Annotated in this window: 56 protein-coding genes and 1 tRNA gene (2 of these 57 cut by a window edge); 25 read left to right on the forward strand and 32 right to left on the reverse strand. The window is 41.4% G+C overall.

Translation table 11 applies throughout. The features are described from left to right. The 8 genes from BUC10_RS11660 to BUC10_RS11695 all read right to left on the reverse strand — a co-directional run. Positions 1-780 carry the 5' portion of an alpha-L-fucosidase gene (locus tag BUC10_RS11660; protein WP_073179749.1) on the reverse strand. Its footprint begins 558 nt before the window's first position, so the window shows 780 of its 1338 coding nt (coding positions 1-780); it begins with the start codon at positions 778-780; the stop codon falls past the left edge of the window. An 8-nt stretch (positions 781-788) separates the two neighbouring features. Further along, the gene (locus BUC10_RS11665; protein WP_073179751.1) at positions 789-1622 is read right to left on the reverse strand and encodes an amidohydrolase family protein; all 834 of its coding nucleotides are present in this window, start codon (positions 1620-1622) and stop codon (positions 789-791) included. 1 nt (position 1623) lies between these two features. Next, on the reverse strand, positions 1624-2478 hold the full coding sequence (locus BUC10_RS11670; protein WP_073179754.1) for a fumarylacetoacetate hydrolase family protein: 855 nt from the start codon (positions 2476-2478) through the stop codon (positions 1624-1626). A gap of 9 nt (positions 2479-2487) precedes the next feature. Next, positions 2488-3267, reverse strand: coding sequence for an SDR family NAD(P)-dependent oxidoreductase (locus BUC10_RS11675; RefSeq protein WP_073179756.1), 780 nt, complete (start codon positions 3265-3267; stop codon positions 2488-2490). Then, complete coding sequence (locus tag BUC10_RS11680) at positions 3268-4608, reverse strand: alpha-L-fucosidase (protein ID WP_073180129.1); 1341 nt, start codon at positions 4606-4608, stop codon at positions 3268-3270. Between the two features lie 10 nt (positions 4609-4618). Beyond that, positions 4619-5920: an L-fuconate dehydratase gene (locus tag BUC10_RS11685; protein ID WP_073179758.1), complete on the reverse strand. Its 1302-nt coding sequence runs from the start codon at positions 5918-5920 to the stop codon at positions 4619-4621. Positions 5921-6013: 93 nt separating this feature from the next. Next, positions 6014-6886, reverse strand: coding sequence for an AraC family transcriptional regulator (locus BUC10_RS11690; protein WP_073179761.1), 873 nt, complete (start codon positions 6884-6886; stop codon positions 6014-6016). 84 nt (positions 6887-6970) lie between these two features. Beyond that, positions 6971-7807 (reverse strand): helix-turn-helix domain-containing protein, encoded by an 837-nt coding sequence (locus BUC10_RS11695; RefSeq protein WP_073179764.1) that lies wholly within the window; start codon positions 7805-7807, stop codon positions 6971-6973. Between the two features lie 232 nt (positions 7808-8039). On the opposite strand from BUC10_RS11695, the gene BUC10_RS11700 reads away from it, so the two are divergent. The 6 genes from BUC10_RS11700 to BUC10_RS11725 all read left to right on the forward strand — a co-directional run bounded on the left by BUC10_RS11700 (position 8040) and on the right by BUC10_RS11725 (position 17780). Continuing rightward, positions 8040-11834, forward strand: coding sequence for a two-component regulator propeller domain-containing protein (locus BUC10_RS11700; protein ID WP_165614890.1), 3795 nt, complete (start codon positions 8040-8042; stop codon positions 11832-11834). 113 nt (positions 11835-11947) lie between these two features. Continuing rightward, positions 11948-13240, forward strand: a complete 1293-nt coding sequence (locus BUC10_RS11705; RefSeq protein WP_073179768.1) for an OmpA family protein — start codon at positions 11948-11950, stop codon at positions 13238-13240. 1 nt (position 13241) lies between these two features. After that, positions 13242-15509, forward strand: coding sequence for a hypothetical protein (locus BUC10_RS11710; RefSeq protein ID WP_073179770.1), 2268 nt, complete (start codon positions 13242-13244; stop codon positions 15507-15509). A gap of 45 nt (positions 15510-15554) precedes the next feature. Continuing rightward, positions 15555-15971 carry a hypothetical protein gene (locus BUC10_RS11715; RefSeq protein WP_131819072.1) on the forward strand — a complete coding sequence of 139 codons (417 nt, stop codon included), beginning with the start codon at positions 15555-15557 and terminating at the stop codon, positions 15969-15971. Continuing rightward, positions 15961-16866: a hypothetical protein gene (locus tag BUC10_RS11720; RefSeq protein WP_131819073.1), complete on the forward strand. Its 906-nt coding sequence runs from the start codon at positions 15961-15963 to the stop codon at positions 16864-16866. The genes BUC10_RS11715 and BUC10_RS11720 overlap by 11 nt, the downstream gene beginning before the upstream one ends. Before the next feature lie 101 nt (positions 16867-16967). Beyond that, complete coding sequence (locus BUC10_RS11725; protein WP_073179777.1) at positions 16968-17780, forward strand: hypothetical protein; 813 nt, start codon at positions 16968-16970, stop codon at positions 17778-17780. A gap of 163 nt (positions 17781-17943) precedes the next feature. Here BUC10_RS11725 and BUC10_RS11730 read toward each other — a convergent pair whose 3' ends face one another. From BUC10_RS11730 to BUC10_RS11785, 12 genes are all read right to left on the reverse strand, one after another. Further along, positions 17944-18354, reverse strand: coding sequence for an antibiotic biosynthesis monooxygenase family protein (locus tag BUC10_RS11730; RefSeq protein ID WP_222843723.1), 411 nt, complete (start codon positions 18352-18354; stop codon positions 17944-17946). Positions 18355-18366: 12 nt separating this feature from the next. Beyond that, on the reverse strand, positions 18367-18897 hold the full coding sequence (locus tag BUC10_RS11735; protein WP_165614891.1) for a cytochrome b: 531 nt from the start codon (positions 18895-18897) through the stop codon (positions 18367-18369). A 2-nt stretch (positions 18898-18899) separates the two neighbouring features. Next, positions 18900-19685, reverse strand: a complete 786-nt coding sequence (locus tag BUC10_RS11740) for a hypothetical protein (RefSeq protein ID WP_073179781.1) — start codon at positions 19683-19685, stop codon at positions 18900-18902. Between the two features lie 102 nt (positions 19686-19787). Next, the gene (locus BUC10_RS11745) at positions 19788-20222 is read right to left on the reverse strand and encodes a MarR family winged helix-turn-helix transcriptional regulator (RefSeq protein WP_073179783.1); all 435 of its coding nucleotides are present in this window, start codon (positions 20220-20222) and stop codon (positions 19788-19790) included. 77 nt (positions 20223-20299) lie between these two features. Then, positions 20300-21883, reverse strand: a complete 1584-nt coding sequence (locus BUC10_RS11750) for a hydantoinase/oxoprolinase N-terminal domain-containing protein (protein ID WP_073179785.1) — start codon at positions 21881-21883, stop codon at positions 20300-20302. Between the two features lie 4 nt (positions 21884-21887). Beyond that, positions 21888-22970 (reverse strand): DUF917 domain-containing protein, encoded by a 1083-nt coding sequence (locus tag BUC10_RS11755; RefSeq protein ID WP_073179787.1) that lies wholly within the window; start codon positions 22968-22970, stop codon positions 21888-21890. Between the two features lie 2 nt (positions 22971-22972). After that, a complete protein-coding gene (locus tag BUC10_RS11760) occupies positions 22973-24172 on the reverse strand; it encodes a cytosine permease (protein WP_073179789.1) in 1200 nt (399 codons plus the stop codon). Positions 24173-24176: 4 nt separating this feature from the next. Then, positions 24177-24500: a hypothetical protein gene (locus BUC10_RS11765; RefSeq protein WP_073179792.1), complete on the reverse strand. Its 324-nt coding sequence runs from the start codon at positions 24498-24500 to the stop codon at positions 24177-24179. Next, positions 24500-25297 carry an aspartate/glutamate racemase family protein gene (locus BUC10_RS11770; protein ID WP_073179794.1) on the reverse strand — a complete coding sequence of 266 codons (798 nt, stop codon included), beginning with the start codon at positions 25295-25297 and terminating at the stop codon, positions 24500-24502. The genes BUC10_RS11765 and BUC10_RS11770 overlap by 1 nt, the downstream gene beginning before the upstream one ends. Position 25298: 1 nt before the next feature. After that, entirely contained in the window at positions 25299-26960 is a 1662-nt protein-coding gene (locus BUC10_RS11775; protein WP_073179796.1) for a hydantoinase B/oxoprolinase family protein, read from the reverse strand. A 2-nt stretch (positions 26961-26962) separates the two neighbouring features. Beyond that, entirely contained in the window at positions 26963-29026 is a 2064-nt protein-coding gene (locus tag BUC10_RS11780; RefSeq protein WP_073179798.1) for a hydantoinase/oxoprolinase family protein, read from the reverse strand. 112 nt (positions 29027-29138) lie between these two features. Beyond that, complete coding sequence (locus BUC10_RS11785; RefSeq protein WP_073179800.1) at positions 29139-31490, reverse strand: TonB-dependent receptor; 2352 nt, start codon at positions 31488-31490, stop codon at positions 29139-29141. A 114-nt stretch (positions 31491-31604) separates the two neighbouring features. Between BUC10_RS11785 and BUC10_RS11790 the strand changes: the two genes are divergently transcribed. After that, positions 31605-32858 carry a hypothetical protein gene (locus BUC10_RS11790; protein WP_073179802.1) on the forward strand — a complete coding sequence of 418 codons (1254 nt, stop codon included), beginning with the start codon at positions 31605-31607 and terminating at the stop codon, positions 32856-32858. Positions 32859-33171: 313 nt separating this feature from the next. On the opposite strand, the gene BUC10_RS11795 is transcribed toward BUC10_RS11790, so the two are convergent. The 5 genes from BUC10_RS11795 to rseP form a co-directional block, all read right to left on the reverse strand. Further along, entirely contained in the window at positions 33172-34038 is an 867-nt protein-coding gene (locus BUC10_RS11795; RefSeq protein ID WP_073179804.1) for a sigma-70 family RNA polymerase sigma factor, read from the reverse strand. A 16-nt stretch (positions 34039-34054) separates the two neighbouring features. After that, on the reverse strand, positions 34055-34789 hold the full coding sequence (locus BUC10_RS11800) for an NYN domain-containing protein (RefSeq protein ID WP_073179807.1): 735 nt from the start codon (positions 34787-34789) through the stop codon (positions 34055-34057). Beyond that, positions 34782-34976, reverse strand: a complete 195-nt coding sequence (gene rpsU / locus BUC10_RS11805) for a 30S ribosomal protein S21 (protein WP_073179809.1) — start codon at positions 34974-34976, stop codon at positions 34782-34784. The genes BUC10_RS11800 and rpsU overlap by 8 nt, the downstream gene beginning before the upstream one ends. A 1030-nt stretch (positions 34977-36006) precedes the next feature. Beyond that, positions 36007-36080, reverse strand: a tRNA-Asn gene (locus BUC10_RS11810). A gap of 63 nt (positions 36081-36143) precedes the next feature. Next, positions 36144-37478, reverse strand: a complete 1335-nt coding sequence (gene rseP / locus BUC10_RS11815; protein WP_073179811.1) for an RIP metalloprotease RseP — start codon at positions 37476-37478, stop codon at positions 36144-36146. 152 nt (positions 37479-37630) lie between these two features. Here rseP and BUC10_RS11820 point away from each other — a divergent pair, with 152 nt between their 5' ends. The 9 genes from BUC10_RS11820 to BUC10_RS11855 all read left to right on the forward strand — a co-directional run bounded on the left by BUC10_RS11820 (position 37631) and on the right by BUC10_RS11855 (position 44566). Then, entirely contained in the window at positions 37631-38305 is a 675-nt protein-coding gene (locus BUC10_RS11820) for an SCO family protein (protein WP_073179813.1), read from the forward strand. 87 nt (positions 38306-38392) lie between these two features. Continuing rightward, entirely contained in the window at positions 38393-38635 is a 243-nt protein-coding gene (locus BUC10_RS11825) for a FeoA family protein (RefSeq protein WP_073179815.1), read from the forward strand. Next, complete coding sequence (gene feoB, locus BUC10_RS11830; RefSeq protein ID WP_073179817.1) at positions 38632-40869, forward strand: ferrous iron transport protein B; 2238 nt, start codon at positions 38632-38634, stop codon at positions 40867-40869. The genes BUC10_RS11825 and feoB overlap by 4 nt, the downstream gene beginning before the upstream one ends. Continuing rightward, positions 40869-41018: a hypothetical protein gene (locus tag BUC10_RS17850; RefSeq protein WP_165614892.1), complete on the forward strand. Its 150-nt coding sequence runs from the start codon at positions 40869-40871 to the stop codon at positions 41016-41018. Before feoB ends, BUC10_RS17850 begins: the two co-directional genes overlap by 1 nt. 169 nt (positions 41019-41187) lie before the next feature. Further along, positions 41188-41685 (forward strand): RNA polymerase sigma factor, encoded by a 498-nt coding sequence (locus BUC10_RS11835; protein ID WP_073179819.1) that lies wholly within the window; start codon positions 41188-41190, stop codon positions 41683-41685. Positions 41686-41714: 29 nt separating this feature from the next. Further along, complete coding sequence (locus BUC10_RS11840; RefSeq protein ID WP_073179821.1) at positions 41715-42503, forward strand: HEAT repeat domain-containing protein; 789 nt, start codon at positions 41715-41717, stop codon at positions 42501-42503. 19 nt (positions 42504-42522) lie between these two features. Beyond that, a complete protein-coding gene (locus BUC10_RS11845; protein ID WP_165614893.1) occupies positions 42523-43275 on the forward strand; it encodes a DUF4097 family beta strand repeat-containing protein in 753 nt (250 codons plus the stop codon). Between the two features lie 41 nt (positions 43276-43316). Further along, positions 43317-44030, forward strand: a complete 714-nt coding sequence (locus tag BUC10_RS11850; RefSeq protein WP_073179827.1) for a DUF4097 family beta strand repeat-containing protein — start codon at positions 43317-43319, stop codon at positions 44028-44030. A gap of 101 nt (positions 44031-44131) precedes the next feature. After that, complete coding sequence (locus tag BUC10_RS11855) at positions 44132-44566, forward strand: hypothetical protein (protein WP_131819074.1); 435 nt, start codon at positions 44132-44134, stop codon at positions 44564-44566. 2 nt (positions 44567-44568) lie between these two features. On the opposite strand, the gene BUC10_RS11860 is transcribed toward BUC10_RS11855, so the two are convergent. From BUC10_RS11860 to BUC10_RS11875, 4 genes are read right to left on the reverse strand one after another with little or no spacing between them, the layout of a single operon-like run. Next, positions 44569-44961: a DUF423 domain-containing protein gene (locus BUC10_RS11860; RefSeq protein WP_073179831.1), complete on the reverse strand. Its 393-nt coding sequence runs from the start codon at positions 44959-44961 to the stop codon at positions 44569-44571. Positions 44962-44982: 21 nt separating this feature from the next. Then, positions 44983-45408, reverse strand: a complete 426-nt coding sequence (locus BUC10_RS11865) for a DUF2141 domain-containing protein (RefSeq protein WP_073179832.1) — start codon at positions 45406-45408, stop codon at positions 44983-44985. After that, positions 45405-45839 (reverse strand): PH domain-containing protein, encoded by a 435-nt coding sequence (locus BUC10_RS11870; RefSeq protein ID WP_073179833.1) that lies wholly within the window; start codon positions 45837-45839, stop codon positions 45405-45407. Before BUC10_RS11870 ends, BUC10_RS11865 begins: the two co-directional genes overlap by 4 nt. Then, entirely contained in the window at positions 45832-47871 is a 2040-nt protein-coding gene (locus BUC10_RS11875; protein WP_073180133.1) for a S9 family peptidase, read from the reverse strand. Before BUC10_RS11875 ends, BUC10_RS11870 begins: the two co-directional genes overlap by 8 nt. Positions 47872-47909: 38 nt before the next feature. On the opposite strand from BUC10_RS11875, the gene BUC10_RS11880 reads away from it, so the two are divergent. The 6 genes from BUC10_RS11880 to BUC10_RS11905 all read left to right on the forward strand — a co-directional run bounded on the left by BUC10_RS11880 (position 47910) and on the right by BUC10_RS11905 (position 52181). Next, positions 47910-48335 (forward strand): hypothetical protein, encoded by a 426-nt coding sequence (locus tag BUC10_RS11880; protein WP_073179834.1) that lies wholly within the window; start codon positions 47910-47912, stop codon positions 48333-48335. A 61-nt stretch (positions 48336-48396) separates the two neighbouring features. After that, entirely contained in the window at positions 48397-49503 is a 1107-nt protein-coding gene (locus BUC10_RS11885) for a helix-turn-helix domain-containing protein (RefSeq protein ID WP_073179835.1), read from the forward strand. An 83-nt stretch (positions 49504-49586) separates the two neighbouring features. Next, entirely contained in the window at positions 49587-50105 is a 519-nt protein-coding gene (locus BUC10_RS11890) for a hypothetical protein (RefSeq protein ID WP_073179836.1), read from the forward strand. Positions 50106-50174: 69 nt separating this feature from the next. Continuing rightward, on the forward strand, positions 50175-50933 hold the full coding sequence (locus BUC10_RS11895; protein WP_073179838.1) for an SDR family NAD(P)-dependent oxidoreductase: 759 nt from the start codon (positions 50175-50177) through the stop codon (positions 50931-50933). 1 nt (position 50934) lies between these two features. Beyond that, complete coding sequence (locus BUC10_RS11900; RefSeq protein ID WP_073179839.1) at positions 50935-51408, forward strand: hypothetical protein; 474 nt, start codon at positions 50935-50937, stop codon at positions 51406-51408. Between the two features lie 62 nt (positions 51409-51470). After that, entirely contained in the window at positions 51471-52181 is a 711-nt protein-coding gene (locus tag BUC10_RS11905) for a DUF4386 domain-containing protein (RefSeq protein ID WP_073179840.1), read from the forward strand. Here the strand turns inward: BUC10_RS11905 and BUC10_RS11910 are convergent, their stop codons facing one another. The 3 genes from BUC10_RS11910 to BUC10_RS11920 are packed head-to-tail and all read right to left on the reverse strand — an operon-like array spanning position 52182 to position 54194. Further along, positions 52182-52691 (reverse strand): YybH family protein, encoded by a 510-nt coding sequence (locus tag BUC10_RS11910; RefSeq protein WP_165614894.1) that lies wholly within the window; start codon positions 52689-52691, stop codon positions 52182-52184. It lies immediately after the preceding gene. Between the two features lie 25 nt (positions 52692-52716). Then, positions 52717-53538 carry a ZIP family metal transporter gene (locus BUC10_RS11915; protein ID WP_073179842.1) on the reverse strand — a complete coding sequence of 274 codons (822 nt, stop codon included), beginning with the start codon at positions 53536-53538 and terminating at the stop codon, positions 52717-52719. Then, positions 53538-54194: a metal-dependent transcriptional regulator gene (locus tag BUC10_RS11920; RefSeq protein WP_073179843.1), complete on the reverse strand. Its 657-nt coding sequence runs from the start codon at positions 54192-54194 to the stop codon at positions 53538-53540. Before BUC10_RS11920 ends, BUC10_RS11915 begins: the two co-directional genes overlap by 1 nt. Before the next feature lie 88 nt (positions 54195-54282). Between BUC10_RS11920 and BUC10_RS11925 the strand changes: the two genes are divergently transcribed. The 3 genes from BUC10_RS11925 to BUC10_RS11935 all read left to right on the forward strand — a co-directional run. Continuing rightward, positions 54283-56544, forward strand: a complete 2262-nt coding sequence (locus BUC10_RS11925; RefSeq protein ID WP_073179844.1) for a TonB-dependent receptor — start codon at positions 54283-54285, stop codon at positions 56542-56544. 146 nt (positions 56545-56690) lie between these two features. Next, a complete protein-coding gene (locus tag BUC10_RS11930; protein ID WP_073179846.1) occupies positions 56691-56870 on the forward strand; it encodes a SymE family type I addiction module toxin in 180 nt (59 codons plus the stop codon). Positions 56871-57121: 251 nt separating this feature from the next. After that, positions 57122-57671, forward strand: partial view of a lycopene cyclase family protein gene (locus BUC10_RS11935; RefSeq protein ID WP_073179848.1) — the 5' end (the start) only. The gene runs 593 nt beyond the window's last position; 550 of the gene's 1143 nt are visible here — the first part of the coding sequence; the start codon lies at positions 57122-57124; its stop codon lies off the right edge, out of view.

Consider the following 57671-nt stretch of genomic DNA (forward strand, 5'->3'; position numbering starts at 1 on the left):
CCAGTAAGCGTCTTTGGGTCGGGTGATCGGCATCCCCTGTTCGGGTGTGGCATAATCACCGTGTCCTTTAAGCCTTGAATTAATTATGGTATTTGGATTGGCCTCCAAAAGCATGGAACGCACCTTGGTGGCTTGCCATTCCTCGGCGCTGTGCTCCCAATCCCCATCGAACCAATATAGATCGGGATTATATAGCTTGGCCAGCTCGTTGAGTTGACCTTGGTAATACTTCAAAAATCGATTCCAGCGTTTGGGTTGCTCGGATGCCTTATATCGCATAGAATCACGAGTGAAATGGGTGTAGTCATTAAAAGACCAATCTGGCAGGGAATAGTAAATGCCCACCTTTAGTCCCTTCTTCCGAAGGGATTTTATAAAGGGACTGAGGACATCCTTTTTGGCAGTAGAGGATTTAGCGGCATTGAAAGTCCCGTCCTTCGTATCCCAAAGCGCGAAACCATCATGGTGTTTGGCGGTTATAACAGAATATCTGGCTCCGCTTTTCCGAATGAGGTCGGCCCATTGGTTTGAATCATACCCGCTGGCCGTAAAACCTTCGGTTTGTTTTAAGTAATCTTGATGGGATATATAGCCATTAAAAAAGGACCAGGACTCATCGATCCCATTGACCGCATACAGGCCCCAATGAATAAATATGCCCAACTTGGCATCTTGAAACCATTGCATTTTAGCATCAGACTTTAGCTGATCTTCCTGGGCATGCGTTGAAAAATGTCCCAAAAGCAATACGAAAGCAATACTATATTTCAGTTTACCCATCGATTTAGTTAGATTTTAAGCTTATAAAATGATACCGCGTTAAGTCCCATAATTTTCGCCTTTACATCCTCCGGAAATTGATTTAAGTAATCTTCCAGTATTTCCAAAACCTCGTTATAGGTAGCGGACAATAGGCACACGGGCCAGTCCGACCCGAACATTAACCGCTCTGTTCCAAAGGCATTAAAAACTACATCCAGATATGGCCAAAAATCCTCCTTTTTCCATTTTCCCCAAGCAGCTTCCGTTACCAATCCCGAAACTTTACAACTTATGTTCTTGTGTCTCCCAAGTTCCTCAATGTAATGTTTCCAACAGCGATCAATTGTTCCATTAATTCTAGGTTTGGCGATATGATCCAAAACAAAACGCTGGTCCGGAAAGTTCTTTACCAACTCCACAGCAGCGGGCAATTGTTTTTCATAGACAAGAATGTCATAGCACAGACCATACTTGGACAATAATCCCATTCCTCTCTGAAAATCAGGCCGAAGCATAAAATAATCATCTTGTTCATCCTGCACTATATGGCGCAGGCCCTTGAGCATGGTATTGGCCGAATAGGCCTGAAGCTTCTCCTCAATATCATTTGCCCTTAGATCCAACCAACCTACCACGCCTTTAATACATGGGTTCTTTTCGGAACATTTTAACAAAAAGTCCGTTTCATTTTCTGACTGATCTGCCTGCACTGCTATACAACCATCCAAACCATTGGAATCCAATAACCCCTCCAAATCTTTCGGCATGAAATCCCGTCTCAAGGTTTCCATAGAAGCATCTATCCATGCGTGTCTGCTAGGGTTATATTTCCAAAAATGTTGATGGCTATCAATAAACATTTTAGTGCATTGCCTTTATGTTTTGTTTTGAACTTCCAAGACCTTCAATACCCAATTCCACAATATCCCCATGTTTTAAATATTTAGGAGGATTTAAACCCAATCCAACTCCAAAGGGAGTGCCGGTAGAAACTATATCGCCCGGCAAAAGGGTCATAAACTGGCTGATATAACTTACCAATTTGGGGATTCCAAAAACAAAGTCAGAGGTATTGCTATCCTGCATGATTTCGCCATTGAGCTTTAACCACAATTTCAAATTGTGCGGATCCCGAATCTCATCTGCCGTTGCCATAAAAGGGCCTAGGGGAGCGAAGGTATCACAGCTCTTCCCTTTGACCCATTGTCCTTCCCGTTCCAGTTGGTATTCCCGTTCCGAGTAATCGTTGTGCAGCAGATATCCTGCAACGTGATCCATGGCCGAAGCCTCATGAACATAACAAGCTTTTTTACCAATGACAAAGGCTAGTTCCACTTCCCAATCTGTTTTTTGGCTTCCTTTTGGCAGGATAAGATCATCATTCGGACCAACGATGGCCGAGGTGGCTTTGAAAAACAGTACAGGTTCCTTGGGGATTTCCATTCCACTTTCTGCCGCGTGCTTTGCGTAATTGAGTCCTACACAGACTATTTTAGACGGACGTACCAATGGCGGACCCAGCCGTTCTTTTCTATCCACTAAGGGGCATTGTTCCTTATTGGATTCGAGCCATTTTTGGAGTTCAGCAAGTCCATTGCCCCCAAAAAAATCCTCATTGAAATCCGTTCCAAAACCGCTTACATCCAGTCGGTCCCCATTGTCCAGCAGAATCCCAGGTTTTTCATGTCTCTCCGCTCCAAATCGTATTAATTTCATGTTTTTGAACTATTGTTTTAACTTGATAAAACCTCCATCAATAGGAAAATCCGTTCCTGTTACAAAGGCTGCTTCGTCGGAACACAGATAAAGCGCCAAATTGGCAACCTCTTTAGGTTTTCCCATACGACCAATAGGTTGGGTCTTGGATAATTTCCCAAACATTTCCGCCTCCTTCCCAGGGTAATTTTTTGAAATAAATCCATCAACGAAAGGAGTATGGACCCTAGCAGGTGAAATGCTGTTGCATCGGATTCCAAAATCGATATAATCCCTAGCCACGGAATACGTCATGGTCAAGACGGCTCCCTTGGTCATGGAATAAGCAAAACGATCGGCAATCCCAATAGAGGATGCTATGGAGGCCATATTTAGGATTACCCCGGATTTTTGTGCCTTCATTTTGGAGATGGCAGCTTGCATGCAATTGTATACCCCTTTGATATTCACCGCATATAACCTATCCATATCCTTTTCCGAGGTGTTTTCAAGATTCCCCACATGTGCAATCCCTGCATTGTTGATAAGGACATCCAAGTTGCTTTTTTCTGCAATCCCTGCGAAGACCCTTTTAACGTCTTCTTGATTTGACACGTCACAGGAATGTAAATGGGCCCTTCCTTCGGATTTGGTAATCTTTTCGGCAACATTCATGGCAGCATCTTTATTGCTGTCCAGTATATGCACAGTTGCCCCATTAGCAGCAAAAGCAATGGAAAGGGCTTCGCCGATACCACTGCCGCCACCGGTTACCAAAACCGTTTTTCCGTTGTAATCGTAACTTGCCATCTAGCGCAGTGTAAGTTCAACAATGGTATCTATGTCATCCATCTTTTCCTTGGGAATTTGGATCAAGAGCCCATATGGGGTCTTTTGATGTTTCAGCTTCGTTTTTCCATTAAAAAGTTGAACCCCTTTCAAGCTTCCTTTAAAATCCTTTATCAATACCACATCATCGTCTTGATTTAGCACATGCAAATAGACCTTTTTCCCTTTTTGGGTTGAAGCGATAGCATCATTTGGCGGTATGGGTCCAGCCTTGGTCCCGTAAATGGTCTCTCCATTTTTGCGCATCCACTCTCCCATTTTTTTTAAGGATTCCTTGTGCTCTTCCTGTATTTTACCGTTGGGCATTGGTCCTACATTGAGAAGCAAATTGCTGCCATAGCCTGCGGCTTTTACAATGTACTGAATAAGCTCCTTATTGGTTTTATGTTTCCTGTCCTGCAAATTGAATCCCCACGAACCATTAATGGTTTCACACACTTCCAAGGGCAATTTACCAATATCTGAGGCTGAAGTCCCCCAACCTGTAGTATTCCTCCCCGGGAGATCCTTCTCGAACATTTGGAAATCTTCTCCTTCTATTGGCGCTAAATGATGGTTGTTGCCAATAAGGCATTGCGGCTGTAAATCGTGAATCAGCTTATAGATTTCGTCATAATGCCAATTTACCTGCAACTTGCCAAATTTTTTGCCGTCCCATTGTTTTTGGTCCCAGTGCCCATCAAACCAAATACCGGCTATATCCCCATAATTGGTCAAAAGTTCGGTGAGCTGGGTTTTCATAAACGCTATATACTTGTCCCAATCTCCCTGGCCCCTTCCAGGAATCCCCTTTCCGGTTCGCCCTCTTGGGAAATAATCGTCATGGTGCCAGTCTAACGTGGAATAATAAAAGAAAAGTTTGATGTTTTCCTTACGACAAGCTTCGGCCAATTGCTTTAACACATCTTTTCCATATGGTGTGGCATCCACAATATTATAGGAGTTGGCATTGGTGTCAAACATAGAGAATCCATCATGATGCCTGCTTGTAATGGTAATATATTTCATACCGGCGTCCTTTACCATTTTCACCCATTCGTCAGCATCAAAACCGATGGGGTTGAAAAAATTGGGAAGTTTTTCATAGGCATCAATGGGAATATTCTGATTGTTCATGACCCATTCTCCATCGCCCAAAACGCTATACACTCCCCAGTGTACAAAAAGCCCAAACTTAGCTTCTTGAAACCATTTTCTGGCTTCCAGGTTTTCAGGTGAGGGCGTATAATTCTGTATTCCCTGCCCGTACGTGACTGCGGTGAAAAACAAGAAAAACACCACATGTTTACATGTAAATTTCATAATAATCAGTTTAGCTATTGTTCCATATTTTCCCTTTTGGGAATTCATAATCTTCCAAAGTAGTGCCATGCATTTGTATGCTATAGCCTGGTAATTTTGGTGGCATATAGGCCCCATTTCGTATGGTCACGGGATCAAGAAAATGTTCATGGAGATGATCGACATATTCAATGACCCTATCTTCCAGTTCACCACTTATGCAGATGTAATCCACCATGGATAAGTGCTGCACATATTCACAGAGGCCTACTCCTCCCGCGTGTGGACATACGGGAATCTTAAACTTAGCTGCCATCAATAAAATGGCCAAATTTTCATTGACCCCACCCACACGGCAGCTATCAATTTGGCAAACCCCAAAGGCGTTGGCCTGCATCAATTGTTTGAATACAACTCTATTTTGGCAATGTTCACCGGTGGCCACCTTAATCGGTGCTACGGCCTTTGCAATGGCAGCATGTCCCAAAACATCATCTGGACTTGTGGGCTCCTCAATCCACCATGGATTAAATTTTTTCAGTTGCTCCATTTTGTCAATGGCCTCTCCTACGTCCCATTTCTGATTGGCATCCATCATCAATTTAAGGTCTTCACCTATTTCCTCACGAATAATTTCTGCTCTACGCATATCGTCTTCCAGATTGGCTCCAACCTTCATTTTAACATGCTTAAATCCTTCAGACATAGCCTCACCACAAAGACGTCTTACCTTTTCATCCGAATAGCCCAGCCAACCAGCGGAGGTGGTGTATGCAGGATATCCATCTTTCAACAAACGGTTTATGCGATCTTGTTTTGTGGACTCAAGTTTTTTGAAGATTTCAAGTGCTTCTTCTGGAGTAATGGCATCTGTAATATAAGTAAAGTCAATACAGGAAACGAGTTCCTCCGGGGTCATGTCGGCCAGCAGCTTCCAAAGTGGTTTTCCTTCTGTCTTGGCATATAAATCCCAAACGGCGTTGACCAACGCTCCCGTTGCCAAATGGACCACACCTTTTTCAGGTCCCAACCATCTAAGTTGGCTATCTCCGGTGACCATCTTCCAGAATTCGCCCATATTGGCAGTGAAACTTTCCAGCGTTTTGCCTACCACCAAATGGGACATGGCTTTTAGTGCTGCTACACAGACCTCGTTACCCCTTCCGATTGTGAAAGTTAGACCGTGGCCTTCGTAATGCAAAGGATGGTCCGTTTTAAGGATAATATATGCCGCCGAATAATCTGGGTCCGGGTTCATGGCATCCGACCCATCCAAAGTAGCACTCGTTGGGAAACGGATGTCCCTTACTTCTATATCTGTAATGGTCACCATATTATTTTAAACTTATCAAAACTAGATATTGGGGACTTGGGTCGCTACCTTAAAAATTGCCAATACCGATACTTTTTTTGCCTAAAAGGATATTTATATTCCTTCTTTATGAAATTTAATATATTCTGATGGTGACATTTGTTTGATTTTTCGAAACTGTCTATTAAAATTTGAAACATTGTTGAAGCCCGATTCGTAAACAACTTGAGTAATGGTGTTTTCATTTTCCAACAGGAGTTTGCAGGCATATCCCACACGGATTTCGTTGAGGTATTGGGAAAAAGGCTTTCGGTTTGTTCTTTTAAAAAAACGACTAAAGGCAGAAGGATTCATACCAATTAAATCTGAAACCTCGTTTGCGCTGACCTCCTTTTTAAAGTTATCAAATACATAGGCATAGACCTTATCCAACCGCTCATTGCCTTGGTTTTCCATTGCATTTAGATAACCTGCGCTGGACAGCAGTTCATAGTTGCGTTGTTTGGCCAGTTTGTTGAGAAGTCGCAACAAGGACATAACCTTTAAAAAAGGGTCCTTGACAAATAGGGACATAAACTCTTCATGGATGTTCTGCCTTTTGGAAATTGGGAAACGGATTCCCCTGGAAGCGCGCTTTAATAACTTCCCAATATGAGCAAATTCGGGGGATTGATAAAAATCCCCTCCCAAAAAATCCTCTTTGAAGTGCACTGCAATGGCTTCAGCAGATTTATCTTTTTCTTTCATGAAGTAGATATCGTCATTCAACCACATGTGGGGAAGGTTCTTGCCTAAGAGAATGACCTCGCCAGGCTTGAATTTTTGGATACTATCACCAATGAATCGCGTACCGGTACTTTTCTCCAAAAAAACCAGTTCATACTCGGGATGATAATGCCAAACCTTAAGAAAATGTGGATAACTGTTGTGGGTTACCGAGAACGAGGAATCTGTTTTACTACTTCGGTTCAATAAGTGCAGTTCCATCTCTGATTTTTTGGGGAACCACTAAATTAAGGAACATATTGGAATGGACGGGCTTAAGTTCCATCTTGGTATTGATAGGTTTGGTTATCCTGATTTTTTACCCAAATATTCCTTTACATAAGCATCCTTACTTGCCAAAAAACGTTCAGGGCTATCGCCTATCATCTTTTTGAAATCATGAATGAAATGGGACTGATCATAATATCCGCAGTCCAATGCAAGTTTTAAGATTCTCTCATCATCGGAGGTGTTTATAATCTTAAAAAAGTTGTTTAACTGTATTACTTTACAAAAATACTTGGGGGGTACTCCAACAATGTCACGAAAAACCCTCGTAAAATGACGATTACTTAAACCAGAAGTGTCCACCATGTCCTGAATGGAAATGCTCCCATTATTATGATAGATCGTTTCAATGCAATTATCCAACCAATAAATAGAAGGGAGTTTGTTGGATTCCAATTTGATCAGTTCATCAGCTATTAGTTTTACCCTTTCAATCGGAGATTTACATTTTTTCAATGATTCTTCAAGGCTACTCCAATGATGTTTGGCGGTACCTTCCAATGGCACCCATTTATTGACAAAACTGCTTCCCTTCATATGAAACAAGTAATAAGGGGTTAGGGGATGCAATAAAAACCCATTTTGTCCAAATCGGCCATTAATTTGCATTTTAGGAACAGTACCGTGAATTTGGCCCGCTAAATTTAATCGTGAAGGGGCAAAGTCCGAATTGTTGTTTACGTGCAGTATCGGCAAATCCCCATAGACATGAATCAAAACAGCGAAGCCATTCGGAAATACAGGAAAGGTAACATCAACTTTTTCTTGGGTCTCCCCATAAATAGCTGTAATGACATGAGGTTTTAGTACGTCTGGAATTTCATAATCCAGCGTTTCAGCGAATTTTTTGATCATGGGTATGGGTAGTGTTTGTATTCAAGATAGGCAATTATGTCCTTTTTGTACAATACAATAAAAAGGAGACGCCCTATTTTTTAGGAGTTTAAGGTCTTTTTTAGGGCAAATGATCAAAAATAGTTGCTTTTTATTGTCTTTATTCTGTTGTTTCGGACTGGTTGCCCAAAAGCAATTCAGTTTTCGACAACTTACAGTTAAACAAGGCCTGTCCCAAAATAGTGTTGTCTCCATGGCTCAGGACAGTCTAGGATTTTTATGGCTAGCCACGCAAGATGGCCTAAATAGATATGATGGGCAATCCATCAAACAGTATCCGTTTCAGTTTACCGACATTACAAGACCATCTTTTAGTAGGCTGGGTAAAGTTTATGTAGATAGGGATGGAGACGTTTTTATAATTCCTTCTGACCATAAAATCTACAAATATGATCGTATCAAAGACAACTTTCTTAGGGTTGGCAAAATAACAGATGCCACAACAATTTGGCAGGACAACTCAAAAAACTATTGGATAGGAACCTCAGCAGGCGAATTTTTTCTTCTGAATTCTGATTTTACAGTTCTACCATTCCGTGCCAATACTAGATTGAAAGGTCAAGTAAAAAAAATTAATCTGGCATCAGGTGATAGCCCATATATTCTTTCTGAAAAATCTTTGGTCATGATTGATAAGAGTACCAAGGCCATAACCGAAATGCCCCTTGAAACTTTGCTGGGCGAAAAGATGTCTTCAAATTTGAATACTGCCACTTTGGATGAAAAGGGAATCCTTTGGATAGGCTATTACGGGGATGGGCTATTTTATTATGATGAATCCAACAAAAGCATCAGAAGGTTAAGAAACGCTTCTTTTGATGGTTATCTTCCACAAGATCTGATGATACTTGACCTTTTCTTTGACAATCACGGGAGGTTATGGATAACAACCTATGGCGATGGACTTTACTTGGTTGATTTTTCAACGAATGAAATCAACCATTTTTCAGAGCAGAAACAAAATCCAAGGGCCTTGCATTACAATGACATTTTATGTGCATATCAAGATGACTCGGGAACACTATGGTTCGGCACTGATGGTGCGGGAGCCAGTTTTTATGATGCAGATTTGGAAAAATTCAATTCATTTACCAACTACCAGACTCCTATCAATATTAATATTGATGTGGTAAGGGCCATAACCCTTGATGAAATCAACAATGTATGGGTAGGCACTTCAGGGAAAGGGCTTACCAAATATGAACCGAATACCAACAGCTGGATCACCTATACCAAAGTGAATTCCGATATTTCATCCAACCGGATTATGAGTTTGTATTATGATACTGATGGTGAGCTTTGGGTCGGTACGCAGAACGGAGGACTCAATATCATGGACAGAAACAGTGCCTTTAGAACCTATAGGGTGTCGAATAGCACTTCCGAAACCTCAGCAACGATTTGGGATATTTTTGAGGATACCCATAAGAACACTTGGCTGGGAACCCGAGACAATGGGCTTATACATTTTGATAAAAAGCAAGGGGTACTAAAACAATACCTGGAATTTAAGGTTGCGGATTCCATTGTAATCAGAAAGAATATTAGAGTACTTGGTCAAGCTCCAAATGGAGATATATGGATGGGGACAGATAAAAAAGGACTCGTAAGATTTAACTCCAAGACCAAAAAAGCTTCCATCATTACAACGGAGAATAGTGCCCTAAGCACCAACGCCATTAAATCCTTGTTCCAAGACCAGAACAATGTGCTCTGGATAGGAACCTATGGTAAGGGATTGGATGCTTATGACATTGTAAATGAAAAGTTCTACAATTTTTCGATTGAAGATGGTCTTCCCAACAAGGTTATTTATAGCATACTACCCGATGAGGCAGGAAATTTGTGGTTGAGTTCTAACAGGGGCATTACCAAATTTAGTCTTCCTAATGGGCTTAAAAATCCGCCAGAAATCACCAACTACGACAACTACGATGGTTTAGCCACTGAGTTTAATACCGGCGCCTATTATAAAAACAAAGATGGACAATTATACTTTGGCGGATTGGAAGGGTTCTATTGGTTCGATCCGCAATCCATCGTTGAAAATGAATACCTCCCCAAGACGGTTATTACCGATTTCAAGATATTGGATGTACCAAAATCCATCTATTCAGACACGCTGTTAAAACACAATGAAAACACCATAGATTTTACGTTTTCAAGTTTACAGTTCTCCGAACCAGAAAAAAATCAGTATAAATATCGCCTGCTTCCCTATGAAGAAGACTGGGTGGTCACAGGCAATAAAAGTTTTGTGCGCTACACCCAGTTGCCACCTAATGAATACGAATTTCAAGTAGTCTCGAGCAACTATGATGGCAAATGGAACAGCAATCCAGAAAAATTCAACTTTACCATTGCCGCACCATGGTACTTTAATAGTTGGTCAAAAAGTGTGTACGCTCTTTTATTGATACTAACTGCCGTTTTGGTGTATCGATACCTAAAATGGCGATGGAAAATAAAATTGGATTTACAATTAAAGCAGGAGGAAGCCACTCGATTCAAAGAATTGAACGAATATAAATCAAGAATCTATACCGAGATAGCACATGAGTTCCGAACCCCCTTAACCTTGATTTCCGGTCCAATCGAATCCAAACTTTCAGAACCTGATATTTCCGAAGAAGAGGCGAACAAATTTAAGATGATCGAACGCAATGCCTCCCGATTGACCAATCTTGTTGATCAATTATTGCAATTGGCAAAACTTGAGGAAGGGAGGATTAAATTAAAGAAAGAATGGGGAAATCTTGGGCTTTTTTTAAAGGTAATAGCAGCATCCTTTGACTTTGAGGCCCAACAAAAAAAGCTTGATTATCAATACCAGGTTCAAGATATCCCTGTAGCAAGCTATGATGAGGACGCATTGGGCAAAATTGTTGTCAACCTGATTTCCAACGCCCTAAAATATGGCAAGCAAGATGGCTCATGCGAATTTTTGGCCTCCTATGATGGCGGAGTATTGTCCATCCAAATGTCTAATGCGCTTGAAAACAAAATTGAAAATGTTCAAACGTTATTTGAGCGATTTTATCAAAGGGACAAAAATTCCAAAGGTGCTGGCATTGGACTTGCCCTTGTGCAAAAACTGGTAAACCTCCATAAAGGTGAAATAGATGTGACACAATCTTCAGGAGCTATACATTTTAAGGTAACCCTCCCTTTAGAAATCCAGCAAGATTCACCCAAACTGGAAAACCCTAAACATCAACCAAATACAGGGGATGAAGAACCAATTTTGTTGGTGGTAGAAGACAATCCGGATGTTCTTGACTTTATCGCATCCGAATTTGAAAAATCCTATAAGATCATCAAGGCCAACCATGGGGAAATAGGAATAAAAATGGCTTTTGACCTTGTGCCAGACATCATTATCACTGATGTAAAAATGCCCTTCAAAGACGGTATAGAACTTTGCAATACCTTAAAAAATGATGAGCGCACAAGTCATATCCCCATTATTTTATTAACGGCCAGCAATGATAAACGAAACGAGTTAAATGGGCTAAAGGCCGGTGCCGATGATTATGTAACCAAGCCCTTTAAAATTAAAATCTTGGAAAAAAGGGCCGCCAATTTAGTCCGATCGCGAAAAATGCTGCGTGAACGCTATAGTCAAGAGAATTACCTTAAACCCAAAGACATAGCCATAACTCCAACTGATGAAATCTTCTTGACAAAACTGGAAGAAGTGATGAACGCGCATCTAGAAAATCCAGACTTCAATACCGAAAAGTTCAGCACTTCCATGGGTATGAGTCGCATGCAATTGCACCGAAAACTCACAATCTATACCGGTCTTTCCACCTCTGCTTTTATTCGCTCCCAGCGATTAAAACAGGCACTACAAATTCTAAAAACATCAGATGCCTCCATAAACGAGGTAGCCTATGCCGTAGGCTTTAATACTCCTTCGTATTTTATCAAATGTTTTAAGGAAGCCTATAAAAAAACTCCCGCAGAGTTTCTGCAAAACCAGTGACAGTAAGGGTTTTCAAAGGCTGTTACATTTCTTGCACACATCGTTACATACTACGCATCCCTCTTCACAGAATGAAAATACTTTTGGTTTCAGAACAATGAAAACATGGAATCATGAAAATAAAAATCGCTTTACTTTTTAGTTGTGCGTTCTTCTTGGGGTTTGGCACATCAAATGCCCAGTTTCTCAAGAAGCTTGGAAAACGGGCGGAGAGAGCAGCGGAGAACACGGTTTTGAGAAAAACCGATCAAAAAGTATCCAAGGAGACCGAAAAGGCCATGGACACAATTTTAAACGGAAATAAAAAAACAAAACGAAAAAAACAGAACAAGACAAAAGAACCACGGGAAGACCAAGAAAGTCTGCCAAACAATACATCTGAATCTGAGACCCAAAAAAAACCAGGACCCAGTGTATGGTCCGCCTACAATTTCGTGCCTGGGGATGAGGTCATTTTCTTTGATGATTTAAGGGATGAGGAGAATGGGGAATTTCCTTCACGATGGGATATCCTAAAAGGAAATGCTGAGAATGCATCATTTGAGGGAGAGAATGTCATTGCAATGAAACATGAGTCAATCATCATGCCCTTGATGGACACCCACAATTACCTTCCAGAAGTATTCACCCTTGAGTTTGACATTTATTTTGATGTTAAAAAGTATTCCTATAGGTCCAATTATTACTTACGACTAGGCCCAGAGATTGGCTCCCATTATTTCGGTGAAGGCAATAAGAACTGGATTACAGCTATTACAATCAAGAAAAACGGCATTAAGTTTTCAACGGACGTTAATGGTGTTAGAAAAAACTTCCAGGATGCTAAAAACGAACTGGAAGAACTGGGTCAAGGTGCTTGGCGACACATTGCCATTGCTTTTAACAAACGCTCGTTCAAGATTTTTATAAACGAGCATAGAGTTGTAAACATTCCAAATCTTGGCTTTAAGCCTGAAATGTTTTCCATTGGGTATTCAAATAATTATGCTAGTGATGATGAAGTTATCGTCGTAAAAAACATCCGTTTGGCCAAGGGTGGCAAAAAGCTTTACGACCGTGTGATCCAAGAAGGCAAGTTTGTGACCAGGGGCATTCTATTTACTGTGAACAGTGCTACTATAAAACCCGAATCTGGCGGTGTGCTCAAAGAAGTGGCCGCTATGATGCAGGACCATGCAGACCTCAACTTTAAAATTGAAGGACATACCGATAGCGATGGCGACGAGGAATACAATCTGTCCCTATCCAAACAGCGGGCCGAAGCGGTAAAACAAGCACTGATCGATTTGGGTATAGCTGATGGCCGATTAACTACAGAAGGCAGGGGAGAAAGTGTGCCCGTGGCTAATAATACCTCCCCTGAAGGCAAGGCAAACAATCGCCGTGTTGAATTTATAAAGATTTGAGATGAAAAATAGGTGCAAAACAAAACTCTTTAAAGATTTTTTGTCCAACAAGCACATAAAAAAGCTTTGCCATATGGTATTGGTCTGCACCCTGGTTTTTGGCTGCGGCAATGAGCACAAATCTGTTCAGCAACCCGAAAATTACATGGTCAGCAAAGAATTGGACAAGGCTATCATTGGGCAAAGCTGGGAGCTGCTCGAAAAAGCCCAACAATTGGCAGATACCGGTAGCACTATCAATGATGTGCTGGCCTTGCTCCCCGAAGATGCCCAGATTATGGTCAACAACAATTCACTGGTCTATTTTTTAGAGGGGGGCGTACCCATGTTAGTGTCTTTTGACAAAACAAAAAAGCGTATAAAGGGAAATGGTGCAATTTTTGGGAATGCATCTTTACCTCCCTCGATTTCCACAAATAATGCTTTGTTTGCAAAACCCTATATACAAGCAGCCTCCCAGGAAGTAAACGTTGTAGGTTATGAACGAGGGGAATATAAAAGACAAAAAAAGGAAGCACTTCTTGTAAGTGCTTACCCGCGCGACTTTGGTGGCTATGATGATGTCATAAGTGCCGCAGAATATCTTTCGGACCAAAACAATTATACTGGCAGTATTGTTCTCCGTTCTCAAAATCTAAGCCTTGCTGACTACACCGATTGGCAAAAATATGATCTAGTACATGTCAGTTCACACGGGGAAAGATTATGTGGCTATCCGTTTGAGGTCGGAGACAAAATAGAAATAACTACTGCAGGGGAGAGCAACTTTTGCGGCACTGTTTTAAAAAGTGGGGTAAAACATGGTTACACTACCATACAAGAAATGCAGGATTTCTTTTTTAAACCAGAAAACTACAACTATATCGACCATATAGTAATAGGTTGGGAAGACTTTTATTTAAAACCATCATTCTTTACCCAATTTTATTTGGCAGCCAATCTAAATAACAAAATATGGGTTTTTAGTGCTTGTGAAATGGGGCAGCGCTCCGATATGCAGACAACTATACAAAGTGTTCTTAAGGACAGTCATTTTTTCTACTGGCAGAACACGGTTAATGCAGAAGATGCTTTTCCAGCTTTCCAAGAATTTTATAAGAATTTGGCTTTCGAGGGTCTCGATGCTAAAAAGGCCTATGAAAAGATTCCACCAAACCTCAAAAGAAACCTTCCTTCAGAATTTGTAGACCCTAAAGGAGAAAATAAAGATACGATTGAAACCACTACGCAGCTTTTACATCTACAAACCGGAAAACCTCGGCACGGTATCGAAGTTATTGAGCTGTTGCACCCCATCCATGAAACCATTCTACAAGAAGGCGATCTATATCCTTTGAACGGGGACTTTGGAGACGGGCAAACCGAACTTATGGAAGTTAAACTGGATTTGCTGGGTTACACCAAGGAGGAGTTTATACAAAAAGGAATGACCCTGAGTCTATTTGTAAGGGGCCAGGCGATTTTAGATCATTTTGTCTTTCTGCCCGATATGCCCAATGATGGTATTATGGTTAAAAAAATACCAAACAAGGAATATGGTGTTAGACTCATTTTTGACGGAATGGAGATTGGTGACATTCCCAAAGATTTGGAAAAAATGGAGGTCAAAGGGTATTTGCATCTTGATGACGAACGTTTTTCAATCCATTCAGAAATGGTCAATATCAACCCAAAAGATGTCAGGGTCACGGCACGTGGAACAAATACCGTCACCATAACCTACGATAATGATACCGGTGCCTCAAAATTTCAATCCGCTTCTGCCCCAAGTGATGTGTATATGGACACTAAGGGCTTAGTATATGTATATGTGGATAGACCCCAAGATCGCGGATGGAAAAAAATAAACATGAGTGGTTATATGGGCCAGCAAATGGCCAGTAAAATGATGAAGATTCTGGACCTGCCCATGGATGTTGATATTCTCTTGGGCAAAGAAGGGCTCTCATCGGAAGTGCCATTTCCAACCACGCCCAAACCCGGCAAAAACCTGTTTAAACCTTTGGTCAATTGGCCCAATCAAATAACACAGGCCAAGCTGTCCCGTAGTCCCAATTTTGAACGGAGGGAAACCACTTGTCCTTCGGGCAAAGGTGACTGTTTGGTTTTTTATGGGATCCAAGGACGATCTAAAGGGGTGGTGATTCATTTCAACGAGTTAGGGAAGTTGGAACGGATGAAATATAAAGGTCAAACCCTTACCTATAATTATGGTGACTATACCGTAAATGTACCCTTGGCCAAAGAATTAAAATTACCATCGTTCTAGACGTATGGCATCCAAAAAAACAACACATAAAGTAACTCATAATCGATGAAAAGACTGGTCCTATTGATATTTCTGACACCCTTTTGCATTGGTGCCCAAACAAAAATGGCCCAAGAAGCCAAGATCGTAGTTTCTATAAACAAAGGAGGCCATACCATTGATGCCCTTTATTTTTTGGCAACAATAAAACAAGATAAAATGCTCTTGGAAGAAAATTCCACCACCAAATACTTTCTCGGAACACTTACTGGGGAATATCAAGTACATAATCGCGAAGTCTTACCAAGCCAAGGGGCAACTATCAAGGTATTTAAAGACCAGGAGGTCTTTTCAAAAGACGATATTTTCCCCATCAAAGGATTTGAAGAGCAAAAAGATGTGCGCTTGGGCAAAACCAAGGCTACTGTAATTGAAAACAAAAAAGGAGAACTCATATTAAAAACAAAGAACAATGAAAAGTAAAGTATTAACCACGGTATTCATAGTATTAAGCGGTCTAGTTTGTATGGCTCAAACTCCTGAGCAAGAGGCGGCCCAAAAAATGATGGACAGTATGATGGGAACTTTGCCTGCCAATCAAAAGGCATTTATGCAGCAAGTGATGAACATGGGCAAAGAGACCGAAGAAAAGCGAATAAAAGAAAAAGAACTGGCCAAAAAGAAACAGGATGAAATCAATAAAAAAAAGGCGGGGGAAGCCAACAAAGAATGGCTTTGGCGCAATTACACATCCAGTAATGCCCAAGGAAAGTTTGAAAATTGGACACATGGTAAGGCTGATATTAAAATTTCTTTTTCCAATGGCTGGAACAAGCCGGCAGATTTTTTAAAAATTGGGGAGATCTCTGCCAATGGCCAAGTAAGTATACAATTACCCAAATTGGATTTTAGAAAATGGCGTAGAATACCAATAGCACAAGGTTCCGGTGAAGGAGATTATATGAGGCCGAGTTCCTATGAACTTGAATACTCCAATAAAAATGTCACCTACTTTTCATCCCTACATGCTTTGGGTGCCTACAAAGGAGAAGAGCATTTGGGCACCATTACAATTGGCAATGCCATAAAACCAATCAGGCATATATATAGTCTGGCTTATGATAGGCAAGCTGGAGATGGGTATATGGCCTATTGGGTTTTTATGAGCCAGGCAAATACCATCGCGGGCAATTTTAATGGTGAAAATGTAACTGTTGTCCATGATTTAAAATTTAAACCCGGATGGAACCTTATCAAGGTTAGAATTGAGGGAACAAGAGAAGGCCAAAATGGTGCCGACTATTGGAAAAGCAGATATTTTACTGCGACAACCGCCTTACCTAGTGATGCCAAATATTTTTTCAGATCGGCTAAGTAAAATGAAGGCGAATATACTGGACAAACTCATTCATTTCTTTTTTGTGCTGTTGTTGACCATCATTTTGGTAACCATCTGGATTACCATAAAACCGTAAACCTATGCAACAGGTCTTACATTTTTTGATTTTTATTGTCTTCCCATTTGTTTGGGCGGATTCCGCATATGGACAAAACATAGAATTGGTAGGCATTGAGTTGGCGAGGTTTCCCAAAGACATGAAGATTGGCAATGCCAGTGACGCGGGCACAAGAATACAGTTTTTTGTAAAGGATACGGTGGTTGTTACCGGGTTGACAAAATCATTTAAGCTTGAACAATGGACCACGAATACAGGAAGGAATTTAGATTATGAGCATTCAAAACTTGTAACTACTGCGGTACTAAAAGACAATCGTATGGCTAGGGATACGGCCCTTTTGTCCCAACGAGGATTTTGGTCAGAACACGGTAAGGGTTTTGTATTTAAGCTGCATAGTTGGGCTCTTCCGGATAGTGCTGCCATCTCAATGTCCATAAAAGCGGAAGTTGAATACACAACTTTGACACCTGAAAAGGTGCTTTTAGAAGATATTACACATTTGGCTGGCAATATTGAGGGGCTTACCGGACTTGAATTTATGGGAAATTCGATTGACTTAAGGCCCAAATTATATGGCCAAGGAACGGAAGCCTATATGACCTTCAACGGCACGTTGACCAACAAGACATACCAAGTGGCCATTAAAACCATGCAGTTTTTGGATAAAGAGGGCAAAATAATGGATGAGCTTTATTTTGGGCTGAACAACAATTATAGCACAAGTACTAGAAATCGAGTAGACCTGAGAAAGGCGGTCGTTCTAAGAATGCATTACCGTAAACTGAAGGTAAAGAAAATCAAGATTGATAGCACCTTTGGATTGGGGTTCTGAATTACTTATCCAATTGGATTTAATGATTTAGCAATATCTGTATTAAAATTGAAGACCGAGGCGATTGAAAACTATTGAGGAACATAGGCATCATACGGTAAACAGGGTTTGGATTACCAAAACCGTTTCCATTCGACCATAATGGAATGTGCATACGCATTGTTTAGTCCCGGATTACAGTATAGAGCGATGGATTGGCTTTTAGCCCTTCCGGAGGTGCAACACCTAACTCCTTTGCCATTTTCTTGCTTGCTTCTGTAAAAGCTTTAGGACTCTCCCATACCGCAACATTTATTAACTCAAACTTGGCATCGTCCTTTATTGTTTCATGTAGTTCTGTTGAAATATAGCCGGGCTGTTTTTTAAGAAAGTCTCTACAAGCTTCCCAATATGTCACGGATTCTTCCAATTTTCCGTCGGGTACTTCAAATGGGTTGATCAGAATAATATGATCGGTATTATCCGTTGCCAAAGTCGATTTGCGCTTTTGCTCAGCTTCGGTTATACAAGAAACCGCTGTAATTAACAAAACCGAAACAAAAGCCATTCTTAAAATCTTTATAGTTCCATTCATTATTTAATCTCTTTAGAAGATTCTTTTTAAAGTATTTTCTTTAGTTAACAGATAATGTTTGACCACACCTAAAACATGAAAAGCCAGCAATAGCATCATAATAGTTGCTAATAATCCATGGGCCTTGAGCGGCATCAAATCTCCTTTTGATTCAATTAGATCAGATGTTCCCGATTTTAGGGCATCGATATAACCCCCAAGGAACATCACTGCAAATCCTGCTAGAGCAATTCCAATCAGCAGAAAATAGAAAGCGTTATGAATCCAAACAGTCAGTCTATCGTTGAACTTGGAGCCCGTTTTTAAGTCAGCTGGCCGCTCCGATTTAAAAAAGAAATAGCTTCTTAGCAATGTTAGTACAAAAACAACAGTCCCAAGAATGGCATGAATCTTCAAAAGCCCCATTTTTTCAGTAGGTTCAAGCCCGGACATATATTTCCCCAAGGGGAACAACACAATTATAAGGACCGTGGTTAGCCAATGGATAAAAATAGTTCCCTTACTATACTTCTGGTTCAGATCGTTCCGGACTTTTGTTTTCATGGTCATTCCAGATTCTGATTGAACTCTTCATAATTTCCCAACCAAAACACCCCGACCGAGAATAGTTCAAAAGAAGCGATGTCATTTTTAGCAAAGGGTAAAGCCTCACATAATTCCCGCGCTTCCTTTTCTGTATTCGTATTGATAAAAAACACAAAATCGGTCTTATCATTGGCCTTTTGGGTACCTTCTATATCAAAATATATATTCTCGATACTCCCTTTGTTCCAATGTTCAAGAATAGCATCTGCCTGTGATTTGGTCAAACTATCCGTAGTATTTTCCCAATTGTGGGATGTCCAGACAGCTGCATATGAGTTGGTTATTCCTTTTTCTAGAATTTCATCGTGATCACGACCCATCCATTTAAGTCCGACTGGATATATTTTATAGGATGCTATTGCTTTTTTTACCAGGGTCAGTTTGTTAAGAATGGCTGTAGCTTCCTTCTCTGAATGTGCTTTTAGAAAGAAAAAGACATTCGGAAAGTATTCGAACTTATCGATTGTTGCATTGGAATCATAGTAGGCGTCCACAACAATATCCTTTTTCCAAAGTTGGTTGACTTCGTCCGCTATGACTACAAGGTTCTCCTCAACAAGTTCTTTATTATCTGTTGCCCATTTCCAGGCAATGGCATAATTCTGTCTTCCAACTTTAGAATCGGTCGACTCCACCTCTTGCGATTCTGCAACCCCATCCGGTTTTGAACCTTCCTTGACTTTCTCTTTACACGAAAATAGGACCGCTATGGAGAATATTAGTGTAATACCCTTTTTCAAAAACATGATTGCGCTAATTATTAATTAGTAGGTTTAAATAAGTTTACAAATTGTTGCAACAATTATGGTTATTTACAATATTTGACATGACAAATATATAGGAAAAAACTATTGCCCCAAATTTTGAAGCATTTTTTTGGCCGCAGCATTAAAGGTTTGAACATCCTTAGGGTCAATACCATGGGTTGCCTTTTGCAATATTTCTTTTGCCAAGGGTTCTATTTGATCACGAACTCTTTTGCCCTCTTTAGTAATATGGATTTTCCACACTCTTCGGTCATTGGCGTCCATTTGACGTTTTACCATTCCTTTTTTCTCTAACTTGTCCAATATGCGGGTGATGTTCGCATTATCCTTGAAGGTGCGTTTTGCCACCTCTTTCTGCGATAGTCCTGAATTTTCACTCAGTCTGTTCAAAATGGCCCATTGTTCTGGGGTGACATTTATCTTGTTTCTGCTCAACGCTCCGGTCATTTCCCGCTTTAGTAGAAGCGCTGTCATATTGATAAGATATCCGGCCGATTGATCTAAAAATGACTCCATTTATTTGTCATGTTATTAATTCACACAACAAATATATGTCATTCAAAATAGCTCAACGTAGCTTTTCTATATATTCCTTATCTCAATAAATCCCCACAAAGTTTCACTTTTAATTTTGTTGCTCCTGGCAGATAGGCAAGTGGTATTGACTCTTTGGCCAACACCTTTACGCTATCTTGTAATGCCCCATTTTTTAACAATTCATCCTTGACCTTCTGAAGCAGTTGCTCCAAAGCTTTGTTCTCTTCTTGTTGCATGGTGTTAATCACCATTTCTTCCTCGTAACCTATTTGGGCAATGCACGCTCCGAAAGCATTTGCCACTTCCAAATATTCTGGAAAAATCACCTTTGATGCCCCACTAATTTCTCTTGGTAGGAGGAATGCCCCACCGCCGCAGGCTATTACCGGAATTTCTGTTGAATCTGTCTTTAGTTTGTCTACTAACTGTTCAATGGTGGCCTTGATCTGGTTTTTTACAGCAATTAGTGCTTCTGTAAATGCGATATCTACATTTTTTTCTATTGCGGCTCGAAGGATTGATGCATCTATGCTTCCATCAATTTTCAATTCACCATTAGCCAAAAAGAAATCAGAGAGTGTTGGCGTATTCCCTCCGAAAGCTATGGCCTTTTCTTTAAGTTGGTATCCAACGGAATCAGGACCTAGCATACACTTTCCTTCTTCAAAACGCACAATGGTCCCTCCACCAATCCCGACAGCCACAACATCGGGCATTCTAAAGTTGGTAAGCACACCTCCAATTTGAGCGGCCTGTGTACTTTCCCTAGGGAAAAAGTTCACCAATACCCCGCCATCCGAAGTAGTTCCTCCCACATCGATAACAATTCCACTTTCCACTTTGGATAATGCTCCAGCTCCACGAATACTGTTTGTAGGACCGGATGAAATGGTAAGTACCGGATAATCTTGTACCTGTTCCAAAGACATCAGGGTTCCATCATTTTGCCCAATAAACAGTTGAGAAGACAACCCCAACTCGTGCACGGTAGCCTTAAAGGCATTTACCATTTTCGAAGCTACCTTTTGCAATGCTGCGTTTAAAACGGCGGCATTTTCTCGTTCCAACAAACCTAAACCGCCCAGTTGGTGGGAACAGCTTGTTCTAATTTCATTGCCTAGAATTTCCTTGGCCCAGGCAGCTACTTGCAATTCTTGATCTGGTAGGGTTTTGGAAAAAATACCAGTTATGGCCAACGATTCCACTTGCCCTTTCATGGCCCCAAGGCATTTTTTCACTTCTTCTTCATTCAATGGACTTATCAATCGACCATCAAATTCATAACCCCCATGAACCATATAAATATGTTCTCCAAGTAATGTTTTTAAATCCTCTGGAAAGTCGGCCATAGTCGGAATGGAACTGCTAGCTGGAAGACCAATTCTAATGGCTCCTATTTTATTCAGTTCTTTGCGTTCCACCAAAGCATTGGTACAATGTGTGGTGCCCAACATGATGTATTTGATGTCTTCTTTGGGAACATCCACTTTTGAAATGACCTCATTCATGGCATTTCTAATACCACTACTCACGTCCAAAGTTGTGGTCTGCTTGGTTTTGGCCAATATTTCATTGGTGTGTGATACCAGTACGGCGTCTGTATTGGTACCTCCGACGTCAACACCTATTTTATAATACATAAGCTTAATTTTTGTTCAACTCCTCTATGGGGCTAAATTTTTCTTTATAACCGAATTTTTGTGGGCCTCCAAGAACAATACCCTCTGGTGTTCGCCATTGTTTATTGGCCTTCATCCCTAAAACCACTACGCGTGTTCCAAATTGAACGGCTTCGGCGGTGATAGGCTGCGCATTTTCTGCATCTATGAGTACTATCAAGTCTGGGGTAATGGCCACAGGAAGACCGTCCTTTTTCGCCATCAAAAACTCATTTTGAAAATCCAGTTCCATACGGGAACCCTGATTTTCATCCAGTCCCAAGATTTCACATATACCTTTGTTCCATCGGCCCTCAGTTTTGATGGTGACATTACTGATTTTCCCGGTAAATAATTTAATGGCCGCTGCTTCTTGGATCAATGAATCCAGCGGAGATCGATTTTTATCTTTTGCATCAAGTATAGCTTCCCCGAGCTTTTGAGCGTAGCTCACAATACCATGCACAGCGGCTTTTTTGACTTGTGCTCCGCTCATGGGGTAGCACCCAATGGCACAGCTACCCCCCATTTGGATTGTTGTTGCCCCCACTAAGGTTTCTCCCCAGACATTATCGATGGTATGGTAGATGTTCCTGTTCCCTTTTTCGTCTGCTTGTGCTATTGGAGAAACTGGAATATTGTGCAAAGTAAATGTCACCATTTCCAAACGGGGAAATGCTCGCCCCATACCATCAGCATCCACTATGGGGATGTTTTTTTGGGTAGCGACCGCAAATGGGATTACTCCATTAAGTCCGCCAGCTTCGGCAGGCATAACGGCATCTATTTTTTTTCCTAAATATTCCTCCATCATTTCAAAAGCTTTTGTGAATTCATTACCTGAAAAAAGTTTTTCCACCAAAATCATAGGGGCCCCAAAAGCAGCAATAGGCACTACTAAGGCATTATCTTTAAGTTCCTCAGCAGCAATAAGATTCACCTCACCATAGGTTTTCATAGCCTGTTTTACCAAAAGCTTTCCAATGTAAGGGTCGCCACCCCCACCGGTTCCCAAAACAGTGGACCCCATGGCGATATATTCAATTTCTTTTGTTCCAATTTTTCGCATACTTATTTCATGATTTTTTTAAGGATATAATAGAACATTGCAGCAATCACAATTCCCAAAATGTTCTTGATTGAGGACTCCATAATCAGCATAACTGTTACTCCAGCTCCCCAAGAGAATATTCCTTTCCAGTTGATTTTGGCAGCTTCCTGTTGATATGTTTTGGCGAAGTAATAATCAGAAATCATGACTCCGGCTATTGGGGTAATTGTGATGGTGAGCAGGGTTATGAAGCTCATGAAATGAGATAAAATTCCAATCGCAGCAAGTACGATTCCAGCAATACCAACCAACAAAGTAGTTTTAGAGCGTGAAACATCACTTAATTTGAAAAGGTCATTAAATGCCAGTCCGGAGGAGTAAATGTTCATAACATTGGATGTCCAAGTAGCCAGGATAAGAATTGACATGGCAAAAAATGGAAATCCTAGGCTGGAAAATATTTCAACAATGTCATAGGTGCCTTGTGTAATAGCCAAAATTGCCCCTATCGCCAACAGGCACAGCGCAGAAGGAATTATTCCGAAAATGGAACCCAAAACAGCATCTTTTTTGGTTGCCGCAAAGCGATTATAATCCGGTGAAATCACCCCTCCGACCGAAATGAAACCTATGGTAAGTCCAATAGCTTGTAAAAAGGGCATGTTGCTTTCAGGTTTAAAGTCCAGCACTTCTTGAAAACTATGGGTTTTAAAGGTGATAACAAGGCCATAAATCAACAGCAAAACAATGGCAGGTACGGCCACATAATTGAGCCATTTCAAATATTTAAACCCAAAAACTGCAGTAAGTACCATGATGATGCCCCAAAAAACCGAGGTTATCCAAATTGGAATATCAGGTCCGCCCATTTCCAATAGTATTTTTGAAAAGGAGGCTCCTGCAATATTGCTTTGGATTCCAAACCATCCTAAGGTGGACAAACCAATAACCAAGGCCACAATTATCTTGGCGCCAATTTCACCAAAACTACTTGAGGCCAATGCGACAGTCGCTTTTCTTCTGTCAACCGCAGCCATACTAAGTAAGGACATAAAGAGCACCACAAAACCAAAACCTATAAGGCCTGCCCAAATGGATGTGCTGAAACTCAAGGCGCTTATTAAAGAACTGCCAATAAGCAGGGCAGGTACGCTTACAATGCCTCCGAACCAAATCCCGGCCAGACTATACCATTTTGTATTTGCTTGATTGTTTTCCATACTGTTATGTCTTGATTAACATGTAAATAAGTTTTGTGTCCTCCAGAATATTACCTGCCTGAGCCTCAAAAGCTTCGAGATAAACCACATCTCCCGACTTTAAATAGCCTTTGATGGAACCATCTTCATTTAGCATTTGGATGTTTCCATGTTGAATAATCGAAATTTCATGACTTGGATGCCTTGTAAACCCTACTTCGGGAATCCGGGTCCCTTTTTTCAAGAATACGGTCCCCATTTGAAACTCTGTCCGCTCTTTTTGAACATGAAAAAAGCACTTGTTATAATGTTCATCGGGTTTTGGGTATGTGATTTTTTTTATCTCCATTAGTTCACAATGATTCGGTTCCCAAATTGATAGGGTTCCGAGAACAGTCCAAATTGTTTAATATCTTTTTCCGAAGGAGGTTCACAACTCCATTTGGACGAAGGTTTCCAACCAAATCTGTTCTTTAACATGGCTGCCTGTTCGGCTTGTTTTAATGCAGCTAATGAAGGATCAATGACAGGCACTTTAAGCTTTTCCTGAATTTCCTGAAAGAAGCCAAACTCACAAGTACACCCTAGTATTACGGACTCGGCAAAATCTTCGGTCACGGCCTTTTCAGCGGCTTTGAAAAGGTTATTGGCCGTAATCTTATGATCCTTTTGAAATTCGCAGACGTTCATACCTACATCCCTGAAAGATGCCAAATGCTCGCCATAACCATATTCTTTTATGGTGGAATGCATTTCATGTTCCCATTTTTTATGACCAATGATTACAGAAAATCTGTTTGATAGCTTCAGTGCTATCTCGATAGAGGATTGGCAAGGCGCAACCACTACCATGTCCCCAGAAATTTCACGGGCATCCAACAAATAAGGGTCATAAAAACAACCGATAATCAAAGCATCGAAGCCTTCAGTGGAAGCCTGCCGTGTGGCCTTCACCAAATCAGATGCAATAAGGGCATTATAGGTTCTGTATTCCAAGTTATCCATTTGACCAACGGTCGGTTGTAAAGAGGTGACATGTACTTCTGAATTCGAGAACTTGTTTTCCTTGATCATTTCAGCAAAAAATGCATCGTATGCATCAAAGCCGACCGGATTCAAGTACATTATTTTTAAGATATCTTCCATATTAGATTGTATAGAATTCTTTGGCTTCTTTTTTAGTGATATAACCGTTTTTTACGTCCAACATTACTTGCTCTTTCGAACGTTTTTTTGGATCTCCATAACCCCCACCGGTAGCGGTAACACATCTTACCATATCTCCTTTTTTCAAGGTGATGTTCGTTCCTAGGCTATGCCTTTCTTTTGTGCCATCTTTTCGGATGATCATGAAATAGTTGTAGGATCCATCATGCCCTCCTTTCATCCCCCAGGTTTTGGTTTTTTCGCCTAAAAAGGCAGCTGTAACATGCGCTCCATCCGAAACAATTTTATAGTCGACGTACTGGCCATTACCTCCTTGAAACTCCCCATATCCTCCGCCCTCGTTATGAAAAGCATATTGTTCTACTTGGATACCGTAGCGCATCTCACGTATTTCAATGGGAATGTTATAGGATTCACCACTACCACAGGAAAGTTGACCACGATTTCCATCATGGGTGGAGGAAGCACCCCATCCGCCCGCCAAGGGTTCAGCTTGAATATAGAATTGTCCCGTATCCTGATGTATTCCCGAAATGAAGGTGGCACAAACCGAGCGCAAATGTCCCGCCGGTAACTTATCGGGAATCATCGGAGCCAGGATTTTCCAGATTAAATCTATGGCGGTAATCAAAACCTCATAGTAAACCGATACCGCCGAAGGAGCTTCTGCACTGACAATAGTGCCCGGTTCACAGATAACCTTCATAGGTCTGAACGCACCTCCGTTCGCATCCATTCGAGGTGTGGTTACGGCCTTAAAAAGACTTCGGCAACCCGTTACCAATCCACTAAAGGCTAAATTGGTTGCACCCTTCACCTGAGGGTGCGACCCGTTAAAATCAGCTACAAATTCCTTATCAGTTACTGTAATTTTAGCTTTTATGGGAAAAGGGCCTTCCCCAAAACCATTGTCCTCAATTTCGGTTGTTCCTTTGTAAACACCGTTTGGAATTTTCTTCAGCGCTTCAATACACATGCGCTCCCCATAATCTAGAAAATCTTCTTTGGCCTTGATGAACGTATCCAGGCTATATTTTTCAATAATTGAAATCACCCTTTGGGCACCCACTTCTGCTGCTGCAATTCCAGCGTACAAATCGCCAAGTGTACTATCTGGCAATCGTACATTGGATTTTATAAGGTCAACAATGGCCTCATTAATCTTGCCTTTTGCTCTCACTTTTATGAAAGGGAAGTGCAATCCTTCCTGATAAATTTCTGTGGCCACGGTAGACACAGAACCGGGAAAAGTCCCTCCCAACTCGGTCCAATGTGCTTTGTTGACCGTAAATGCGACCAGTTCATCTTTGTAGAAAACAGGAAATATTACAGAGACATCGGACAGGTGGGTTCCTCCACCTGCATAGGGCGTATTGGCAATCACCACGTCCCCTTCTTCCAAGGCATTTTCTCCGCTGAATTTTTCAAGGGTGGCTCGAACAACCGAATCCAGAGCGGCCAAAAATGCCGTTACCCCATTTCCTTGGGCCAATAACTCGCCTTTGGAATCGGTAATTCCCACCGCATAGTCCAGTGATTCATATATAATCGGACTCATACTTGTGCGCTGCAAGGTTTGAAACATTTCGTCACCTGCGGCTACTAATGCATCCTGTATAATTTCTAAGGTGAATTTTTCCATAGCTAGGCTTTTTGTAAGGTTAGAATCAAGTTGCCATATTCGTCAACACATACAATATGCAAAGGAGTAACGAGAGTAGTCGTGGCTTTTTCAGCAATTACAGCAGGTCCTTTGATTTGCATTTTAGGTTCTAAGAGATTCCTATGATAAAAGGCTGTTTGTTGAATACCCAAATCATCAAAATCCACCTCTCTAGTATCAAAGTGTGCATCTTCAACTTTTTTACCCGTTTTTTCCAATTTTGGAAAATCAGGTTTGTCAACCACCACTTCGGCCACTAAATGAAAATTCACTAACTCCACTGTGGTATTGAGTTCGAAGGAATAATGCTTTTTATGTTCTTTATGAAAATGCCGAATTATACTTTCTAAAGGAGTAGTGTCATCAAAATTGGACAACAGTACCTTCACATAATGTTCTTGACCTGCATAACGTAAATCGGTATAGTAAGTGAACTTGATGTCATCATCAGTATATCCATCGGATTTAAAGTTCTTGATAGCTTCACCCTCCATTTCCGCAAAAGTGGACTGTATTGTAGTCCGTTGCTCAGGTTCTAAAGTAATGACATTGGTCCTTATGAAGTCTCTTCGAATATCTGACATCAACATTCCGAAAGCAGAAAATACTCCAGCGTGCGGAGGCACAATCAATTTGGATACTTGAAGCTCCCTAGCCAGGTCGGCACCGTGCATAGATCCACCTCCTCCAATGACCACCATGGTAAAATCTCGAGGGTCGTATCCCTTGTTCACCGAAATAAGCTTTAGCGCATTTACCATATTGGAATTGGCAATACGAAGAATACCTTTGGCAATATCTTCTTTGGAAGCATTGAGTTTTTCACATAAATTTTTGGAAGCGTTGTCAATACTTGGATAGTCAGGTTGCAATTCTCCCCCCAAAAAATAATCGGGATGGATGCGCCCGGTAATAATGTTGGCATCGGTAGTGGTCAGATTTTTTCCTCCTCTTCCGTAGGCGGCAGGGCCAGGTTGAGCTCCTGCGCTTTTGGGGCCAACATGCATTTTTCCTCCTTCATCTATCCAAGCTATGCTTCCGCCTCCGTTTCCTATCTCAACAATATCGATTACCGGGGTTTGAATTGGATATCCTGCTTCAGTTCTCGAATGTTCAATTTTATAATTTGTGGTGATTTTTACCTGCCCGTTTTCAACTAAGGCGCATTTGGCGGTGGTTCCTCCAATATCCAAAACGATCAGGTTCTTTTTTCCAATGACCTTACCCAAGGCTATCGCTCCAAAAACACCACTTGCAGGACCAGATTCCACCATGGTAATCGGGTTGTTCTTTACATCATTCAAGGTGGTGATCCCCCCATTGGATTGCATAATGTAGGGGGTGTCTTTTAGTCCCTGGTTCTTTAGTTTTTCTTTGAGCTGGTTTAGATATTTTTTTGCAATGGGAAGGACATAACCCGACAAAACTGTAGAGCTGGTTCGTTCATATTCGCGCCACTCCCGGGTTACCTGATGTGATGTGATGATTTCAATAGAGCTGTCTAGCTTGTGCAATTCCTTAACCAACTCTACTTCATGCTCTGGATTTTTATAGGCGTGCAATAGGCAGACAGCAATAGCTTCAACATTCTCCTCTTTACAAGTCTTAAGAATGGCTTTTAGAGTGGCCATGTTCAACTCTTTGATGACCTCCCCTTTATAGTTCATTCGTTCTTCAACCTCAAACCTTAAAAATCTGGGTACAAAAGGAGGTTGTTTCACAAAATTGAAGTTGAATAGGTCAGGCCTGTTGCAACGCGCTATTTCCAAAACATCCCGAAATCCTTTAGTAGTAATTAATGCCGTTTTAGCACCTTTACGCTCAGTAAGTGCATTGATGACCACCGTAGTGCCGTGGGCAAAGAATTCTATCTCTTTTAGATCTACTTTTCCTTTCTCAATGGTATCCAATATGCCCTGTTCAAAATTGGAAGTTGTAGTATCTGATTTTGCAACTTTTACCCCTGTTGGTTTGCCTGATTCTTGGTCAAATTCAAGACATACCAAGTCTGTAAAAGTCCCGCCTATATCTGTTGCGACTCTCATGTTTTTCTCTTTAAAGTTTTAAAGAAAGCCACTAAGGAGTTTTAGTGGCTTTGCATTTGCAATGGATCACTTAACTTAAACTAACTCAAAATAGTACTGTTGCCTAGTTCTGTTAAAACTTATAGGCAATACTGGCGCCATAAGTGGCTGGTTGACCTAGCCAGGCCAGGTCCGAACCACCATTGGAGAATGTCTGCGCAAAAAATTCTGTAATGTATTCCGTATCCGTGAGGTTGGTTCCCCAAAGGTTTATTGAAAAATTATCGAAGGTAACCCCTAGTCGAGCATTCAAAAGATCATATCCTGACGACACCGCAACATTATCTTCATGCCAATATATTTCTCCAGTTCCTTCCACATTGACATTTCCGTTGAATGAAATGTTCTTGGCAATATCAAAGCTCGATTCCAATCCAAAACTGTAGCTGTTTTGTGGTACAAGCGGTGTATTGTTACCAGAAACATTTATGGTTTCATTGGCTCCGGTGCTCACGGTGGAAGTACCTTCGGTTATCCTGGCCTTGCTCACGCCATAACTCCCCAGGATGTCCAACCAATTTGTGGCCCTCAATTTAAGGTCTGCCTCAAATCCTACGGATTCACTTTCTGGAACATTGAAATTTCCAATGAGAATACTTCCGTTACCTCCATCTAGCACAAGGGCATATAGTTGTTGATTGTTGAAATCAATGTAATACCCTGACAAATTCAAAATAAAACGACCATCCCATAGGGTATTCTTCATACCAATCTCGTAGTTATCGGTTGTTTCCGCTTCAAAATCTGAATCGTAGCGAACCGTATTTCCCTGGTTAAATCCCCCAGTTCTATATCCACGTCCATAGTTGGCGTAGAGCAAGGTGTTCTCTGTTGCTTTTAAAGCCAAGGACAGTTTGGGTTGCAATTGGGTATCTGTTTTTTCTGGATTGGTGTTTTCGGTTACGTTGTCTTGTTGAATATTGTCCCTATCAAATCGAAGCCCAGCGGATAAAGTAAGTTTATCAGAAACCTGAAAATCCATAAATCCAAAGGCCGCAAGGGTGTTATAGGTATTTGTAAAGTTACCTATCGCCAATCTGGATTGTGTTCCTGTAGGTTCAAAAGGTGGTGCAAAAAACCCAAAATCGGCGGTGGCATCCGTAATAAGTTGCTTATCCAGTTTTTGATAAAAAGCACCCAAATCCCAACTCACCTTGCTGTCCGTATCTGTGGAACTAAGTCTAAACTCTTGATTGATCGTTTCGGTATTGCTGTCCTGAATCTGTCTTAAAACGTCGGCCGGAGTAAAATCCAAATCACCTATATGGTTACGCTCCCCTTTGTTATAAGAAGAAGAAGACGTGAGTCTAACATTGCCAAAATTAAAATCGACTTTTAGATTTCCATAGATGGCGTCGAGGGTAGAGCGCCCAAATTGATCTCCTTGAATGGCAAGGTTGTCAAAATCATCTGGATCAATCGTGGGGTTTCCTGTTGTTGGCGATGCATAATATACCGCTCCGGCTTCGGCATCAATAAACTGCCCGGTAAGTGTAGCGGTAGTATTGGAAGACAAAACAGCTTTTAACTGACCTCTAATGGATAAATCTTCCACAAAATCAGGTGCGGTATTTAAGGTGACGTTGTTTAATAAACCATCTCCTTTTTTATATGACCCTGAGATGCGATAAAAAAGCTTGTCTTTTACCAAAGGTCCGGTCGAGGACAATTGTGCTTGTAGAAGATTACCGTTGCCATAGCCAAATTGAATCTTGTTTCTAGATGTATTTGTTGGTTCGTTAGTAACAATGTTAATCGCCCCGGCAATGGCATTTCTACCATATAGTGCTCCTTGAGGCCCTTTTACAATTTCAATCAAAGCCAAATCGAACAATTCTTGGTTGATCAAATTGGCATCGGGCAGTGTAACCCCATCAATTACAAAAGCAATTGGTGATTCTCCATTTCGGATATGCGAAATTCCCCTGACAGTGATGAAATTATTACCAATGTTTTGTGAAGTGGTAAAATTTACATTTGGAATCTGATCGGCAAAGGTTTGCACATTATTTATTCCTTTGGTCTCTATGGCCTGCGCCGTGAAGGTAACAACGGACTCTGGAATGGATTGCACAGATTCGGCGCGACGTCTTGCTCTACCAACTACATTGTCAAACCCTTTTACAACTACTTCTTCAAGTTGCGAAGCATCTTCTTCCAAGGTTACGTTTATGGAATTACTATTTACAGCTACTTCCTGGGTCTTAAACCCAAGATAGGAAAAGACCAAGCTTGCCCCCGAGCTTACCCTTATAGCATAATTTCCTTTAAAATCTGTAGTGGTACCATTTGTGGTTCCCTGTTCAATTACGGATACGCCCAAAAGAGGGCCTTCGGCAGATTGAACCTTACCGCTTACCTCAATGTTTTGGGAAAAACAATAAAAAGGTAAAAGGATTATAAGTAATAAGACTGATCGTAGCATTGGTTATCTGATTATAAATTAGTTGGTTAAATATAGACAGGTCAATTTTCCTAAATTTTTTTTCCGAATTATAAATTATATTTTAGTAATTCCTGTTCACTTATTTGGAAAATAATGGAAAATATATTGGAAAGACATGAAAGCGAAACATTACTCCTGACCAAACAGGTGTTTACAGTACTTTTAAATAGGGTAATTGCACATTTTAAAGAATCACATAAAATAGGTGGCAAGTACAAAGATTCCCAATTGTATGGCTTTGGAAATTATGATACGGAACAAGCCAATCTTAAAAATGATCTTGAGCTGGTTCTTCGTGGCTATGTAAACGGCAAATACCTGTATAATAAGCTAAGGGAATCGTCTTCCGGTAAGCCCGTAATTAAAATCAGCAGGGAATACAGGTCCCTATTTTTCAATTATCTGGGATACCGTGATGTCATTGAATTTATTGAAAGTGATTTGTTTACACAAAAACAGCGGGATAAACAATTTGACCTGCTGAATAAGCGCGGAAGTTTAATAGACCATTATTATGTATGTTACTATTTTGGAGAGGACAACAAAATGAACAAGGGTCAAGTAATCATTTATAATGATTGGAAAACTGTGGAAATGATCTATGTATATGTCGATGATAATGGCGCAAAGGGTGTATACACTTTTTACGGAACCATTAGTCAGAGCGAGGATTTTGCCCATTTTGACACCAAATATTTTGTTGGAAATAAGAAAAGTGAAGGAGCCAAATTCATTTTCTTTATTGGAAAATCATCTCCCAACGAACGACATTACCTTACCGGAACTTATTCTGGATTTGATAAGTATGACCGTGCAATAGCCGGGAAAATGATTTTGAAAAAGTATGATACTAAAGTGGAGATCGAGGAAGAAGTCAATGATAAATCTTTTGACCCCATTATTTGCCAGGAATTGAATAAGATAAGGTTAGTGGTAGAGAGTAATATCAGAAAAAACCCTCTAAGGTTTTCCAAGAAAAGTCCATATGCCCAGGTTTTGACAAATTCTGCGGGAGATTATGTTTTTGATTTTAGCGTGGGAGGGAAGATTTATTCCATCAATCTTAAAATAGAAAAGCATCATTATAACATTGTGAGTTTAGATGATTCGGTAATCATAGAAGATGACAGAATTCTTGCGATAAATAAAGGGCAAATTCTTAACCTGGATTTTTCCGTTTCCGGAATGTTCCATCTTCAAAAAACATCCATTTATATAAATGCAATAGACTTTATTAACCAGCAGAAGGGGGTTGAAGGGAAGTTTAACGGCGTGGATATAAACAACAACATTATTTCTGGTATTGTTTACATTTCAAAGATCAACACCATCAAATCCAGACATTGACATCAGCAGCAATGCACCTATTCCATTTCCTATAGGATTTTGACTTCAAATAAAATTTATTTATGATAACTAACATAGGAATTGAATTTAGCGAAAATAACATCAATGAATTTTCAAGTCGACATTATCGGAAGACATTCTAACGTCACTACGCGATTATTTTAATTAGACTTCGTTACTGTCTGTCCGCGCGTGAGGAGAACTTGTCAGACAGAATATTGATGCTAACCTTGAAATGCAACATGGGGAATAGAAAAACTTTAACCAATTGCACTTGAAAAATTGATTGATCAAGTTTTTTCAAAGTAAATCGTTACCCCAAGTAATCTTTCAAAAAATTGTTATTCGCGTTCTTCTTCAACCGGCTTAGGGCAGTTGTTTTGATTTGTCTAACACGTTCTTTTGTAAGTTCCAAATTATAGGCTATTTCATCCATAGTCAATGGGGACTCTTCTCCTATCCCAAAGTACATTCTGATAATGTATGACTCGCGAATTGAAAGGATTCCCAAAAAATCGTTCACGTCTTTTTTCAAGGAGTTCTCTATTAGACTAGTCTCGGGACTTTCTAGCAGTCCTGCAGAAAGGCGATTGACAAGCGCATTTTCCCCTTGCATGTCATTCTTGCTTCCATCAATGGAGATGGGCCAAAAGGCATGTTTCAGACAGATTTTTATTTCCTCGACCCCCACATCTATCAATTCGGAAATTTCCTCGGAATTCGGCATTCGCTGATGTATTTGTTCAAATTGGGAACACGCTTCGTTGATTCTATTTATCACATTGATTTTGTTCAGAGGAAGCCTAACCATTCTGGAATTTTCCGTGATTGCCTGCAGTATTCCCTGTCGTACCCACCAGACAGCATAGGAAATGAATTTGAACCCACGTGTCTCGTCGAATTTTGTTGCTGCTTTGACCATTCCCAGATTACCCTCATTGATCAAATCATGTAGTTTCAACCCTCTACCTTGATATTGTTTCGCTACCGAAATAACGAATCTCAAATTTGCGGTCACCAATTTTTCAAGAGCTTCAATATCACCGCTTCGTATTTTAATTGCCAATTTCACCTCTTCATCTTCCGTGATCATTGGTATGCGGCTGACCTCCAACAGATACCTTTTTAATGACTCGCCACCTCTATCCGTGACCTGTTTTGCAATAGAAAGTGGTCGCATATCATTGTTTTAAGAATTATGACAAATTCCTTACATAGATAAGGTTACCATTGCCCTTTGGGTTTTTTCTTTGTCCAATTTCAATTTCTCCAATAGATTTTATCAATGGGGTAAGTTTTTTAAACCCATAGTTTCTGGCATCAAAATTTGGCTGTTTCTTTAACAAAAGCGCCCCTACTTCTCCCAAGAATGCCCACCCTTCATCATCCTCCACATCAGAAATCGTTGTGAGAATAAGGTCAATTACTTTAGGGGTTACTCTATCGACCTTGTTTTTCGTCTGCCTTGTGGACGTGTTGAAATCTCCAATCTTTGGTTTTTGTAATATTTCAAGATAAATGAACTTGTCACACGCCACGATGAATGGGTTCGGGGTCTTTCTTTCTCCAATTCCAAAAACGGTCATCCCCGCTTCCCGTAACCTTGTGGCCAATCTAGTGAAGTCACTATCACTGGAAACCAGGGTAAAACCATCAACCTTTCCTGAATACAGTATGTCCATTGCATCAATTATCATTGCACTGTCCGTGGCATTCTTTCCAGTGGTATATCCATATTGCTGTACCGGATTTATCGCATACTCCAATAGGACGTTTTTCCACTTGGCCAAATTTGGTTTTGTCCAATCACCATAGATTCTTTTAATACTGGGGTTTCCATACTTGGCAATCTCTTCCAGCATTTCCTTGATGTATTTAGAGGGGATGTTGTCACCATCTATTAAGACCGCAAGATTAATGTCATTATTCATTATCCAGCCTCAAGTACTTTTCTCTGTATACCGCCTTCGCTACCTTATCCCTGCGCAACTTAGATTTCTTTGTGAATTCTTGGTTACTTTTAATCTGTTTCAGGACTTGTGTGTTCCGATATTTTCTTTTGTACCTCTTTAGCGCCCTTTCTATGTTTTCGCCTGGTACAATCTTTATTTTTAGCATATGTTCCCAATATATTGTTATGGGATTTTCACGTATGGAAAATCCTACTATTAAATCCCCATGAAATCAAGAATGAACTGGACAACAATGAAAGTACAATTCACCACATTGATGTATCAAGATTAAACCCGGAAAGAATGACAGGCAAAAAATATCTTAGAAGCATCCCTATAAGTGATGAGGAATATTAAGAGAGGGCTATCTTATATTTAAAGACAAGTGAGACTTATGTCCACGGATGTTTTGTAAAGAAAGGTATAATAATCCACAAAAGAAGGTTTTTGAGGAATATTTGGACAGTATATCAGATTAAAGACTACACGGATATTCCACCAGAACCTAAAAAGGAAACCTTTATGTGAAAAAATCGCCTCATCACATTCCAGTAATTTTGATATCCGTGGTAAAGGGGACAAAGTTGAACTGAAAATTGAACACAACAACATCATAATAATGGATAACGGAATGGAATTCCATACTAGTTGTTTCCATTCACATTATGGGTCAGGTGCAAAATTGGCTTACAATTTTCTGAAAAGTAAGTTTGAAAACCGTGTCATTGTTGCTACATGAATAATAGAAGGCAAAAATTATACTGTTATTTCTAAACATAGCATGCCGTCGGAAATACTTGATGTTACGAGTTGCACTATCGAAATTTCAATTTCGGAGTTCAAATGGGGTGTATAAGATTATCAATTATATGAATCATCTAAGGAATTATTTATAGTTCTGCCAAAACACTTTACAGGAAGTGATTTTTCAAGGCTAGGGACGGTAAACCAATTGGACTCCGAAAAACGGCCAGTAACTTTTATTGGTGAAAATCTATCAGAGGTGGTAATTGAAATGATTAAATCCAGATATCCTAACAGCAATTTGATAATTATACAAAAAGACCATGTGATTCCCCTATTAACATTCATATCAATGGTTGCTTACTTTTAGATATTTGGGATAAAAAATGGGATAGGTTAATGGCAATAAAATAAAAAACCCAGTAAGAATAGTACCTACTGGGTTATGCCTGCTCCCCCTCTTGGGCTCGAACCAAGGACCCTCTGATTAACAGTCAGATGCTCTAACCAACTGAGCTAAGGAGGAATATTTTACCTTAAGCGGGTGCAAATATATGCGATTCTTTATAACACCACAAGCAAAATTACGCTAAATAAATCTTTTGATAATGTTCCAGATGTCATTTCCGAAAACCACCAACATTAATCCCATCAAAATGACAAAACCAACAATTTGACCTCGCTCTAGAACTTTCTGACTCGGAGGTCTTCCACTAAACATTTCATACAGCAAAAACATAACATGTCCACCATCTAAAGCAGGTATGGGTAAGACATTTATAAATGCCAACCAAACCGAGAACATTGCCATAAAACCCCAGAAAAAACCCCAATCCCATGACGTTGGCATCATCTCCACAATTCCAATTGGGCCTTTAACCTGTTTGTACCCTTTAATAATAGGATTGAATATGAGCTTAAACTGCTTTACCTGGCGCACCAAAACGTTTATGGTTTCCATAAAGCCTCTTGGAATGGCAGAAAAGAATCCAAACTCCTTGGTAATTGACAATTCTTGCTGGGCCAAGGTGTTGTTTGGGATTATTCCCAGTGGCAAACTATCCGGAACTTGAATATTGAGACTCAATGGTTTTCCGTCGCGGGTTAACTCAATATTAATGGAATCTCCTCGATTGTTATCAATTTGTGAAACCACCTCATCCCAAAACTTAAGTTTTTGGTTGTTGATACGCTCAAATTTGTCACCTACCTCAATGCCGGCATTCTTGGCATTGGAACTATCCAAAACATAGCCAATAACCAAAGAGGTATGTCTGGGAACTATAAACTGTCGCCCCCTGCTTTCCAGAGCGGCCTTTTTACCTTCGTCACTTAAGGCTACCAATTTTTCCTCTCCGTCCCGCAGCACTTTGATCTCATCACCGAACAAAATGTCCATGGAAAGATAACGATCCAATTTCTCTACCTTCTTCCCATCCACTTCCAAAATCTTGTCCCCTGTTCGCAACCCTATTTTTTCACTTACAGGATCCACGTGAAGTCCGTATTCAATTTTATTTACGGGAATATAGGTCTCTCCGTTGTTGTAAAACGTAAAGGTGTAAATGACCCAGGCCAACAAAAAGTTCACCGTTACCCCGCCGAGCATAATGATCAAACGTTGCCACGCCGGCTTGCTTCGGAATTCCCATGGCTTGGGTTCTTCCTTCATCTGATCAGTGTCCATACTTTCATCGATCATACCGGCAATCTTTACATAACCTCCCAGAGGAAGCCAACCAATACCGTATACGGTTTCCCCTATTTTCTTTTTGAAAAGGGAAAATTTAACATCAAAGAAGAGGTAGAATTTCTCCACCTTGGTTTTAAAATATTTGGCGGGAATAAAATGTCCCAACTCATGTAAGATCACCAGAATAGAGATAATCAACACGAACATTATAATCTGAGTAAAGAGACCCATCAGCAATTATATCTGGTTACAAGGCAACAAAAGTACGCTTTTAACACTTTTCTGAAAAGATCATTTTAGGCAATCATCGTATTTAAGAAAGTTTTAGGAACAAAAGCGCTTTTTAACTTGATGAATCAGCTACCCGGCCGTAATTTTGCAACATGCGAAGGTTTTTTTCAAAGTTTAAGTTTTTTGGGGTGGTTTTATTGGGGCTTTCAGCCATTATCATCTATCTTTTTTACAACGCCCTTCAACCCAAAAAGAACCTTCCCATCTTCCAGCCTTCCATGGTGGACCAAAGTCTTGTGGACAGCACCCTCCATTACAAAAAGAAGTACCACACCATAGCTAATTTTGAGCTTATCAATCAAAACGGAAAGACCATAACACAAGACACTTATCAAGATAAAATCTATGTAGCCGATTTTTTCTTTACCACCTGCCCCACCATTTGTCCCATTATGACCAAAAACATGGTGGAAATCCAAAATTCCATTTTAGATAATGAGGATGTCATGCTGCTATCCCATTCAGTTACTCCAGTCATAGATTCGGTGGCCCAACTGAAAAAATACGCCAAGGAAAAGGGAGTTGATGATAACAAATGGAATCTGGTTACTGGAGATAAAAAACAAATCTATGCGCTCGCTCGAAAATCGTATTTGGCGGTAAAGACCGATGGAGACGGCGGACCTTATGACATGATCCATACGGAGAATTTCATTTTGGTGGATAAAGAACGAAGAATACGTGGGTTCTACGACGGAACAAATCCAGAGGAAATCGAGAAATTGCTCGAAGACTTAAAAATCTTGGAATCATCCTACGCAGAATAGTTGCATAGCTTTAGCATTTTTAGGGCAGGTTATGTGTTTGCTTTTCCCTATTTTTGCTTTTAATTAAAATTATTCTAAATAAGATTTGTGGCGACAGTTTTAGATTTAAAGCAAGGCCAAAAAGGGGTAATCAAAGAATTTGCTGATTTTATGTTGCCCATCAAACTGCTTGAGTTGGGATGTTTGCCTGGCAATACGGTGGAGTTGGTTCAGATAGCTCCCCTAAAAGACCCCATTTACATTAATGTCAACGGTAGCCACATAGCCATACGGCGCTCCTTGGCCAAACAAATCGAACTCGAAATTACCGAAGACCCCCTAAGCCTATGAGCAAAAGCATCAAGGTTGCGCTTATAGGCAATCCCAATACTGGAAAAACCTCAGTTTTCAACCAACTCACCGGTCTAAAGCAGAAGGTAGGCAACTACCCGGGCATCACCGTGGAAAAAAAGCAAGGAACCTGCAAGCTTCCAGGAGGAGCAAAGGCCAATATTCTTGATTTACCCGGAACGTATAGCCTTAACACCACTTCTTTGGACGAAAGCGTGGTGGTGGAATTGCTGCTCAATAAAAACGATAAGGATTTTCCGGATGTGGCCGTAGTGGTGACCGATGTGGAAAATCTTAAACGGAACCTGCTGCTCTTTACCCAGATAAAAGACCTAAGAGTTCCAACCATTCTGGTCATCAATATGGCTGATCTTATGTCCAGAAAAGGGATTTCATTGGACATTCAAGAGCTGGAGCAAAAGTTAGACACCAAGATAGCTCTTGTAAGTACCCGCAAGGGCCATGGCATACAACATATTAAAGAACTTATTGCCAACTATGAGTCGATTTCGGCCATGCCCAATGTGGACACTGAAAGAATTGCGCCAGAATATTTTGGGCAGCTTAAAAAGGCTTTTCCAAAGGAAAATTTATACAAGCTGTGGCTTGTTATTACACAGGACGTAAACTTTACCAAGGTCGAAAAAAAGCGTATTGAAGACGCTACCTCTTTTTCTACGAAATCCAAAACTGAGCTCAAAAAACTGCAGCATCGAGAGACTGTACTGCGTTATCAATTTATCAACCAAGCCCTAAAGGATACCTATAAGGTGGATTTTTCCGCTGCAAAAGGGTTGAGGGCATCACTGGATCGAATTCTTACCCATAAGGTTTTTGGCTACGTCATATTCTTTGTGATTCTCCTGCTGATTTTCCAAGCGATTTTTGATTGGAGCACCTACCCTTCCGATTTTATAGACGCCCAATTTGCAAATGCATCGGAGTGGATCAAGTCCGTGTTGCCGGCCGGGGTTTTTACCGATTTGTTGGCCGAAGGTGTTCTGGCAGGTATCGGCGGTATAGTTGTGTTTATACCTCAAATTGCTTTTCTGTTTCTGTTCATTTCATTATTGGAGGAAACCGGGTATATGAGTCGAGTGGTTTTTTTGATGGACCGGTTGATGCGTCCTTTTGGTTTAAGCGGGAAAAGTGTGGTGCCTTTAATTTCAGGAACCGCCTGCGCCATTCCTGCGGTTATGGCCACTAGGACCATAGAAAGTTGGAAAGAACGCTTAATTACAATTTTGGTCACCCCGTTCACCACTTGTTCCGCTAGGTTGCCTGTATACCTTATCCTTATTGCCCTGGTTATTCCGCAGGGCGGTTTTTTGGGAATGAGCTACAAAGCCCTAACCCTGATGTTGCTCTATCTACTCGGGTTTGGGATGGCCATTTTTTCCGCTTCCATTCTGAACAAGATTCTAAAAATCAGAAGTCGTTCCCTATTTATGGTGGAAATGCCCACCTATCGCCTCCCGCTTTTTAAGAATGTGGCCTATACCGTTATCGAAAAAACCAAGAGCTTCGTTTTTGGGGCTGGAAAGATTATTCTGGCCATTTCAATTGTGCTTTGGTTCTTGGGATCCAATGGTTCTTCGGACGACTTCAAAAATGCAGAGGACATTGTCAACAAACGTATTCAGGAAAATGGCCTCAGCGCATACAGCAACAACTATATCCAAAAACATATCAAATCCTATATGGAAGGGGTTAAGTTTGATGAGGACAACCAACCAGACGCTGTTGAACTCACAGCGCTTGGGGACACCCTTCAAAATGTGACCCGTCTTCTTAAAGAAAGGGCTAGGGTCCAGGAAATTGCCAGCTATAAACTGGAACACTCCTATATTGGACAAGCCGGGAAAGCCATCGAACCATTGGTAAAACCTTTGGGGTATGATTGGAAAATTGGTATAGCGGTACTAACGTCTTTTGCAGCCCGGGAAGTTTTTGTGGGCACTCTGGCTACCATTTATAGTGTAGGGAGTGATGAGGAAGAAACCATTAAAAACAGAATGGCCGCCGAGCTGGATGACACGGGCCAAAAGCCCTTGTTCAATTTGGCATCAGGAATCTCTCTGATGCTCTTCTATGCCTTTGCCATGCAGTGTATGAGTACCCTAGCTGTTGTGAAACGGGAAACGAACAGCTGGAAATGGCCACTTCTACAATTGTTTTTCATGAGCACTTTTGCGTATCTTGTTGCACTGGCGGCCTATCAAATCCTAAGGTAATGGATATCGTTCAAAACATATTGGTTTATCTCACCCTTGCATTGGCAGTTGGTTACCTCCTTTGGAAATTTGTACTGCCCAAATCCCTTATCAGCGGCAGAAAGAAGACAGATAAAAGTTGTGGTCATGATGGCTGCGGTTGCGACTAAGATGCTTACCATTAGGGTTTGATCCCCTTTTCCACACAGATTCTTGCTATAAATTGGAAATCTTTTCCCATTTTTTTAAAAAGCGTTGTAACGTTTTTTAATTTCCTGACTATATAGGGTAACCAATCAGCTTAAAACAACATTGAAAGAGCTTTCAGATGAAATAATTATGCAAAAAGTATCCACGGGAAACCTGGATTTGCTCAAGGTGCTCTTTGAACGACATCACCGGTACGTCTATAATTATTTATACAAAATGTCCGGGGATGCCATGCTCAGTGAAGATTTGACGCAGGATGTTTTTTATAAACTGATCAAGTATCGAAGTTCATACAAAAATGGTGCTTTTGTATCCTGGTTGTTTAGTATCGCAAGAAACAACCTTAAAAGCTATTACACCAGAAATCACCGACTTCATGTGGACATAGAAAGTATTTCACATAAAACGGTTGACGATGGGATGGAAAAAAATGAGGAACTCAGCCAACTGCAGCTTGCCCTTGGCAAACTGAACGAAAGTGACCGTGAACTCATTGTACTGAACAGATATCAAGAAATCAAGTACGAGCAGCTGGCCACTATTGTTGGAAGCACTCCGGGAGCGGTGAAAACCAGGGTGAGCCGAGCAATGAAAAAACTGAAAGAGCTCTATTTTGAGAACAACTAAAACAAAGCAAACAAATAAAAAATATAACCATGACAGCATGTAAGGAATCTATATCCGAGCTACTCCACGACTATCTGGACGGGGTCCTGCCCTCACATAAAAACGATATGGTGGAAGCTCATTTGGACTCATGTGAAGCCTGTCGACAAGAATTGGAGGCATTAAAAACCCTGTTTGGTGCATTTCAAAGTGAAGCCATGGATGTGCCTTCCACTAGGTTAAGAAGTTCATTTGAAGAAGCGCTGGAACAAGAAAAAGCTGGGCAAGGTGTAGTTCATATTCAGGCTAAAAAGAAAAGCTGGACCTCCGACTTCCTTAAGATAGCCGCAGGTATTGCATTGCTTGTGACCGCTTTCCAATCAGGGAGAATTTTGCAACTGGAAAAGTCCAATCAAGACGTGGCGGCCTTGTTGGAGGAGAACCTACAGAATAAACAAATGGCCATGCTCTCTTTAATGGAAAACCAATCGGCTAGTAAACGCATCCAAGGGGTCAGCTATATCGAGGATTTTCCAAATCCGGATGAGGCTATCGTTAGGGCATTGGCCAATCGCCTTCTCACGGACGACAATGATAATGTAAGGTTGAATGCCTTTGAGGCACTTGCCAAGTTTTCGTCGAGTCCAGAAGTAAAAACTGTTTTCATCGAAGCCTTAGGGCAAGAAAAAAACCCTAGCATTCAAATTGGAATCATTCAAGCCTTGGTCAAAATTCAAGAGAAAAAGGCGGTGATTCCCATGCAAAAATTGCTGGAAAAAGAGGATACCCAACCTTTTGTAAAAAATGAAATCGAAATGGCATTGCCAAAAATTATATAAATACAAAAAACGAAGAATCATGAGACAATTATCAATTTTAGTACTCGCCTTGGCGATCAGTAGCCTCACCCAAGCACAAGCAGATTATACCAAGGCCTTGAGCGGAATAGAATGGGTGAAAATAGAATCCAAGGCGGACATCACTTTAAGAACCCAGACTTCCAATGAGATCAGAATTAAGGGCAGCAGAAGTCGTAAAATATCCGAAAAGGCCAAAGGGCTACGTTTAGTTGGCGAAGGAGGTTCGGACAATACCGAGGTGGGATTTTATGTAGTGCAGGATGGAAATACGTTGATCGTTAAGAACCTGAGAAGGTCAGAAGGTGCCGAAATCTTCCTGCCCAAAAACCAGAATGTTGCTGTAAAAAGCACTTGGAGCGGGGATATAGAAATAGAAGGTTTTGCAGGTGAAATTGAGGCCAATGCCCAACTCAACGGAAGTATTGAAATATCCGATGTAAACGGGCCGGTGACCGCAAATGCCCTTAATGGGGAAATTACAGTGGCCTTTGGTACTGTAAAACAGGATTCGCCCATCTCCATCTATACAACAAACGGCGGGGTGGATGTGGCCTTGCCTTCCAACACGCCCGCCAACTTGACCCTGGGCACCACCAATGGCGATATTTATACGGACTTTGACATTAAAAGGGCAGAAAAAGATGGCCTAAAATCCATATCGGGAAGAAAAATAAAAGCTTCCATCAATAACGGAGGGGTCAACATTTCCCTGAAATCCACCAACGGTAACATTTATCTACGAAAAAAGTAAACACTAAACGGAGAGTTTATTCATCCAAAAAACAAATCAACATGAAAAAATTAGGAATGCTAATCGCGACAGGCCTCATCAGCCTGTCGCTTCAAGGCCAAAAAATCATTGAAAAGAATATTGCATACAGCAATCAAACCGTGGATTTGGACGTAAAGTTTGCTTCCGATATCGAAGTGAAGACCTGGGACAAATCCACCGTGTATTTTAAGGCGGAAATCTTTGTGAAAGAGGAAGGTTACCAGGATTTATACAGGTTGGATGTTAGGGAAAATAGCTCCACCATAAGCATTTCGTCCGATGCCGATGCCCTACTAAAGGCTCTTCACAAACTATGGGAAAAGGAAGATTCCAATGGACGCCGGCGTCATTATATTACCAGCGATCTCTACGAGTTCAATTATGTACTCTATGTACCAAAAAAGGCCAGGTTTACGGTAAGTAGCATTAATGGAGACCTACGGTCGGAGTTGATTCAAGGTGAATTTACAGCGGACTTGATCAATGGGAACATAGACATTAAAAAGTATAACGGTAATATGGACCTGAAAACCATTAATGGGGAAATTGATTTGGTGATACGGGACTCCCGACTTTACGCTGAGACCATTCATGGGCTTATCTATGCAGATGAGGATTTAAACTTAAAAGTAACCGACCGTCATGTAGGCCAAAAAGTGGAAGGCAACCTTGGCAACGCTACTTACCGACTTAAATTGGATACCATTAACGGCAATATGTACCTACGGTTGTGAGCATTCGGTTACATTTTTCGACCTGTTTGTTTATCGTTTTATGTCTATTGGGTTGCAAAAGGGAAGTCGTCTTTATTCAGGACGCTGAAGATATGGAACGCATGGAGCCAGATTCAATCTTGTTGGCCGAAATGATTTCAATCCGAGAACAGGCCATGATCACAAAGAATATGCCCATGGCGCTTTCCCAGTTTGGAAAGCAAGCTACATGGATAAACTCACAAGGTTATTTTTTTGAGGGCCAGGACGAGGTGGAAAAGTTTCATGGCATGCTCGCAGGTAACGACTCATTGGATTATTGGTATAAAGCCGGAAAACCGAAAATCCGGCTCTTGGACTCCAACAATGCTCTGGTGTATTACTCCTGGAAAATGTTTTGGTATCAGAAAGCACAAAAAACCGACACCGTGATTAGAGAAATAGGCTTGATGACCTTAAATGCGCAAAAGCAAAACAACCAATGGAAGTGGGTAGCAGTAACCAACCAACACACACCTTGGTTTTATGAAAAAATTAAAGCTGTGACAATTGAATAGTGCTATAAAAGCGAGGCCATAAAACTGTAGAACAGAAGTGCCCATGCAATCACCAATAGCAGTCCGCCTATTGGGGTAACAGGACCTAAAAAACGAAGTTTTTTTCCATTGGAATCACTCAATACAAGGCCGTAAATACTAAAGGAGAACAATACGGTTCCCCAGACAAAGCAATTGACAATATATCGGTCAAGGGGACTATCGAAACCAAGGTTAAAAGCCAGTACGAGTAGCACAATGGCATGGTACATTTGGTATTTTACACCGGTCTCAAAACTTTGGAGTTGTTGTGGGGTCAATTTCTTTTTGAGCGCATGAGCCCCAAAAGCTCCCAAAATTACGGCAAGCAAGCCAAAAAGAGCTCCAGCGGCCTGGGCCAGCAAAATGGTTTCCATAGGTTGATTTCTTTTGGTATTTTAAAATGCCACACTTATTTCGGTATCACCCGCAACTTTAAACCGACATTCATGATATTTAGGGGGGCCAAAGGTTTTCATTTTGGCCTTGGAAAAAGCCACCTTTTCCGTTGGGATTCCCAACCAGTTGGTGTCCAGTTTATCGTTGCCATTGGCATCGTGAAAAATTGCAAGTGCATATTCACCATTGGGCATATCTTTCAAGGTTATGCTAATCGTACCCTCATGCGCGGGAGCACTGGTGGCCTTTACCACACCTTCAAACTTTAAAAAAGAAGATTCGGAATTATACACCGCCACATTTACCTTCCCCTCCTCCGAAGGGATATTCCCGACATGCACAGAAAGTTTGTTCTGGGCCAAAATCCCGAAGGGAACGCAAAAAATCAAAAGGAAAAGATTTTTGGTAAAGAAATGGGAATTCATTCGGTTCGATTTACATTGGAATCCAATTGCGCTTGCAAAATATCATAAAAATTTTGAGTCTCAAGGCTATCTTTAAGATTCACGAAGAGTTTTAAGGAATCTTTATGTACCAACTTTATTTTTTGTTGGGCCAGATCGTCCACAAAGAAATACACCTTGTTTTGCGTTAGGGAATCTGAAAAAACACCTTTTTCGGCCACCAACCATGAAAATCCACTGGAACGTTCCAATTCCGGAAGGCGTTCCACCATTTCCAAACTATCAATGTCCGCCAAAGGGATACGCTGATAGTAAAATCCAGATAAGATTTTTAATTCGCCCTCCTCAATTTTATGCCAATTCTTGTAGTGGGCCAGAAAAGCGAAAAAACAGGCTACCAGTGTAAGGACGATCAATACATTCCAAAACCAGTGCCGTTTCTTTTTACTCATTTTCCTTATCGGTTCTAAACTTGTCAAACCACGCAACCGTATGCGCGATCTTGGTAATCAAATTACTCGGTTTACTGGCAATTCCATGACTTGCTCCGGGGATTTCTACCAGAACGGTCTCAATTTTACGCAATTTAAGGGCATGGTATAGTTGTTTGGCTTCACTGGGTGGGGTACGCAAATCGTTCATACCCACCATAACCATAGTTGGGGTCTGTATATTACCAACGAGTGAAATGGGAGAAAATTTCCAATAGCCCTCAAAATTTTCCCAAGGTTGACCGGGATACCGGTGCTCAGCATAATAGAAGTAATTATCTGCCACTAAGGTTTTACTGATCCAGTTCATTACCGGTTTGGCTACCACTGCAGCTTCAAAGCGATTGTTTTTACCGATCATCCATGCAGACATTATTCCCCCGGCACTTCCGCCCGTAACAAACAACTGGTCTTCATGGGCAATTCCCATTTGAATGCAGTGATCCACACCATCCATAACGTCATTGTAATCCTCACCGGGGTAGTTGTTGTACAGGAGATTTCCAAACTCCTCGCCATAACTGGTACTTCCTCTTGGATTGGGATAAAACACAATGTACCCCGCTGCGGCATAGAGCTGCATCTCAACTGAAAAACGATCTCCATAATTCAGAATTGGCCCTCCATGGTTTTCCACCATAAAAGGATATTTTTTTGTGGCATCGTAGTTAGGAGGGTAGACCACCCAACCCTGAATATCCCTTCCATCCACAGAAGATTTGTACCATACCTCCTCCACTTTGCCCAATTCTCGATAAGCCAATAGAGGTTTGCTCAGCGCTGTTATCCGAATGGGTGTTTTTGATTTGGCCTTGAGTACGGTCAATTCCGCCGGATAATCAGGTCTTGATTGCGTATAGGCGATGTTACCATTTTTGGCCGCGCTAAATGACCCGCTGGCATAAGGTCTTCCCAAGGTAGTTCCCCCAACATTGTCCAATAGTTTGGCAACATCTCCCTGAAGCGAAATATGTCCTACCTTTCCGTTGCCCTTGTCATCGTAAGCTACATAAAGCCCATTGCTTTTGGCGTCCCATTGGATATCCGAAATGGTTCTGTCCAACTTTTCGGAAATGGTTCTTTTACCACTTCCATCCACATTCATGACCTGTACTTTCCGAATTTGAAATGCCTGTACCTGGTCTTCGAATCCCAAATAAGCAATGTACTTTCCATCTGGGGAGACTTTGGGGCTGTAATCCGGTCCATTTCTATCCGTAAGGGCTTGAATCTCGCCATCTTCCACCTGAACGGAATAGATTTCGCTATTTCTAAAACGATATTCCCAGTCCTCTACCCTATTAGCCGAAAAATAAATTTTTCTCCCATCCTTGCTCCAAGATAAAGTTCCCCTATGGTGCCAGTCGCCAGAGGTAATCTGTCTAGGAGCTCCTCCCACGGCTGGAATGGTAAAAATATGATTGAATCCAGGTTTAATGTATCCCCTACCGTCGGCTTCATGGTAGACCCTATCCGTAATACGAGGGGTTTCTGCCCATTTTGCACCCTTTGGTTTTTTAGGGATTTTGGCAATGACCGGAGGTGCTTTTGGCACATTCATAGAAAATGCCAACTGCCTGCCATCTGGGGACCAAGTCAATGAACTTGGACTGAACGGAAGTTGGGTCAGTCTTGCCGTTTTACCGGTGGACACCCAATACATATATATTTCGGACCCTTCGTCCGTGCTGCTCGAAAATGCAATTCTATCTCCGGAAGGTGACCATTTGGGACTACTTTCGTTGGTTTCCCTAGAGGTCATTTTTTGATGTTCGCTCCCATCGGATTTTACCAACCAAAGATTTCCCTTTGACTTATCCTTTAGAATGTCATAACCCATTCGCCGATACACGATCAAGTCTCCATTTGGTGAGATTTGGGGATCCGAGGCATACTGTAGGTCAAAAACATCCAAATAGGAAAAATTGGATTTTTGGGCAGAGGTAAACTGCAAGGTCCCAAGCACTATAAGGGACAGAAGAAATCGCTTCATAAACATATTATTTGTAGCTTTAAAGGTAGCGAAAAGATATGGCCCCGCCCTATTCTGAGTACCTATTGGATTTCCACAACCGACCGCAGGAAATCCTTTTCAACTTCGTATTATTTATGATGAATGTGTTTGATTTGACTTTATTCCTGTCTTGGTATGAGGGCTTTTATTCCGCAGCCCTAGGAGTGGCCGTTCTGGTTGGCGAATATTATTTAATTACCTACGGGTACCGGTTTGTCAAATCAAAAATAGAGAAAGAGGCTACAGCAAGGGGTATTACATGTAAAGTGGTGCTAAGTAGAATCCAGACAATTTGGTATGCACAGCCCGAAAAAGTATCCCAAACAGATAAAGCTGCTTTGGAGTTTAATTTGGCACTTTATCTTATAGGTCTTATTGCTATTGGGATTTTATGGTTGGGCCTACTGGTCGGTTTGGGAATGTTACTACAACTTGTAGCTTAGGATTCTTTTAATACCTTAGGGATGTGCTCCCCAATTAAGCACGACATCAATCAAAAGCAACATGCATCTTCAACTTTCCGTGGTTCAACTCATCACTATCTGTGCCATTGCCAATGGGTTTGTCTTTGGTTTCTTGGTTCTTCGGAAAAAAGAAAATCGATTTGCCAATCGGTTTCTTGCCTTGACTATTATTTGCATGTGCCTGACGTTTACGCCCTATATGCTGGATCCACCTATATGGCAAGAAGAACGGTGGCTGGCATGGCTTCCTTTTTCACTATCCTATTGGATTGGCCCTGCATTTTATTTTTATGTCAAAAGTCTTACCCAACCCGACTGGCGATTTACCAAAAGGCAACTTTGGCATTTTGCACCTATCCTGCTCAATTATATCCACAGCATATACCATGGTATTTTTTCTGGAAACCATCATCCGTATTATTGGTTTCACACTACAGCTGAACTATTTCAGTCTGCTGCAATTATCTCGGTCCTAATCTACATGCTTATTACTTTGCGGATGATCAACCGATATCAGCATGTGCTTTTGGATAATGTCTCAAATACCGCCAAAATAGATTTGCAATGGGTGAAGCAAATCATACGGGTCATAATTATTTCTTTCGCCTTCATTTTGGTCTTTCTGATCATAAGTACCGGATTAAGCGGTATGGTGTTTTTTGAGCAATGGGACCAGTACAGAACCATCTTGCTTATGCTATATGCCTGCGTACTGTATTGGTTAAGCATTCATGGGTTTCTTCAGGCCCAAACACTTCAACTTCTGCGCCCTGAAAAAGAAAACCATAATCTGCCAGTGAAGGAGTTTGAAGTCGTTATCGAAAAACTACATCGAACCATGCAAACCCAAAGAGTATTTAAAAATCCGGATTTAAGCTTATCGGATTTAAGCCGGGAAGTTGGTATTTCCGAAAGGGCTATCTCGGAAGCTATCAACCGAGGACTGGGCAAGAATTTTTTTCAGTTCATCAACGAATATCGTGTAAAAGAAGTACAAGAAATATTAATAGATCCGGCCTGTTCACATCTCAAAATCATCAGCTTGGCATTCGACTCGGGGTTTAATTCCAAGGCTACATTCAACAGGATATTTAAGTCCTATACGGGACTCACTCCTAAGGAATATAAATCAAAAAACATGCCCTAAAAACGGTTTTTGAGACCTCAAAACAGGCATTGAGACTTATAAATTCTACAGCATGTATACATTGAAATCAAATTCATATGATCATGCAGAAAACATTTTTAGTATCCCTGGCCCTTACTTTTTCAATCCCTCTATTCTCGCAGTCCATCAAAGACCTAGATTTCTTAATTGGTTCCTGGGAGGTGGAGGAAACCATCTATCCCGGAACGGAAAAGGAGTATCAGGAAATTGGAAAAAGAACCTGTGAATATTACCTCAACGGACAATTTATCAAATGTGAATCCCAGACCATTGTTCAAAAAAATGGACATGAACGCTACTATTCGTATATAATCAATTATGACAAAAAGGAAGAATGTTTTAGGGCAACCAACCTTGCCCATGACTTTCCCTTGCACGGTCAGTTTAAATGGTTTTTGGACAAGGACAACCAGCGCATTATCGCCATTACTCCAAAAAACGTAATTGAAGATCGTTTCTTTAGAGCGGTCATCTCGTATGCCGACCCTGACAAGTTGGTTTGGAACGGATGGGCCAGCATGTTTAAAAAAGACAAGGACTGGGTTCAGATTTTTAATGATGTTGCCACACGTATAGAATAGGGACATGGTCCGAAGGATAACAGAAACCGTCCGTTACTTGTTATCTTTGATGAGCTCAAATAGTAACGGATGGATTTTACCAACAAAAACGTATTGGTCACGGGAGCTTCCAGGGGTATTGGAAAAGCTACGGCCATGGCCTTCGCTGAAAAAGGCGCAAATGTGGGCATCAACTACAGAAGTAATGAGGCTGCGGCCCGGGAAACCCTTAACGCCCTGTCTGGAGATGGGCATAAACTTTTTCAGCAAGATGTAAGCGATAAGGACGGTGCCCAAGCCTTGATTTCCGATTTCATTGCACACTACGGGTCCCTTGACATTTTGGTAAACAACGCGGGCATTTCCATTTTCCATGACATTGATGAAGTGGATTTTGATCATTGGACAGATGCTTGGAAAAAAATCTTTGAGACCAATTTGTTTGCAGTTTCCAACCTATGCTATTGGGGTGCCAAATCCATGATGGAATCCGGAGGAGGGAAAATTGTAAATGTATCTTCCCGGGGCGCTTTTAGAGGGGAACCCACCAAACCGGCCTATGGGGCAAGTAAGGCGGCCTTGAATGCCATGAGCCAATCCTTGGCCAAAAAATTGGCTAAGCACAATATCCATGTAGGGGTTGTGGCCCCCGGATTTACCGAAACCGAAATGGCGGCCCAAACCCTGACCCCTGTTGAACGGGACAACTTGCTACGCGAATCTCCATTTCAACGTATGGCGCAACCGGAAGAGGTAGCACACGCCATTTTGTTCCTTGCTTCAGAGGGAGCATCCTATTCTTCGGGAGCTATCATAGATGTTAATGGGGCATCATACCTTAGAAGTTAATATGAAGGCTTCTACCATAGCGCAACTGAAAAAAGAATTACAACATCGTTCACCTGATGAACTGTTGAACTTGTGTCTTCGATTAGGTCGATTCAAAAAAGAAAACAAAGAACTCCTAACCTATCTGCTATTTGAAGCGGATCATGAAGCTGGTTATATCGAATCAGTAAAAGCCGAGGTGGATGAAATGTTCGAGGAAATCAATACCAATAGTTTTTACTACATCAAAAAAAGCGCAAGGAAAATTCTTCGCACCATTAAAAAGTATGTTCGATACTCTGGGAACAAGGAAACCGAGGTGGAGCTGCTTTTGTATTTCTGTGAGAAGCTAAAAGATTTCCGTCCTTCCATAAAACAAAACATCGCTTTACGAAATCTGTACGATCGCCAAATAGCCTTTATTGACAAAAAAATAGTGGCATTGCATGAAGACCTGCAATACGATTTCAATCAAATTCTTGATGAATTAAGGTAACAGGAGGCAACCTTTATATCCCCTTTCCGCGTCTTAAACCAGAGAACCTTAATCAATTGAAAATGGGACCCAATAAAAAAACCGCCCGTATTGCAGGGCTTTTGTACTTTTTAATTGCTTTAACTGGCATTTTTAGCCTGATGTATGTTCCCTCACAACTCATAGTTTGGGACAACCCGGCGGAAACTGTGGCAAACATCAGGTCCTCGGAATTTTTATTCCGATTGGAGATTTTATGTGAACTGCTCTGCTATTTGATTTTTGTTTTCCTCCCTTTGGTGCTTTTTCAATTGTTCAAAGACGTTCATAAAAATATGGCCGTACTCATGGTAGCTTTGGTCATTGTCAGTGTTCCCCTTTCCATGGGCAGTGTAGTGCATAAATTTGATGTATTGTCCCTTTTGGGCAAAGCCGGATATTTGGAGGTATACAGTGCAGTGCAAATTGAAGCACAGGTCATGCTGGCTTTTAACTCTTATTTTAAAGGTATCCTAGTATCCCAGATTTTCTGGGGCCTTTGGCTTTTCCCTTTTGGTTATTTGGTCTTTAAATCTGGATTCCTTCCCAAGATTTTGGGCCTCTTTCTCATGGTTGGAAGTGTTGGCTATTTTATAGACTTTATAGGTAGGGTTCTTTGCCCAGATTACAATGCGCTTTGGATTTCGGATTACATCACCATTCCTGCCAGTATTGGGGAATTGGGTACTTGTTTATGGTTGTTGATCATGGGCATCAAAACCACTGGCAATACAACTCAGGAAACAGTTACCTAGTTAGAATTGCATCGGCTCCTGCTTGGCAAAATCAGTCTCGGTGATCGCTTGTCCGTTAATTTTGGCCATGTCCCAATCCTGGGTAATTTTCCAGTGGCCATCTATTTTCTTTAGCACGATATGGAACTGGCCATGACTAAAATTGGTATTCCCTTCTTTATCCGTAAACCCTATCCGATAAAATCCAACTTCGTAGGAGGCCGTGGCATTGGTGTGTCTGCTATCGAACCAAAAATCCAAACTGATGGAAACGCTATCTTCCTTGTTCTTTTTAAAGCGTTCCAAATTTTTGGATTTAAAAGCATTTTCGGTATCGATACCATCCGGGGTTACCCGAAGTACGTCATTGGCATAGGTGGCATTTAAAGCTTCGCCATCCAAGGTCTCAAAAGCATTTATGAAGGGCTTCCAAACCGTTTGGTCAATCTCTTTTTGAATGTTGCCTACTTCCGTTTGCGCATACCCCATCCAACTAAGACATAAAATACTGCAGATAATCAGTTTTCGCATTGTTTCCATCTTTGATTTTTTTTAGTTAACCCAAACCTACATCCAACATCATCATAATAATAAACCCGCCGATGAAACCCATGGTGGCAATGTCGGTATACTTATCCCGCTGGGTTTCGGGAATCACTTCCTCTACCACCACAAAAATCATGGCGCCCGCAGCAAAGGAAAGTGCATAGGGCAATATGGGTTCAAAGGTTAATACCGCCCAAGCTCCAAGTACGGCTGCAATAGGTTCCACCATGGCGGAAGCTTGACCGTACATAAAACTTTTGGTCCTACTTAATCCTTGTCTACGCAAGGGCATTGCCACTGCAAACCCCTCAGGGAAATTCTGAAGTCCAATTCCGAGGGCCAGTGCTACCGCCCCTCCGATGCTAGCACCTTCAAATCCGGCTGCTACCCCACCGAAAAGCACGCCTACGGCCAATCCTTCCGGAATGTTGTGAAGGGTGATGGCCAAGGTCAGCAGTGTGGTCCGGTGCCAGGGTGTTTTTACCCCTTCGGCCTCACTTTCCTTAAAGTTGATATGCAAATGGGGCAGTACCTTATCCAGTCCAAAAATAAATGCAGCACCGAGCAGGAATCCAACGGCAGCTGGGATCACTTTTACAAATCCCTCACCCTGACTCATTTCAATGCCCGGGGCCAATAGGCTCCAAAAACTAGCAGCGACCATAACCCCACCGGTAAAGCCGAGCATCCCATCCAAAACAGCCCGATTCATGCCTTTAAAGAAAAACACCAGGGCCGCCCCTGCCGCCGTTAATCCCCATGTAAACAAGGTTGCGTAAAAGGCAGCTAAAATGGGGTTAATACTTTCAAAATATTGAATTATCTGTTCCATTAGTTGTTCTTTTTTACGTAAAGATTTGATGCTATTTGATGCGATATATGAAGCTCCGATTGGTCAATCTTGATATGTAGCGATTGGTCAAAATCCTCCTTTTCCAACACCTCTATGGTCTTGCCCAAAGCAATACCGTTCTTGTCCAAAAATTTGAGAAAGGGGGCAGAAGTGTCTTTTACCCCAACGCACACACCTCCTGCCTTCACCTCCAAATCGCTTAGGAGTTCCTTATCCCGAACCATAAACTTGCCATCCTTGCTGGGAATGGGATCACCATGGGGGTCATACTTGGGAAAATCCAAAAGTTCATCAATCTTGTCTATAAGTTTTTCGCTTTTAATATGTTCCAACTGCTCGGCCACTTCATGGACCTCATCCCAGGTAAAATCGAGTTTTTTGACCAGGAACACCTCCCAAAGTCGATGTTTTCGGATGATGGACAGCGCAGTTTTGATGCCGATTTCCGTCAAGGAAACCCCTTGATATTTTTTGTAATGGACCAACCCCTTATCCGCCAACTTTTTGGCCATATCAGTGACCGAGGAAGGTTTGGTCTCCATTTGTTCCGCGATAGCATTGGTGGCAACCGGAACGGAATCACTTCCTCCTAGATGAAAAATGGTCTTAATATAGTTTTCCTCGGATCTGGTCATTAAAAACAAATTTGTCAAAAATACATTTTTATTTATAAAAACAAATTTTTAGATTTGCCTAAATTTATTTTTAACCAAATTTAAATAGGTGTATAAGACCCTGTTTCTCAGTATAACATTGATCCTTGTTTTTGGAAGCACCAATGCTCAGAGTACCCTAATGGGGACTATCACTGGGGAAGGACAGCCCGTTGCCTATGCCAATGTGATTTTGAAAGGAACGCAAATTGGAACAGCTACAGCTATAGATGGATCTTATTCACTAGCGAATATTGCTCCCGGTCAGTATACGGTTTTGGTATCTTCAATTGGTTATATCACCTATAGAACCACAATACTTATCGGAAAGGGCGAAGAAAAGACACTTAATGTGGAGCTGGAGGCTTCGGCCGAAAGCTTGGAGGAAACCGTGGTCACTGGAACCTTAAAACCGGTAAGTCGATTGGAAAGCGCCGTTCCGGTTGAAGTTTACAAACCTTCCTTTTTAAAAAAGAGCCCCACCCCAAGTATTTTTGAGGCCTTACAAAATGTGAATGGCGTACGTCCCCAAATCAATTGTAATGTCTGCAACACAGGTGATATCCATATCAACGGGTTGGAAGGACCCTATACGTTGGTCCTTATAGATGGTATGCCCATTGTGAGCGGTCTAGGAACAGTTTATGGCCTATCCGGAATCCCAAATTCGCTGATTGAGCAGATAGAAATTGTAAAAGGTCCGGCATCGACCTTATATGGAAGCGAGGCCGTGGGTGGACTCATCAACATCATTACCAAACATGCGCCCAACGCACCCGAATTTTTTGCCGATGCGTATTTAACGGGTTGGGGTGAATATAATTTAGACGTAGGCTCAAAAATTGAAGTGGGAAAGAAGACCGACCTGCTCCTTGGGGTCAATTATTTCAATTTTGACGAAGTGGTGGACAACAACGGGGACAACTTTACGGACCTGACCTTGCAAGATCGTATTTCGGTGTTTCAAAAATGGAATTTTAAGCGTAAGGATTCCAAGTTGTTTTCCCTGGCCGGAAGGTTTTTTTACGAAGACCGTTGGGGCGGCGAGCTACAATGGACGCCAGAGTTCCGAGGTGGGGACGAGATTTATGGGGAAAGCATCTATACCCGAAGATGGGAAGTATTGGGAAAATATCAGCTCCCCATCGATGAAAAAGTGATGCTATCCGTATCCTATAATGATCATAACCAAAACTCGGTGTATGGAGATGTTCCCTATTTGGCCGACCAACGTATTGGTTTTGGGCAATTGACCTGGGACAAAACCATAGGGAACCATGATCTTTTATTTGGAAGTGCGATTCGGTACAATTACTACGACGACAGCACCCCAGCCACATTGGAGGCCGACCAGGTTTGGATTCCAAGCTTGTTCCTTCAGGATGAGATCAAACTTGCCAAAAAACATTCCATTTTGGGTGGGGTCCGCTATGATTATGACAAAAGGCACGGCAATATTTTTACCCCAAGGGCTGCCTATAAATGGAAGATTTCTGACCATGATATCTTCAGGCTCAATGCCGGAACAGGATTCCGGGTGGTCAATCTTTTTACCGAGGACCATGCCGCCTTGACCGGGGCAAGGGAGGTGGTTATTGCAGAAGCGCTCAAACCGGAACGCTCCATAAATGTTAACCTGAACTACCTTAAAAAGATTTATGCGGACAATGGCACCTTTATTGGTCTGGATGCCTCTGCTTTTTACACCCATTTTTCCAATGTTATTTTACCGGATTACGATACCAATCCCAACCAGATCATCTACGATAACTTGGATGGGAAATCGGTCTCCAAGGGGTTGAGCGCCAATGTGGATTTGGTGCTGCCCAACGGGCTCAAGTTTTTGGTGGGCGCTACCTGGCAAGATGTGAGCAATACCGAAAATGGGGTCACCCAACGGCAAATTCTGACGGAGAGCATCACGGGAACCTGGAACGTGTCCTATACCCTTAGGAGTTTGGACCTCACCGTGGACTATACCGGGAACCTTTATGGTCCCATGCGTTTGCCCATACTTGGGGATTTGGACCCGCGAAGTGAATTTTCGCCCACTTGGAGCATTCAAAACATCCAGTTTACCTATAAGGGATTGGACAAGTTTGAGTTTTATGGTGGCGTAAAGAACCTATTGGATTGGACACCGAATCGTGGCAACCCCTTTATTATTGCCCGGGCGGATGACCCCTTTGACAGAAATGTACAGTTTGACAATCAAGGCAATGTGGTGGCCACTGCAGACAATCCTTTTGCTTTGACTTTTGACCCCAGTTATGTATATGGTCCCAACCAAGGAATCAGGGGGTTCTTTGGATTGCGGTATACGGTTTTTTAGTTCTGATTTGCCTTTCAGATGGTACTATATACTGCCTATTTCAGGCTCAAAAAGCAAATTTTGACAAAAAAACTGCTCGGTTGTTCACTATACCGAACACCGCTAAAAAATTTCCACTCTATATTCGTCTAAGCGAATATTTTTGATTGAAACAAACCCGAAAACTTAAGATCCATACCAAATTCCGTCGCCGTACTTGGGACCATACCACCGTACCCGAAATACGGTTGGAAGGTCGTTGGTTGGAGGAACTGGGTTTTGAGCAGGGAAAGACCATAAAGGTCATTCAAGAGAAAAACGTCCTGGTGCTTGTTTTGGAAGACTAGAATGCTCCTTTCCCTATCAGGGAAAGGTGTCACGCTGGCGTGACGGAAAGGGTCAGATCTCCCTTCCGTCCTGACATAAAATGTCATGCCACCTTCCCTTCCCAAGGGAAGGAGCTTTAGCATGTTCTAGAATTAAAACTTTTTGCCTGGAGAGGATAAAGAATCAGGGTTCTCATATCAGAAAGCCAGGTATCACAATTTGTGATACCTAAAATCACCATCTACTGCCCTCCTTTCCTTATTTTTGGGCCATGTCCCACTACGACTATATCATTATTGGAGGCGGTGCAGCAGGCCTATTATTGGCCGATATCTTGGGGAGGGACACCTTTTTTTCCTCCAAACAGATTTTGATCATCGAAAAAAACGCCAAGACCCAAAACGATCGCACCTGGTGTTTTTGGGAACATGGCAATGGCGATTTTGAGCCTTTATTACACCGAAAATGGTCCACCATAAAATTCGCTGGACAGGATTTGGACTTATCCACATCCATTTTGCCGTATCGGTATAAAATGCTCCGGGGCAAAGATTTCTATTCCCATTTTTTATCGCAAATGGAAACCTATAGTAACGTTTCCTGGATTCAGGATGAGGTGTTGGAGGTTGATGAAAGTCAGAGTAAAGTCAACATCAAAACCCAAAACGGTGCGTACACCGCCGACCAAGTCTTTGGCAGCATCCCGGACTTTAAAGCGGTGGCAAATCAAAACAAATACCCTCTGCTACAACAACATTTTTTAGGCTGGTTTGTGAAAACTAAGGAGACCGTATTCCAACCCGAAGAAGCCACCTTTATGG

The sequence above is a fragment of the Flagellimonas flava genome, assembly GCF_900129665.1.
Classification (GTDB): Bacteria; Bacteroidota; Bacteroidia; order Flavobacteriales; family Flavobacteriaceae; genus Flagellimonas; species Flagellimonas flava.

What these genes read in the sequence shown, in the direction of transcription:
- BUC10_RS11885 (WP_073179835.1), top strand. Translation starts at nt 48,397, where the DNA reads ATGCATCTTCAACTTTCCGTGGTTCAACTCATCACTATCTGTGCCATT.
- BUC10_RS11750 (WP_073179785.1), bottom strand. Translation starts at nt 21,883, where the DNA reads ATGTATTATAAAATAGGTGTTGACGTCGGAGGTACCAATACAGACGCC.
- BUC10_RS11710 (WP_073179770.1), top strand. Translation starts at nt 13,242, where the DNA reads ATGAAAAATAGGTGCAAAACAAAACTCTTTAAAGATTTTTTGTCCAAC.
- BUC10_RS11875 (WP_073180133.1), bottom strand. Translation starts at nt 47,871, where the DNA reads ATGAAGCGATTTCTTCTGTCCCTTATAGTGCTTGGGACCTTGCAGTTT.
- BUC10_RS11690 (WP_073179761.1), bottom strand. Translation starts at nt 6,886, where the DNA reads ATGGAACTGCACTTATTGAACCGAAGTAGTAAAACAGATTCCTCGTTC.
- feoB (WP_073179817.1), top strand. Translation starts at nt 38,632, where the DNA reads ATGAGCAAAAGCATCAAGGTTGCGCTTATAGGCAATCCCAATACTGGA.
- BUC10_RS11855 (WP_131819074.1), top strand. Translation starts at nt 44,132, where the DNA reads ATGGAGCCAGATTCAATCTTGTTGGCCGAAATGATTTCAATCCGAGAA.
- BUC10_RS11705 (WP_073179768.1), top strand. Translation starts at nt 11,948, where the DNA reads ATGAAAATAAAAATCGCTTTACTTTTTAGTTGTGCGTTCTTCTTGGGG.
- BUC10_RS11895 (WP_073179838.1), top strand. Translation starts at nt 50,175, where the DNA reads ATGGATTTTACCAACAAAAACGTATTGGTCACGGGAGCTTCCAGGGGT.
- BUC10_RS11735 (WP_165614891.1), bottom strand. Translation starts at nt 18,897, where the DNA reads ATGAAAACAAAAGTCCGGAACGATCTGAACCAGAAGTATAGTAAGGGA.
- BUC10_RS11775 (WP_073179796.1), bottom strand. Translation starts at nt 26,960, where the DNA reads ATGGAAAAATTCACCTTAGAAATTATACAGGATGCATTAGTAGCCGCA.
- BUC10_RS11695 (WP_073179764.1), bottom strand. Translation starts at nt 7,807, where the DNA reads ATGATCAAAAAATTCGCTGAAACGCTGGATTATGAAATTCCAGACGTA.
- BUC10_RS11670 (WP_073179754.1), bottom strand. Translation starts at nt 2,478, where the DNA reads ATGAAATTAATACGATTTGGAGCGGAGAGACATGAAAAACCTGGGATT.
- BUC10_RS11740 (WP_073179781.1), bottom strand. Translation starts at nt 19,685, where the DNA reads ATGTTTTTGAAAAAGGGTATTACACTAATATTCTCCATAGCGGTCCTA.
- BUC10_RS11780 (WP_073179798.1), bottom strand. Translation starts at nt 29,026, where the DNA reads ATGAGAGTCGCAACAGATATAGGCGGGACTTTTACAGACTTGGTATGT.
- BUC10_RS11920 (WP_073179843.1), bottom strand. Translation starts at nt 54,194, where the DNA reads ATGACCAGATCCGAGGAAAACTATATTAAGACCATTTTTCATCTAGGA.
- BUC10_RS11785 (WP_073179800.1), bottom strand. Translation starts at nt 31,490, where the DNA reads ATGCTACGATCAGTCTTATTACTTATAATCCTTTTACCTTTTTATTGT.
- BUC10_RS11850 (WP_073179827.1), top strand. Translation starts at nt 43,317, where the DNA reads ATGAAAAAATTAGGAATGCTAATCGCGACAGGCCTCATCAGCCTGTCG.
- BUC10_RS11715 (WP_131819072.1), top strand. Translation starts at nt 15,555, where the DNA reads ATGAAAAGACTGGTCCTATTGATATTTCTGACACCCTTTTGCATTGGT.
- BUC10_RS11770 (WP_073179794.1), bottom strand. Translation starts at nt 25,297, where the DNA reads ATGGAAGATATCTTAAAAATAATGTACTTGAATCCGGTCGGCTTTGAT.
- rpsU (WP_073179809.1), bottom strand. Translation starts at nt 34,976, where the DNA reads ATGCTAAAAATAAAGATTGTACCAGGCGAAAACATAGAAAGGGCGCTA.
- rseP (WP_073179811.1), bottom strand. Translation starts at nt 37,478, where the DNA reads ATGGGTCTCTTTACTCAGATTATAATGTTCGTGTTGATTATCTCTATT.
- BUC10_RS11685 (WP_073179758.1), bottom strand. Translation starts at nt 5,920, where the DNA reads ATGGTGACCATTACAGATATAGAAGTAAGGGACATCCGTTTCCCAACG.
- BUC10_RS11720 (WP_131819073.1), top strand. Translation starts at nt 15,961, where the DNA reads ATGAAAAGTAAAGTATTAACCACGGTATTCATAGTATTAAGCGGTCTA.
- BUC10_RS11915 (WP_073179842.1), bottom strand. Translation starts at nt 53,538, where the DNA reads ATGGAACAGATAATTCAATATTTTGAAAGTATTAACCCCATTTTAGCT.
- BUC10_RS11755 (WP_073179787.1), bottom strand. Translation starts at nt 22,970, where the DNA reads ATGCGAAAAATTGGAACAAAAGAAATTGAATATATCGCCATGGGGTCC.
- BUC10_RS11700 (WP_165614890.1), top strand. Translation starts at nt 8,040, where the DNA reads ATGGCTCAGGACAGTCTAGGATTTTTATGGCTAGCCACGCAAGATGGC.
- BUC10_RS11880 (WP_073179834.1), top strand. Translation starts at nt 47,910, where the DNA reads ATGGCCCCGCCCTATTCTGAGTACCTATTGGATTTCCACAACCGACCG.
- BUC10_RS11725 (WP_073179777.1), top strand. Translation starts at nt 16,968, where the DNA reads ATGCAACAGGTCTTACATTTTTTGATTTTTATTGTCTTCCCATTTGTT.
- BUC10_RS11905 (WP_073179840.1), top strand. Translation starts at nt 51,471, where the DNA reads ATGGGACCCAATAAAAAAACCGCCCGTATTGCAGGGCTTTTGTACTTT.
- BUC10_RS11680 (WP_073180129.1), bottom strand. Translation starts at nt 4,608, where the DNA reads ATGAAATTTACATGTAAACATGTGGTGTTTTTCTTGTTTTTCACCGCA.
- BUC10_RS11910 (WP_165614894.1), bottom strand. Translation starts at nt 52,691, where the DNA reads ATGCGAAAACTGATTATCTGCAGTATTTTATGTCTTAGTTGGATGGGG.
- BUC10_RS11865 (WP_073179832.1), bottom strand. Translation starts at nt 45,408, where the DNA reads ATGAATTCCCATTTCTTTACCAAAAATCTTTTCCTTTTGATTTTTTGC.
- BUC10_RS11900 (WP_073179839.1), top strand. Translation starts at nt 50,935, where the DNA reads ATGAAGGCTTCTACCATAGCGCAACTGAAAAAAGAATTACAACATCGT.
- BUC10_RS11820 (WP_073179813.1), top strand. Translation starts at nt 37,631, where the DNA reads ATGCGAAGGTTTTTTTCAAAGTTTAAGTTTTTTGGGGTGGTTTTATTG.
- BUC10_RS11745 (WP_073179783.1), bottom strand. Translation starts at nt 20,222, where the DNA reads ATGGAGTCATTTTTAGATCAATCGGCCGGATATCTTATCAATATGACA.
- BUC10_RS11800 (WP_073179807.1), bottom strand. Translation starts at nt 34,789, where the DNA reads ATGAATAATGACATTAATCTTGCGGTCTTAATAGATGGTGACAACATC.
- BUC10_RS11665 (WP_073179751.1), bottom strand. Translation starts at nt 1,622, where the DNA reads ATGTTTATTGATAGCCATCAACATTTTTGGAAATATAACCCTAGCAGA.
- BUC10_RS11890 (WP_073179836.1), top strand. Translation starts at nt 49,587, where the DNA reads ATGCAGAAAACATTTTTAGTATCCCTGGCCCTTACTTTTTCAATCCCT.
- BUC10_RS11870 (WP_073179833.1), bottom strand. Translation starts at nt 45,839, where the DNA reads ATGAGTAAAAAGAAACGGCACTGGTTTTGGAATGTATTGATCGTCCTT.
- BUC10_RS11795 (WP_073179804.1), bottom strand. Translation starts at nt 34,038, where the DNA reads ATGCGACCACTTTCTATTGCAAAACAGGTCACGGATAGAGGTGGCGAG.
- BUC10_RS11675 (WP_073179756.1), bottom strand. Translation starts at nt 3,267, where the DNA reads ATGGCAAGTTACGATTACAACGGAAAAACGGTTTTGGTAACCGGTGGC.
- BUC10_RS11860 (WP_073179831.1), bottom strand. Translation starts at nt 44,961, where the DNA reads ATGGAAACCATTTTGCTGGCCCAGGCCGCTGGAGCTCTTTTTGGCTTG.
- BUC10_RS11840 (WP_073179821.1), top strand. Translation starts at nt 41,715, where the DNA reads ATGACAGCATGTAAGGAATCTATATCCGAGCTACTCCACGACTATCTG.
- BUC10_RS11765 (WP_073179792.1), bottom strand. Translation starts at nt 24,500, where the DNA reads ATGGAGATAAAAAAAATCACATACCCAAAACCCGATGAACATTATAAC.
- BUC10_RS11845 (WP_165614893.1), top strand. Translation starts at nt 42,523, where the DNA reads ATGAGACAATTATCAATTTTAGTACTCGCCTTGGCGATCAGTAGCCTC.
- BUC10_RS11730 (WP_222843723.1), bottom strand. Translation starts at nt 18,354, where the DNA reads ATGAATGGAACTATAAAGATTTTAAGAATGGCTTTTGTTTCGGTTTTG.
- BUC10_RS11790 (WP_073179802.1), top strand. Translation starts at nt 31,605, where the DNA reads ATGGAAAATATATTGGAAAGACATGAAAGCGAAACATTACTCCTGACC.
- BUC10_RS11760 (WP_073179789.1), bottom strand. Translation starts at nt 24,172, where the DNA reads ATGGAAAACAATCAAGCAAATACAAAATGGTATAGTCTGGCCGGGATT.
- BUC10_RS17850 (WP_165614892.1), top strand. Translation starts at nt 40,869, where the DNA reads ATGGATATCGTTCAAAACATATTGGTTTATCTCACCCTTGCATTGGCA.
- BUC10_RS11835 (WP_073179819.1), top strand. Translation starts at nt 41,188, where the DNA reads ATGCAAAAAGTATCCACGGGAAACCTGGATTTGCTCAAGGTGCTCTTT.